Below are 56,328 nucleotides of genomic sequence, written 5' to 3' on the forward strand. Positions count from 1 at the left end.
CGCGCTCGTCTCCCGGCTGCGCAACCGCAACAACGCCTTCCAGGAGCTCCTGGCCGAGCAGGAGGGCTGATCGGGCTCGTCCCCAGCGCACAGCGGGTCCGCCCCGAACGGGGCGGACCCGCTGTCGTCGTCTCCGGCGCTACCGCGTGGGTGCGACCCTGCGCACGCGCAGGCAGCGCAGGTCGCGGCGGCGGATCGCTCCCCACCACAGCCCGGTGCCGTAGGCGACGTCGTCGAGACGTCGGGCGGCGATGGCGGGAACGCTCGTGTGGCCCCGGTCGTGACGGAAGGCCACGGTATCGACGAGAAGGGCCGTGACCAGGGCGCGACGCACGCCGCGGCTGAACGGGGCGGCGAGGAGGGCCGCCGGCCACCAGTGCCGCAGGAGGAGCCCGGACTCCTGGCGAACGGCCCAGGCGAGGCCCCGGACGGAGAGGCGAGCCGCATGCCCCGTGGCGCCGCGACCGATGGGGAGGCTGCGGCGGAGGGCCCGGGTGGTGAGGCCGGCCGTCGCGGCAGCGATGGGCAAGGACCACCAGCGACGCTGGAGGATCGCGGCGGCACCCAGAGCCGTCGCGGCCGACAGCGCGGCCGGGGCGACCTTGTCGCCGTGGCGAGCGGCCAGGTCGGCGCCACCCGTCCCGTAGAGGAACTTGCGGCCCAGCCATGCCCGGATCGTGGTGCGCCCCTCATGCGCCGCGCGCTCGTCCGGGTCGTAGCGGACGCCGAGCCCGGCAGCCTCGAGCCGCCAGACGAGGTCGACGTCCTCGGCGACCCGGAGCCCGGCCGCGAAGCCGCCTACCGCGCGGAGGTGGGCCACCCGCCCGACGAGGCAGGCTGACGGGAGCCAGCCGATCGCGGCGCCGGGGTGGACCTGACCGGGGCGGTGGCCGAGGTCGAGGGAGGACGCCACGGCGTCGTACCTCTCGAACCAGCGAGGCCGCTCGGTGCCGGGCACGCCCGCGACACGGGGGCCGACCAGCGCCAGCTGGGGATCGGCACAGTGGCGGGCGAGGCGGAGGAGGGCGTCAGTGGGGACGACGACGTCGGAGTCGACGAAGGCGACCAAGGGAGAGCGGACCTGCGCCAACCCCACGTTGCGAGCGCCGCCGGGCCCGAGGTTGGTGGTGAGGGGTACGACGGTGGCGCCGTGGCGTGCTGCCACGGCGTCCACGGCCTCGGCGTCGCGGGATGCGTCGTCCACCACGACGACCGCCAGGCCGGCAAGAGCAGCGAGGCAACGGTCGAGCTGCTCGGTCCGGTCGCGGACCGGCACGACGACCGTCAGGTCGCCCGCAGGGATCGGGCCAGTACCGAGAACCGGTTGCGCGAGGTTGCCGTCGACGAGCCGGCGCGCGAGGACCGCGGTGGCGTCGTCGGTGACCGCCAGCACTCCGCCTCGCAGAAGGTCGGCAGCCCGCGGCGAGAGCCGGACGGCGCGCGCCGGGGAACCGCCGATGAGGACGGCGCCGGCATCGGCGCGGACGAGGTCGGAACGGAGCCGCACCACGAAACCGTCGGGAAGCCTCCCGACGGTCTCGGTCGTGGCGAGCGCGGTCATGGGGTGAAGCCCCCGTCGGCGTGGAGGACCGTTCCGTTGAGTGCCGCTGCGTCAGCGCTGGTGCAGAACGCGATGGTGGCCGCGACCTCGTCGGGGTCGAGGATGCGGCGGAGCAGCTGATGGGCTGCGAACGGCTCGACGTCGTCGAGGCCGTACAGGCGCGCGGTTGCGTCGAGCATGGGAGTGCGGGTCGAGCCGGGCGAGACCGCGCACGCGGTGACGCCGGTGCCGACCAGGTCGGCGGCCAGGCCCTTCACCATGCCGACGACGGCGTGCTTGGCGGCGTTGTAGGCGGCGAGGTGGTGCAGGCCGTGGGTTCCTGCGGCGGAGGCGACGGCGACGAAGCGGCAGCCAGCAGGGTCGGGGTTGGCGAGCAGCGAAGGGACGGTGACGGCGGCCGTGTTCCACACGCCCTTGGCGTCGACGTCCCAGAGCAGGTCGAGGTCGGCCTCGGGGGTCTCCCACAGGGGTACGCCGCCGGCGATGACCGCGGCCGCGGCGACGACCGCGTCGAGGCGGCCCCACCGATCGAGCGCGTCGTCGACGGCAGCGGCGAGCGCTGTCCGGTCGCGGACATCGGCGACCCGCGCGAGGACGCCGTCGGCCGGAGCAACGTCGCGCCGGTCGATGGCGAGCACCCGGTGCCCGGAGCCGAGGAGGCGGCGTACCGTCGCGGCGCCGATGCCGCCTGCCGCCCCCGTGACGAGGACGACGCGGCTCATCGTGATCGGGCCATCCCGCTCGGGACGCCGACGGCGGCGACCACGTCGCTGACCATGGCGGCGAGGAGTGCCGCTCCTTCTTCGGCGGTGGCGCCGGCGGGGTCTCCGAGGACGCCGTTGACCGAGACGGCCTGCACGCCGCCCTGCATCATCCAGGGCAGGAGCTGTTCGAGGCTGGCGGTGTTGCCTGCCTCGGCGCGGTCGAGGCGGACGTCGTACGGGCGCAGGTGGAGCATGAGCGAGGTCTCGGTGCGGCCGGCGTGCAGGTCGACGTCCTCGGTGGCGCACGGCACCCAGGCGACGTCGTGGCCCTCGTCGAGGAGCCGACGGACGGCGCCGCGGAGGGCGGTGGTGTTGCCGCCGTGGGCGTTGACGAACACGACGCGGGCCGCCCACGTGCGCATCGATCGGGTGAGCTCGACGAGGACCTGGTGCAGCACGCTGGTGCCGATCGAGCTGGTCCCGGCGAACGACTGGTGCTCGCCGCTGGACCCGTAGCTGAGGGGAGGTGCGACGAACAGCCAGGGTTCGTTCAAGGCCTCGGCCGCGCCGTGGGCGACCGCGGCGGCGATGGTGGTGTCGGTGTCGAGGGGGAGATGCGGCCCGTGCTGCTCGATGGACCCGACCGGCACCAGGACGGTGGCTCGGGGCGGGATCTCGGGGGAGACCGCGGAGGCGAGCGCCGGATCCACGGCGCTCACCTCACCGTGGCAGGTGTCGGTACGCCGAGGGCGCGGTCGAATCCCTCGGGGACGAGGAGGTGCTCGGGGCGCAGCTCGGCGGTCGACGTGAGACCGAGGCCGCGCAGGCCGGAGTCGATGCCGCCGGAGAGGACGTCGAGGACGTTCTCCACGCCGGCCTGGCCGTTGGCCGCGAGGCCCCACAGGTAGGCGCGCCCGATGAGCACCGCCTTCGCACCCATCGCGAGGGCCTTGACCACGTCCGAGCCCCGCCGTACCCCGCCGTCCATGACCACATCGATGTCGTGCCCGACGGCCTGGGCGATGGGGCGGACCATCCGGATCGCGGCCGGGGTGCCGTCCAGGTTGTTGCCGCCGTGGTTGGACACCGAGATCCCGTCGACACCGGCGTCGACCGCACGGAGCGCGTCGTCGATGCGGCACACACCCTTGAGCACGAACGGGGTACCGGAGATCTGCGCCCACGTCTGGCGCATCCACGCCACGTCCTCCCACGAAGGGGGCGGGGTGGTCATCCACTCGTAGTAGGCGCCGAAGAACGTCGGGCCGGTGGTCTCGCCGGGCGCAGCGAGGTTGGGGGCGGTCAGGTCGGGCAGCTTGCCGGTCGCGCGGTACTCCTTGCCGAACTGGTAGAGCCACCTGCCCTTGGTCGCGACCTTGGGCGCGAGCCGGACCATCGTCTTGAGGTCGACCTTCTCCGGGATCTCCGGGCTGCCCCAGTCCCGGCCCATCGAGAACGACCAGTCCAGCGTGGCGATCAGGCCCTTCGAGCCGGCGGCGTGGGCGCGCTGCATCCGCTGGACCATCGTGTCGCGATCACCGGTCCAGTACATCTGGAAGAACGTCGTCGCGCCGGTCGCGCACACCTCCTCCACGGACTTGGAGGCGAAGTTCGACAGGCCCATGATCGTGCCCCGCGCGGCCGCGGCGTGGGCCACGGCGACCTCACCGTCGGGGTGCACCGCCTGGACGCCGGTGGGGCTGATGATCACCGGGCTGTTGATCTGGTGGCCGAAGACCGTGGTGGCCTGGCTGCGCTCGGGCTGCTGGCCGACCACGTGCGGGGCAAGGCCGAGCTCGGTGAAGGCCGCTTCGTTGTCCGCGATCGATTGTCCGCGCTCGGAGCCGGCCACCAGAGCGCCGTACACCGGGGCCGGGAGCCGCTTGCGAGCACGCTGCTGCGCCACCGCGACGGACTCGAACCAAGGGTTCTGCTTCCAGGGATTCTCGAGCTTCATCACGGGTTCTCTCTGGTGGGCGGGGCGGGAGGGTGGTGTCCGGGCCGTCGGCCGTCTCGGGTGTGCGCCCGGCGGCCCGGGGTCAGGGGGTATAGCTCACGCTGCGAGGCTGAGCTTGCGAAGCGTCCCGCGTATCGAAACCCGCGAGGGGGTTCTCGGCGCATGCCGTGACTGGCGGGCGGGTGAGGAGCTGGAGCATCACGGGCTGGTTGCGGGTGGGGGTGGCCTTGGAGTGGTCCTGCGAGGCCGCGGGGATGGTGCGGTCGGCGGCCAGCGCGTGCTCGCCGTACCCCTGCACGCACTCGGGGTCCGGGCCGTCGAGCGGGAGACCGGTGAAGAACTTCGCCGCCATGCACCCGCCCCGGCAGGAGTCGAAGAACTGGCAGCTCGAGCAGGCGCCGCCGGTCTGCGGGGACCGCAGCTCGGCGAACAAGGGGCTGGTCTGCCAGACCTGCTGGAACCCGCCCTCGAGGAGGTTCCCGGCCAGGAAGTTGTCGTGGATCGCGAACGGGCAGGCGTACACGTCCCCGACCGGGTCGATCAGGCACACCACCCGCCCCGCACCGCACAGGTTCAGCCCCGGCAGGGACTCACCGAACGCGGCGAGGTGGAAGAACGAGTCACCGGTCAGCACGTCCTCGCCGTGCGCGATCAGCCAGTCGTAGAGCTCGCGCTGCTGCTCGGGCAGCGGGTGCAGCTCGTCCCACACATCCGCACCCCGACCACTGGGGCGCAGCCGGGTGAGCCGCAGCGTGGCGCCGAAGCGGTCGGCGAGTGCCTTGAACTCATCGAGCTGGCCGATGTTCTCCCGGGTGCAGACCACGCTGATCTTCGCATCCTGGAACCCGGCCTCCTGCAGGTTCGCCAACGCCCGCAGGGCGATGTCGTAGGACCCGGGCCCGCGGACGTAGTCGTTGACCTCCGCGGTCGCACCGTCCAACGAGATCTGCACGTCCACGTAGTCCGTGGACGCCAGGAACGCAGCGCGTTCCGGAGTGATCCGCACCCCGTTGGTGGAGAACTTCACGCCGACCTGGTGGTCCACGGCGTACTCCAGCAGGTCCCAGAAGTCCGGGCGGATCGTGGGCTCCCCGCCGCCGATGTTCACGTAGAACACCTGCATCCGCTGCAGCTCGTCGATCACCGCCATGCACTGCTCGGTGGACAGCTCGCGGGGGTCGCGACGGCCTGAGGAGGACAGGCAGTGCGCGCACTCCAGGTTGCACGCATAGGTCAGCTCCCAGGTCAGGCAGATCGGGGCATCCAGCCCGTACTCGAACTGCTGCACCAGGCCGCCGGTCTGCGGGCGTTCCGGGGCCAGCGTCATCAGGCCACCTCCTCGGTCGTGACCGCGCGGGGGCGGATCATGTCGGTCGCGGCCAAGCCGGCCAGCGCCGCGGCGTACGCCGCGTGCTGGGAGACCGGGACCCCCGCCGCGTCCAGTGCGGCCCGCACGTCCGGCGCCTCGCCCAGACCCCGCACCACCGCGACCAGCTCGGGACGCTTCAGGAAGGTCAGCTTCCGGTTCCCGAAGTGGTAGGCCAGCGCGCCGAACGGCTCAGGACGCAACGCCACCGACGGCGACAACACCCACGGCTCATCCAGCATCATGACGCTCGCCACCCCACGATCAGTAGACGCCGCACATACCGTCGATCGACACCTCTTCGATGAGGTCGGTGATCGCGGTGACGTCGGCCTGGTCGGTCGCGGTCGTGGGCTGGTCGGTGGCGGGGTTGTGCATGGTCGTGCCTCTCGTTCGCTCGTGGGTCAGTCGATGGTCTCGGTCACGACCTCGTAGACCGGCACGCCCGGGGCGGGCGGCTCGGCGGCGTACTGCGCGAGGTCGTGGAAGAACGTCTTCGGGTCGATGGCGCCCTCCGGGCCGTGCACGCCGGGCTTGCGGACCTGGCCGCGCGCGGCCATCAGTGCGGCGACCGCCAACGGGATGCCGGTCATCTCGCCCATGTTGCCCTCGGGCTGGACGATGGCCTGCGCCCCGACGCGGATCCGCCGGCCGCCCTTGGTGCCCTCGGCGATCGCGAAGATGTTGCTCGGCAGCGACGGCGACGGGCCTGCGCCCTTCCCGGCCACGTTCGGGGAGCGGAGCAGCGCCTCGGATGCCTGGCGTACGTCGAGCTCGCCGGCACGCACCCGCAGGGCGATGCCGCCGATGGCGTCCATGAGACCGCGCCGGGCGCTCATCACGTTGAGCGACTCGCGGACCTCGGGGCGGACGCGCGGCAGGGTGAGCGGCTCGGGATGGCCGCAGATCCAGACCGGGTCGGTGCCGACGCCGGGGTAGGTGAGGGTCATCTCCTCCAGCCCGTAGCCGTCGACGAGCTCGCCGTCGCGCCAGAACTTGATCGGCTCGGTGCAGTTGTGGACCCAGTGCTCGATCGCCGCGGTGGCGTCGGCGAACTCCTTGCCCTCGTGGGCGCGCGGGAAGTGGGCGGCCGATGCGCGCCAGGAGGTGTAGACGCGGTCGACGGTGTCGCACTCGTCCATGGCGAGCACGGCCAGCAGGTTGCTCGTGCCCGGGCTGGCGCCCATGCCGATGACAGCAGTGACGCCCGCGGCCCGCGCCGCGTCGTCGAGCTCGAGCATCTCCAGGGTGGGTTCCCAGTCGTCGCAGATGTCGAGGTAGTCGGTGCCTGCGGCGATGGCGGCGCTGAGCACCTCGCGGCCGAAGCGGTAGAAGGGGCCCGCGCAGTTGAGCACGATGTCGACGCCCTCAAGAGCTGTCGAGAGCGCGTCCGTGTCGGAGATGTCGAGGGCGAGGGCGCTGGTCTTCGGTCCGAGGTCGATCGCGAGCTTGGCGGCCTTCTCGTCGTCGCGGTCGGCGATCACCACGTGGGCCACCTCGGGAGCGTCGGCGAGCACCCGGCACGCGTAGGCGCCCATCTCTCCGGCTCCGCCGGTCACCAGCACCCGACGGGGTGCGGAGTCGTTCGTCGTCATGACCGCATCGTGTCCTGCAGCCATCCGCAGCGGAGCCTGCCGGAGCGGCCTCTACCCAGATGGGGGAGGCCTCGGGCCAAGGTGTTGACCGAACGTCCGCGCATGCACCATCGTGCGCTAAGCAAGCGCTTAGTCAGCGCTCGGCTCCGGGCGCGCGACGGACCCTTCCGGCGTCGTACATCACGGGCGCCGTACCTCCGCCCCTGCAACCGACAGGAAGCCTGATGACCAACTCCCGTACTGCCATCGTGACCGGAGCCGCGCGCGGCATCGGTGCCGGCGTCGCCACCCGACTCGCCGCCGATGGGTTCCGGGTTGCCGTCCTCGATCTCGACGAGGCCGCGTGCAAGGGCGTCGTCGCCGACATCGAGGCGGCCGGCGGAACGGCCCTCGCGGTCGGCGTCGACGTGGCCGACGAGGCCTCGGTCACCACCGCTGTGGAGCGGGTCGCGGCCGAGCTCGGTGAGCCGACGGTGCTGGTCAACAACGCCGGCATCCTGCGCGACAACCTGCTGTTCAAGATGACGGTCGACGACTGGGACGCCGTCATGAACGTCCACCTGCGTGGCTCGTTCCTGATGGCCAAGGCCGTTCAGGGCTTCATGACCAACGCGGGCTGGGGGCGGATCGTCAACCTGTCGAGCACCTCCGCGCTCGGCAACCGCGGGCAGGCCAACTACTCCGCCGCGAAGGCCGGCCTGCAGGGGTTCACCAAGACCCTGGCGATCGAGCTGGGCAAGTTCGGCGTGACGGCGAACGCGATCGCGCCCGGGTTCATCGAGACCGAGATGACCAAGGCGACGGCTGAGCGCATGGGCGTGGACTTCGGCGACTTCAAGGCGTTCGTCGTCAACGACATCCCGGTCGGTCGCGGTGGTCTCCCGGCCGACATCGCCCACGCCGTCTCCTTCTTCGCGAGCGAGGGTGCGGGCTTCGTCTCCGGCCAGGTGCTCTACGTCGCCGGCGGGCCGAAGGCATGAGTGTCGGCAGGGACGGCGCCGAGCTCGAGACGTCGACGGGCGACCACCCGTCATGAGGACCGCGACCGAGGCGCCTCCGGGCCTCGACCTGGCAGCGCTGGGAGAGTGGCTCCGAGGAGCCGTCCCGGGCGCCGGCGGGGACCTGCAGGCCACTCTCATCGCGGGTGGCAAGTCCAACCTGACCTACGTGGTCACCGATGGCGCGTCGGAGTGGATCGTGCGTCGGCCTCCGCTCGGGCACGTGCTCGCGACGGCCCACGACATGAAGCGTGAGCATCGCGTGATGTCGGCGCTCCGGGACACGGCGGTGGCGGTGCCGCAGGCATACGCGATGTGCCAGGACATCTCGATCATCGGTGCCGAGTTCTACGTGATGGAGAGGTGTGCGGGTACGCCGTACCGGCGTGCCTCCGAGCTGAAGGTGCTCGGCCCCGACCGAACCCGCGCGATCTCAGAGCGGCTCATCGACACGTTGGCCGCGCTCCACGCGGTCGATCCGAGCGAGGTGGGGCTGGGCGACTTCGGCCGTCCGGACGGGTACCTCGCACGTCAGGTCGCGCGGTGGCGCCAGCAGCTCGACGCGTCGTACCACCGTGACCTGCCGGCTGCCGACGAGCTCCACCGCCGTCTGCTCAGGGCGGTTCCGCCGGAATCTGCCGCGGGGATCGTCCACGGGGACTTCCGGCTCGACAACGTGCTCGTCGACGGCACCGACCGGGTGACAGCCGTGCTCGACTGGGAGATGGCCACGCTCGGGGATCCGCTCGCCGACCTCGCGCTGACGATGACCTACCACCGGTTGGCGTTCGTCGCCGGCGACAACCCGGACGCCGTCAACGACGTCGCGACGGCGCCGGGCTTCCTGTCGGAGGAGGAGGTCGTCGAGGTCTATGCGCAGGGGAGCGATCGCGATCTCTCCGATCTCGGCTTCTACCTGGGCCTGGCCTCGTTCAAGCTCGCCGCCATCCTCGAGGGCATCCACCTGCGCCACCTGCGCGGGCAGACCGTGGGCGCGGGATTCGACCGGATCGGCGATGCGATCCACCCGCTGCTCGATGCGGGTCTGCAGGCGATGGAGCGTCGATGACCATCCATGCCACCTCCCTGTCGGCGGCGGACTGCGGGCACTGCAGCCGTCCTGCTCCCTCGCGGTGGCGCGTGACGGCGCCCCAGGTGCGGCGGCCCACCCGTGTCGGTCGTCGTGAGCCGTGGGGGAAGGCGCACCTCCGGCGCGAGGGTGACGCGGTCACGGCGTGCGGGCTGGTGGCCGTCGAGTGGCACGTCTTCTGGGACGTCCAGCTGAGCGCGGCCGGCGTCGATGCGTGCAGCGAATGCGTGGGCGTCCTGAGGGAGGTCGTCGGCCGGACCCGCTGACACCGTCGGCGACATCCCCCACCTGACCGGCCACGACGCCGCGTTCCTGACCGGTCGGTCGGCCGCCGGCCTAGCGTGCCGAGGCACCAGGACGCTCACGGATGAGGAACAGACATGCGCGCACTCCGGCTGAACGCTTGGCACTCGACGCCCGAGCTGGTCGAGGTTCCTGACCCCACGCCCGGGCCCGGCGAGGTGGTCATCAGGGTCGGCGGCGCCGGCGCGTGCCATTCGGACCTCCACCTGATGCACGACTTCGACGAGCACGGCAACCCGTGGGGTCCGCCGTTCACGCTCGGTCACGAGAACGCCGGGTGGGTGCACGCCCTCGGGCAGGGAGTGGTCGGTTACGACGTCGGCCAGCCGGTCGCCGTCACGGGCGCGTGGGGCTGTGGCACCTGCGACCACTGCCGCGACGGGATCGAGAACTACTGCGAGGAGACCCGCGGGCTCGATGTCCGGGGGCTCGGCGGCGGGCTCGGCCGGGACGGCGGCATGGCCGACTACCTGCTGGTCCCGTCAGCGGCGTACCTGGTTCCGCTGCCTGCCGGTCTCGACCCGGCGCGGGCGGCTCCGATCACCGACGCTGCGCTCACTCCGTACCACGCCATCCGACGCTCGCTCCCGAAGCTCACCCCGGACGCGACGGCGCTCGTGATCGGTGCCGGCGGTCTCGGCCAGATGGGTGTTCAGCTCCTCAAGGCACTCACGGGCTCTCGCGTGGTCGTGATCGAGCCCCGCGAGGCCGCGCGGCAGCAGGCCCTCCGCTCGGGCGCGGACCAGGCATGGGCGCCTGGTGACGACGTCGTCGACCTCGTGCGGGACTTCGCCCACGGGCGGGGCGTGGAGGTCGCTCTCGACTTCGTGGGCACCGACCGGACGATGGCGACCGCGGCCGCTGTGATGCGACAGCGCGGGGACCTCAGCGTCGTCGGCATCGCTGGTGGCACGCTCCCGGTGTCCTTCACGTCCGTGCCCCTCGAGGTGAGTGTGCAGACGACGTACTGGGGGACCAGGGCCGAGCTGGTCGAGGTGCTCGACCTGGCCGGCAGGGGACTGATCGCCCCGGAGATCGAGGTCTTCTCGCTCGACGAGGCGCTCACGGCGTACGACCGGCTCGCTGCGGGCGACATCGCCGGCCGCGCCGTGATCGTTCCTGCCACCGCCGAGGACGGTTGACCGGCGGGCGACGGGCTCAGGAGGCCCGTGGGAGCAGGAGGTCGGCGTCCGCGACCAGGGCGCCCGCTGCGCGACGATGCCCCTCGGCAGCCGCAGGCTGCGGCAGCCAGTACGGCGTTGCCGCGGCGATGTCCGCTGCCAAGTCGTCATGGTGGCGGGCCAGCTCCAACAGGTGGATGCGCAGCCGGGCGGCCGTCTCGGCGTCGATGTCCGTGTGGATGTTCATGGCTGTCTCGCTTCCTCGACTGGTTCCTGCGTCTCCTCATTGAAGAGCCGGAGAGTGCCGAGAGCGACGGGGAAACTACGCAGGTCGGTACGTGAAACGCAGGCCGGACGGTTCCCGTGCCACCGAGAACGCACCCGATCCGACCGGGGCAAGGCCGAGTTTGGTGGCAGGTCGTCGCTCCTATGCATCCGTCGGCAGCCAGCCGATCTCCGTGCAGATCGAGGCGACCGCGACTGATCGTCGAACGTCAGAACTAGCGGAAATCGGCCAGGGTCGTACCAGAGGTCGCAGGTTCAAGTCCTGGCCCCGCTACCAAAAGAGAGTCCGGGTCAGCCAGAGGCTGACCCGGACTCTCGCATTCGGGGGCACCATGCGATCCCATCGTTCACCCATCAGGTTGATCCCACCGGTGGGCGTCGGGACGCTTCGGTCGATGGCCGCGAGACAGCCTCGACCCGAGCACGCGACAGTGCGAGGGTGGCGCCATGGCATCGAGCGCGACCGAGGGCATTCGGCTCGGCACGGCCCGTGGCAGGTGGGTGCTGCTCGTGACGGTGCTCGGTTCCGGTCTGACCATGCTCGACGCGACCGCCGTCAACGTCGCTCTCGAGAGGATCGGCGGCGACTTCGGTGCGGGGTTCTCCGGGCTGCAGTGGATGATCAACGCCTACGCGCTGACCCTCGCGGCACTGATCCTCCTCGGCGGCTCGCTCGGTGACCAGTTCGGCCGCCGACGTGTGTTCCTCGTCGGCGTGGTGTGGTTCGCGGTGGCGTCGCTGCTCTGCGGCATCGCGCCCGGCATCGAGACCCTGATCGCCGCGAGGGCGCTGCAGGGCGTCGGCGGCGCGCTGCTGATGCCGGGCAGCCTGGCGCTGATCTCGGCGTCCTTCCACGGCGACGACCGTGCAGCCGCCGTCGGCGCATGGTCCGGGCTGGGCGGCGTGGCCGCCGCGATCGGCCCGCTGCTCGGCGGCTGGCTCGCCGACATCGACTGGCGCCTGGTCTTCCTCGTGAACGTACCGGTCGCGGTGGGGGTCGTGGTGGTGGCGTTGCGGTTCGTGCCGGAGAGCCGGGATCCCCAGTCGGCCGGACAGGTCGACATCGCGGGCACCGTGCTGGCCGCGCTCGGCCTCGGTTCCCTCACGTTCTCCCTGACCCGCGCGGGGGACGTCGGCTGGACCGCACCGGTGGTCCTCGGCTGCAGCGCAGGGCTCGGCCTGCTCATCGCGTTCGTCCTGGTCGAGCGCAGGTCCGCCCACCCGCTCGTGCCGCTCGGCTTGTTCCGGAGTGCCCAGTTCAGCGCGGCGAACGGGGTCACCCTGCTCGTGTACGCCGCACTCGGCGTGATCTTCGTGCTTCTCGTGCTCCAGCTCCAGGTCGTCGCCGGCTGGTCCCCGCTGGCAGCCGGCACGGCGATGCTGCCGGTCACGGTGCTGATGCTCCTGTTCTCGTCCCGCGCGGGTGCGTTGTCGCGGCGTATCGGGCCCCGGGTCCCGATGACGGTCGGACCTCTGGTCGCCGCGGCCGGTGTGCTCTGGATGCGTCGGGTCGGCTCGGATGCGTCGTACGTGAGAGACGTGCTGCCGCCGGTCGTCCTCTTCGGAGTCGGTCTGACGATGCTGGTCGCGCCGCTGACGGCGGTGGTCCTCGAGGCGGCCGACGACCGGTTCGCAGGGATCGCCTCCGGGATCAACAACGCCGTCGCCCGCACGGCGGGCCTGATCGCCGTTGCCGTGGTGCCGGTGGCCGCAGGGATCGGTGGCGCCGACTACCGCGACGCCGCCGCCTTCGACGCGGGGTACGGCCGGGCGATGGCGATCGACGCGGCGCTCCTGCTGGCCGGCGCGGTCCTCGCCTTCGCGTACGTACGCCGGCCGCGCGCGGTGGAGCCGGACGTACCGGGCCGCGAGCACCGGCTCCACATCGAGGACTGCCCGCACTGCGGTGTCGCGGGACCGCAGCTGCACCCCGCGGACCACGCCCACTGAGCGTCCCGGTCAGGCTCTGGCGGGCGCGAGCACGATGTCGAACCGCACCCGCGACCAGGACCCGTCCACCTCGCCCTCGCACTTCTCGCAGGCGTTCCGGCGCCGCTTCGGTGTCAGCGCGGGCGAGGTGCGGCGGTCCGCCGGCGCCTGAGGCTGCTCCGTCAGGAGCCGGCGTTGGCGGCGCGGAGTCGCTCGTAGAGGTCCCCGAACTCCTGGCGGCCGATCCGGTCGGCGATCAGCGAGGACAGCTGCTGCTGGGCGGGGGCCAGGCGGGTGTGGAGCTCGCGACCGCGAGGAGCCAGGGCCACGAGGACCCGGCGACCGTCGGCGGGATCGACGGTCCGGTGGATCAGGGCCTGGCTGGTCAGGCGGTCGACCATCCGCGTGGCGGTGGGACCGGGTACGCCGGCGACGGAGGCGACCTCGGCCATGGCGTGCCCCTGCCCGTCGCCGAGCAGGTCGAGCACCGACCACTCGTCGACGGTCAATCCGGCCGGCTCGAGGTTGATGCGCATGGCGCGGCTGATCTCGTCGGCGAGGCGCCGCAGGTGCTGACGCAGCGCGCTCGCGGACGGCACGGTGGCGGGAAGGGTGGCCATGACGATTTCGACGGTCGGCACGCGGCCGAAACCTGTCCGAAACACCTCCATCCAAAACTAAATCGACGGGCAAACTCTAACCGCGGACGGAAGACGGATGCCAGCATCGACGACGAGGTCACCGGACCTGACGCCACGGCGGGACCAGGACCTCGCGGTGGCGCTGGTGCTGCCGTTCCGCGGGTCGGCCGGGATGTTCGGCCCCTCGTGCCAGGCCTCGGCCCGGCTGGCCATCGAGGAGCTCAACGAGACCGTCGGTGCGGGCGGGCGCTGGGTGCGCGCGGTGGAGGTCGACGGCGGGATGCACCCGGACGCCGTGGCGGCCGAGATCGACCGGTTGACCACGGCGGGTGCGATCGACGCCGTGGTGGGCTGGCACATCTCGGCGGTGCGCCAGGCGATCACGTCCCGTCTCCGGGGCCGGCTGCCGTACGTGTACACGACCGTGTACGAGGGCGGTGAGACCTCCGACGGGGTGTTCGTCGCGGCCGAGACGCCGCGCACCCAGCTGTGGCCCGCCATGCGCTGGCTGCACGGCGAGCTCGGGTCGCGGTCCTGGTTCTCGGTCGGGAACGACTACGTCTGGCCGCGAGGTACGACGGCCGCGGCCCGGCAGTACGCCGCCCAGCTCGGCGACGACTGGCGCGGCGAGCGGTACGTCCCGCTCGGGACGCGTGACTTCTCCGCCGTGCTCGATGCACTGGAGGCTGCTCGGGCGGACACGGTCCTGATGTTCCTCATCGGCGAGGACCTGGTGCACTTCAACCGCCAGTTCGCCCGCCGTGGGCTCGATGCCCGGATGGTCCGGTTCGGGACCATGGTCGATGAGAACGTCCTGCTCGGAATCGGTGCGTCCGGCACGCACGGCATCTACTCCGCGGCGGGGTACTTCGGCGCGCTGGCGACGGCGGAGTCGATGGACTTCGTCGCGCGCATGGTGCGCCGCTTCGGCCCGTTCGCGCCGCCGGCGAGCAACTTCGGCGAGGCCTGCTACGAGGGCGTCCACCTGCTCGCGCACCTGGTGCGCGCCCGTCGGCATCGCGACGAGCCGTTGATCGAGGCGGCCCAGCGGATCTCGTACGGGACGCCCCGCGGTGACGCCCGTGTCGTCGCCAACCACCTCAACCGGTCGGTGTACATGGCCCGGGCCGCCGGCGTGGGCTTCGACGTCACCGCCCGGTTGTGAGATCCGGGACACAGCCGTTGACAAGCGGACCCGATCACCAAAATACTTCCGAACGGAAATAAAACCGGAGGCGACATCGTCGTCGTTGCCGATCGCGCGCAGCACGCGCTCCCCACTGGCTCGATGGATCCGGAGGACCCGATGAGTTCCACGACAACGACCCGCAGCTACGGCTCTGCGGTCAACGACGAATCGCTGGAGGACTACTCCCTCCGGTACGCACCCACGGCGTTCCGCAAGTGGACGCCCTACGTCGTCGCCACCACCGCCCTCGGCGGCATCGCCTACCTGGCCGACTTCGCGATCGGGGCGTCGATCGTCCTGACCAACGGCGCGGCATCGGGCATCGCCGCGATCCTGGCGGCGGCGGTGATCATCTTCGTCACCGGCGTACCGATCGCGCGCGCCTGCGCCAAGTACGGCGTGGACATGGACCTGCTCACCCGGGGCAGCGGGTTCGGCTACTTCGGCTCGACCCTGACCTCGCTCATCTACGCCTCGTTCACGTTCATCTTCTTCGCGCTCGAGGGCTCGATCATGGCGCAGGGCTTCAAGTACTCGATGGGCATCCCGCTGTGGCTCGGGTACCTGATCACCTCGCTGATGATCGTGCCGATCGTCATCTACGGGATGCGCGCGCTCGCCAAGCTGCACGTCTGGACGGCCCCGATCTGGCTGGTCCTCCTGGTCCTGCCGTTCGTGCTCGTGGCGCTCCACTCGCCGCACGCCTACAGCGCGCTCGGCTCCTTCCCGGGCACCGACGGCACGCACGGAGCCTTCAGCTGGACCGGCTTCGGGCTCGGCCTGGGCGTGGCGCTGTCGCTGATCGCCCAGATCGGCGAGCAGGCCGACTACCTGCGGTTCATGCCGACCAAGACCGAGAAGAACAAGGTCGCCTGGAACCTCGCCACCACGATCGCCGGGCCGGGCTGGGTCGTCCTGGGTGCCGCGAAGCAGCTCGGTGGGGCGCTCCTCGCGGTCGCCGTCATCGGCGCGGGCGGCGCCGCCTCCGACGCCGTGCAGCCGATCCACCAGTACGTCGAGGCGATCAAGCCGTACGCCGGATGGGCGACCACCTTCATCGCGACCTTCTTCGTGGTGATGAGCCAGATCAAGATCAACACCACGAACGCCTACTCCGGCTCGCTGTCGTGGTCGAACTTCTTCTCGCGGATCCTGCACTGGCACCCCGGCCGCGTCTACTACGTCGCCCTGAACGTCGGCATCGCGATCGTGCTGATGGAGGCGAACATGTTCAGCTTCCTCAACACCATCCTCGGCTTCTACTCCAACGTGGGCATCGCCTGGATCGGAGCGGTGTTCGCCGACCTGATGATCAACAAGCCGCTCGGGCTGTCGCCGAAGTACATCGAGTTCAAGCGGGCCTACCTGTACTCGATCAACCCGGTCGGGTTCGGCTCGATGGCGGTCGCGTCCGTCGTCTCGGTGCTGGCGTTCTTCAAGGTGTTCGGCGACGGCTGGACCTACGCGTTCAGCCCGCTGATCGCGCTGGCCATCGCCGTGGTTCTCTCGCCGGTGCTCGCCTGGGCGACGAAGGGCAAGTACTACATCGCCCGCCCGAACGACATCAACGGACCGCACGTGGCCGACGCCGACTCCCTGGAGCCGATGGCCTGCGGCGCCTGCGGCGATCACTACGAGCGGCCCGACGTCGCGCACTGCACGTTCAGCGAGGACGTCGTGTGCAGCCTGTGCTGCTCGCTCGAGAAGGCCTGCCATGATGTCTGCAAGTCCGGCTCGGTCAGCCTCGGCATGCCCGCGATGAGCCTGACCTGAGGCTGCCAGTCCGAGTGGTGGGGGCCGGCACGAACGGCCCCACCACGACCGTTCCACGAATGAGCCGGAGTCGTCCCGATGCACCTGTCGCCCGCTGACACCGAGAAGCTGCTGCTGTCCGTCGCCGGGATGGTGGCGAGGGACCGGCTGGCCCGCGGCGTACGCCTCAACTACCCGGAGGCCGTCGCGCTGCTCAGCACGTGGGTGATCGAGGAGGCGCGCGCGGGCAGCAGCAGCGTGCCGGACCTGATGGCCAGGGGTCGCGAGGTCCTCACCCGCGACCAGGTGATGCCCGAGGTGCCGGACATGATCGCCGACGTCCAGGTCGAGGCGACCTTCCCGGACGGTCGCAAGCTCGTCACCCTGCACCACCCGATCCAGTAGCCCCATCCAGTAGTCGAGGAGAGCGCCGTGGGCGTACGCACATCAGGTCCCGGGGCGTTCCGGGTACAACCCGGAAGCCTCACGCTGAACGCCGACCGTTCGGCCGACGAGCGCGGAGAGCTCGTGGTCGAGAACACGGGTGACCGGCCGATCCAGGTCGGCTCGCACCTGCACCTGCCCGACGCGAACGAGGCGCTCGCGTTCGACCGCGCCGCGGCCGACGGCTACCGGCTCGACATCCCCAGCGGCACCTCGGTGCGCTTCGAGCCCGGCGTGAGCCGCACGGTGGCCGTCGTGGCACTGAAGGGCCGTCGCGTCGTCCCCGGCATCCAGGTGCGCCGTGGTTGAGATCGACCGGCAGGCGTACGCCGCCCTCTACGGCCCGACCGTCGGCGACCAGGTCCGGCTCGGCGACACCGACCTGTGGATCGAGATCGAGCAGGACCTCACCTTCGGCGGCGAGGAGGCAGTCTTCGGCGGCGGGAAGTCGATCCGGGAGTCGATGGCCCAGGGCACCCGGACCGCGGCCGAGGGCGCGCCCGACACGGTGATCACCAACGCGGTGATCCTGGACCACACCGGCATCATCCGCGCCGACGTCGGGATCAAGGACGGTGTGGTCGTCGGCATCGGCCGTGCCGGCAACCCGGACATCGCCGACGGTGTCGACCCGGCGCTGGAGATCGGACCCGGCACCGACGTGATCTCCGGCGAGGGCCGGATCCTGACCGCGGGCGGCATCGACATGCACGTCCACTTCCTGTCGACCAGCCAGGTGCACGAGGCGCTGGCCGCGGGCCTCACCACGCTCGGCGGCGGTGGCACCGGGCCGTCCGAGGGCTCCAAGGCCACGACGGTGACGCCGGGTCCGTGGCACCTCGGGTCGGTGTTGCGCGGGCTCGACCACCTCCCGGTCAACGTCCTGCTGCTCGGGAAGGGCAACACGGTCTCGATGGAGGGGCTGGCCGAGCAGGCGCTCCACGGGGCGGCCGGCTACAAGGTGCACGAGGACTGGGGATCCACCCCGGCGGCCATCGACGCGGCGCTGCGGGCCGCGGAGGAGTGGGGCCTGCAGGTCGCGCTGCACAGCGACAGCCTGAACGAGGCGGGCTTCGTCGACTCGACGCTGCGGGCTATCGCCGGCCGGTCGATCAACGCCTTCCACGTGGAGGGCGCCGGTGGTGGGCACGCCCCCGACATCGTCACGATCGTCGCCGAGCCGTACGTCCTGCCCGGGTCGACCAACCCGACGCTCCCGCACACGGTGAACACGGTCGCCGAGCACCTCGACATGCTGATGGTCTGCCACCACCTCAACCCGGCGGTGCCCGAGGACCTGGCCTTCGCCGAGTCGAGGATCCGCGCGACCACGATCGCCGCGGAGGACCTGCTGCACGACCTCGGCGCGATCTCGATGACGTCCTCGGACGCGCAGGCGATGGGCCGGATCGGCGAGGTCATCACCCGGACCTGGCAGGTCGCCCACGTGATGAAGGCCCGCTTCGGCGCGTTGTCCGGCGGCGAGGCCGCCGACAACCTCCGCGCCAAGCGGTACGTCGCCAAGTACACGATCAACCCCGCGATCGCCCACGGGATCGACCACCTCGTCGGGTCGGTGGAGGTCGGGAAGATGGCCGACCTGGTCCTGTGGGACCCACGCATGTTCGCGGTCCGCCCCGACGTGGTGCTCAAGGGCGGTGCCATCGTCTGGGCCGCGCTCGGTGACCCGAACGCCTCGATCCCCACCCCGCAGCCGGTCCTGATGCGACCCGCGCTGGTGGCCGCCTCGGCGCCCGCCGTCGCCTTCGTCGCGCCGGCCGCGATCGAGGACGGCCTCGCGGAGCGGCTCGACCTGCGGCGGTCGCTGGCGGCGGTCCGCCCCACCCGCGAGGTCGGCAAGGCGCAGATGGTCCACAACGACGCGCTGCCGCAGGTCACGGTCGACCCGGAGACCTTCGCGATCACGGTCGAGGGCGAGCTCGTCGTACCCCATCCGGCCGAGACACTGCCGCTCGCGCAGCTGTACCAGATGTTCTGAGCAGGCGTGATGACGACGGGTCTGCTCATGGTGCTCGGGGACGGCCGCCTGCCCACCGGTGGCCACGCCCAGTCCGCCGGCCTGGAGCCGGCCGTCCTGGCTGGCCTGGACCCGGGCCGGATCCCGGACTTCATCGACACCCGGTTGCGCACCGCGATCACGGTCGACGCGGCCGCCGCCGTGGTCACCCGCGCGCTCGCGCTCGAGGGCACGCCCCTCGATCCGGTGCTGGACGCCTGGACGGCACGTACGCCGGGCACCGTCGCCCGGGGGAGCGCCCTGGCGACGGGCCGCGGGATCCAGCGCGTCCTCCGGCGGCTGTGGCCCGATGCCGGAGCGACGCGGCTGCTGGAGGAGGTCGGCCCGCCGTACCGGCCGATCGCGCTCGGCGCCCTGGCCGCGGCGGCCGGGCTGGGCGCGCACGACACCGCCGTCCTGGTGTGCCACGAGGACGTCTCCGCGATCGCCAGCGCCGCACTCAAGCTCGTGCCGCGCGACCCGCTCGACGCGACGGCCTGGCTGCTCGCCGCCCAGCCGCGGATCGCCGCGATCGCCCGCGACCTCGCCGACCTGACAGACCCCGCGGCGATGCCGGCGCTGTCGGCACCCCTCGCCGAGTGTTGGATCCAAGCCCATGCCGCTCGAGAACGGAGACTCTTCAGTGCCTGAGTCAGTGCCTGAGACCCGCCCCCTACGCCTCGGAGTGGCCGGACCGGTCGGGACCGGCAAGTCGTCACTGATCGCCCTGCTGTGCCGCGAGCTCAGCGACGACCTTGCGCTCGCCGTCGTCACGAACGACATCTACACCGACGAGGACGCGCGGATGCTGCGCGCGGCCGGGGTGCTCGACCCCGAGCGGATCCGTGCGGTCGAGACCGGTGCCTGCCCGCACACCGCCATCCGCGACGACATCACCGCGAACCTGCTCGCCGTCGAGGACCTCGAACGGGACTTCGCGCCGCTGGACCTGGTCCTCATCGAGTCCGGCGGTGACAACCTCACCGCGACCTTCTCGCCGGCCCTCGTGGACGCGCAGGTCTTCGTGCTCGACGTGGCCGGTGGGGGGGACGTCGTCCGCAAAGGAGGCCCGGGGATCGCCCGGGCCGACCTGCTGGTGGTCAACAAGACCGACCTGGCGCCGTACGTCGGTGTCGACGCGGAGCTCATGGAGCGCCAAGGGGTCGAGGCGCGCGACGGGCGGCCGGTGGTCGCGCTCTCCCGGGAGGACCGGGCCTCGATCGAGGCCCTCACCGGATGGGTGCGGCACCTCCTCGACCACCACCGCAGCGGACAGCACGTGCCCACCGACCCCGGCCCGATGGCGCCGCACAGCCACGCCGACGGCGTGGTCCATGTCCACTGAGCGCACCCTCGTCCGCGTCCGGGAGGGGCGGGCGACCCTCGCCGGATCCACCCTGGTCCCGCGGCTGACGGCGCCCGGCGAGGTCGCGCTCGTCGCGAGCCGCGCGCTGCTCCTGGGCGGGGACCACCTGGAGCTGCAGATCGAGGTCGGGGAGGGGGAACGGCTCCTCGTCCGCGACGTCGCGGCGATGGTCGCGTACGACGGGGGCCGCAGCGCCGCGTCGTACGACGTCTCGATCTCGGTGGGCCGCGGCGCCACGCTCATCTGGGACGCGCTCCCGCTCGTGCTCAGCGACGGCGCCGACGTACGCCGGAGCCTCACTGCCGAGTGCGCCGAGGGCGCGCGCATGATCGTGCGCGACACCCTCCGCTTCGGCCGGACGGCGCAACGCGGCGGCCGGCTGTCGTGCACGACCCGCATCGACCACGTCGGCCGTCCGGTGGTGGCCGAGGACCTCCGGTTCCCCGACGCCGGCGCCGGGATGTTCGGCGACGGCCGGGTGCTCGACACGGCCACGGCCATCGGCATCCGGCCCGCGTCGGACGGGGGGACCCGCTTCGAGCTCGACGGGGAGGGTGTGGTCGTGCGTGATCTGACCGACGACGCCCACGCGTCCGCCGTCGGCCCGGTCTGGGAGCGGTGGTGCGCCGAGGTGAGCGGCCGCTAGGTCGGAGGTCGCCGTGCGGAAAAATGACGACCGGCCAGGCGTCTCGGGTCACCTGGCCGGTCAAGAGAAGGATGACCCGGACCCCGGGGCGTTGTCAGGGGAATGCGGCGGATCCAGCGGAAGTGCGGACACCCACCGTCGCGCGGAGCGTTGGGCCGACCGGACCAAGCCCGGCTCCGCCCCTTGGTGCGTACGACGAACGGGCGGCCCGCGCGGCGTCCTATCGTCGGCCCCAGCCGAGACGGAGGGATGCTGTGCCGCAGCTGGACGACGTGGGGGACCGGGTACGCCGACGGCTGCCCGAGCTGCTCGAGGAGCACGGGGTCCCGGCCGCGTCCGTGGCGATCGCGGTCGGCGACGAGACGGTGGCCACCGCCACCGGCGTGCTGAACCGCGGCACCGGGGTCGAGGCGACGACCGACGCGATCTTCCAGATCGGCTCGGTCACCAAGACCTGGACGGCGACCCTCGCGCTGCAGTTGGTCGACGAGGGCCTGCTCGACCTCGATGCCCCGGTGCGGACGCACCTCCCCGGCTTCCGGGTCGCGGACGAGCGGGCATCCGCCGCGATCACCGCGCGCCAGCTGCTCTGCCACGTCGCCGGCTTCGAGGGGGACGTCTTCACCGACACCGGCAGGGGCGACGACTGCGTCGAGCGGTACGTCGGGCTCCTGGCCGACACCCCGCAGCTGTTCCCGCCCGGCGAGCTGTTCTCCTACAACAACGCGGGTTTCTGCGTCCTCGGCCGGCTGGTCGAGGTCCTCCGCGGGAAGCCGTACGACGCCTGCCTGCGTGACCACCTCGTCGCGCCGCTGGGCCTCACCCACGTCGCCTGCGACCCGTACGACGCCGTCCTGTTCCGCACCGCGGTCGGGCACCCGACGTACGAGCCGACGGACGTGTGGGCGCTGGCGCGGTCGAACGCCCCCGCGGGATCGATGCTCGCGATGCGCGCCACGGACCTGGTGGCCTTCGCTCGGATGCACCTGCGCGACGGGGACGGCCCCGGCGGCAGCATCCTGAGCGCGCGCTGCGTGGCGGCGATGCGGGCGCGCCAGGTCGACCAGCCCCCGACCGGTCACGGCACGGGGTGGGGTCTCGGCTGGGAGCTGTGGGAGCTCCCGACCGGCCGCCTCGTCGGCCACGACGGCAACACCATCGGCCAGTCCGCGTCGCTGCGGATCGCGCCCGAGCACGACCTCGCGGTGGCCGTGCTCAGCAACGGCGGCGACCAGCGCCCGCTCCACGACGCGGTCCTGTCGACGGTGCTACGCGACCTCGTCGGGATGGAGCTGCCGCCGCCGGTGCGGCCCGATCCGGCGGTGCGCGTCCCGCGCCCGGACCGGATCGTCGGCACCTACGCGTCCGTCGTGGGCCGCACCGTCGTCACGGCCGACGAGCACGGCCGCATCTGGCTGGAGCGCGTCCCGCTCGGGGTGCTCGCCGAGATCGGCGAACCGGCGTACCGCACCGAGCTGGTCGCCGGGCCGGACGGCACGGTGCTGCCGGTGACCGGGGAGGGTGGCGTGCACGCGCCGCTCGCCTTCCTCGGCGACGACGGCCACGGCCGGGCGGCGTACCTGCACACGGGACGAGCGGATCGGAGGGTGGGGTGAACGAGGTGCACCGGAGGGCCCTGGTCGCGGACACGCACAACGACCTGCTGTGCGCGGTCGTCGCGCGGCCGGTGGACCGGTGGGCGGCGTTCTTCCGCGAGCGGTGGCTGCCCCAGCTGCGGGACGGCGGCGTCGGCCTGCAGGTCCTCCCGGTCTTCATCGACGACGTGTTCCGGCCCGAGGGCGCCCTGCGCCAGACGCTGCGCATGGTCGAGGCCGCGCACCGGATCGCCGAGGAGAACGCGGCCGCGGTCGGCCTGTGCCGCGACGGCGCCGAGATCGACGCCGTGCTCGCCGAGGACCGGATCGCGCTGGTCCTCGCGCTGGAGAGCGCACCCGGCGTGGGCGAGGACGTCGAGCTGCTCGCGACGCTGTTCCGGCTCGGGGTCCGGATCGCGTCGCTGGCCCACCTCGGTCGCACCGCGCTCGCCGACGGCAGCGCGGAGGACGCGACGGGCAGCCGGCTCACGCGCGCCGGCGTCACGGCCGTGGCGGAGATGGAGCGGCTCGGGATGCTCGTCGACCTCAGCCACCTCGGCGCCTCGGGTGTCGAGCACGTCCTCGAGATCGCGACCCGGCCGACGATCGCCACGCACTCCTCGGCCCGGGCGCTGTGCGACCACCACCGCAACCTGACCGACGACCAGATCCGCGGCATCGCCGCGGGCGGCGGGCTGGTCTGCGTGAACTTCTTCGCCCCGTTCCTGCACCCGACCGACCACTCGATCGACCGGCTGGTCGACCACCTCGAGCACGTCGCCGAGGTCGCCGGCATCGACCACGTCGGGCTCGGCCCGGACTTCGTCAAGGAGGTCCTCGCCGACACGACGCCGCCGTGCTGCGAGGCGCCGTACGCCGGCGTGGTGCCGCCCGACGCCTACCTGCCCGGTCTCGAGGGCCCCGCCGGCCTGCCGCTGGTCACCGACGCCCTGCTGCGCCGCGGGTGGCGTGAGGCCGATGTCGTCGCCGTGCTCGGCGCCAACGTGCACCGGCTCCTCGCCACGGAGCTGGGCCGCCCGGGGGCGGGTGCACGATGACCGCACGAGTTGTGCCCGGCGACGAACCCCGCCGGCATTGTTCGATCGGTACGACGAACACCCACCGCGCGCCGCGCCGCATCATCGACGCGTGGCCCTGGAGAACGCTGCGGCGCCGATGACGACGCCCGACGCCCCGCCCGCACCCGGTACGTCCGCCGGTGCGGCCGGCGGGCCGGTGCTGAGCATCCGCGACCTCTCCGTCGAGATCCGCCGCGGCGACCGTGTCGTCCGCCCGATCAGCCACGTCGACCTGGACCTGCACCCGCGGGAGACGCTCGGCATCGTCGGCGAGACGGGCTCGGGCAAGTCGATGACCGGCCTCGCCGTGATGGGGATGCTGCCGGCGGGCGGCCGGGTGACCGGCGGCTCCATCCGGTACGACGGGCAGGAGCTGGTCGGGCTGCCGCCGGCGGCGTACCGCGGCCTGCGGGGCAACGAGATCGCGATGGTCTTCCAGGACTCGATGACCGCGCTCAACCCGACCCGACGGATCGGCGACCAGGTCGCCGAGCCGCTGCGGCTGCATCGGGGTGCGTCGAAGCAGGCCGCCGCCCGGGCGGCCGAGGAGATGCTCGCGCAGGTCGGCATCCCGCGACCGACGGAGCGGATGCGCGACTTCCCGCACCAGCTCTCCGGCGGCATGCGGCAGCGCGTCATGATCGCGATGGCGCTCATCTGCGAGCCCCGTGTGGTCATCGCCGACGAGCCGACGACCGCGCTGGACGTCACCATCCAGGCCGAGATCCTCGAGCTGCTCGACGACCTGAAGGCGCGCCTCGGGATGGCGCTCGTGCTGATCACCCACGACATGGGTGTGATCGCCCGGCACGCGGACCGGGTCGCCGTGATGTACGCCGGCCAGGTCGCCGAGACCGGACCGACGACGCGCCTGTTCACCCGCACCCGGCACCGCTACACCCAGGCGCTGCTCAGCTCGATCCCCACGCTCGCGCAGGACAAGGCCGTGGAGCTGTTCAGCATCCCCGGCGCCCCGCCGGACCTGACCCTCGACGTGCCCGGCTGCCGGTTCGCGCCGCGCTGCGAGGCGGCCACCGACCGGTGCGGCACCGAGCGTCCGCCGGTCACCGCGGAGGCTGACGGCGGTCATCGCTTCGCGTGCTGGCACCCCACGGACGGCGCCGCGGTCCGCACCAGCGAGCGCGCCGTGCCGGAGCGCGAGCCGGAGATCGACCGCGCGCCGGCCCGGCTGCGGGTCGTCGACCTGCACCGGGAGTACGCCGTCGGCGGCACCGCGCTGCTCGGCGGACGCCGCACCCTCAAGGCGGTCTCGGGCGTCAGCTTCGAGGTGGCGGCGGGGGAGACCTTCGGCCTGCTGGGGGAGTCGGGGTGCGGGAAGTCGACCCTCGGTCGGATGCTGGTGGCCCTGGACCGCCCCACCGACGGGGAGGTCGACCTCGACGGGGTCAGCGTCTCGCGCCTGGGGCCGCGGGCCTTGCGCCCGCACCGCGCCCGGCTGCAGATGATGTTCCAGGACTCCCACGCGTCCCTGGACCCGCGGATGCGGATCGGCGCGATCCTGCGCGAGCCGCTCGCGATCCAGGGCATCGGCACCCGTACCGAGCGCACCGCCCGCGCACACGAGCTCCTCGACGACGTCGGCCTGCCCGCGAACGTGCTGGAGCGCTACCCGCACGAGCTCTCCGGCGGTCAGCGGCAGCGGGTCGGCCTCGCCCGTGCCCTCGCCCTCGATCCTGACGTCCTCGTCGCCGACGAGCCGGTCAGCGCGCTCGACGTCTCGATCCGCTCGCAGGTGCTCAACCTGATGCGGCGCACCCAGCGCACCCGGCGGCTGAGCAGCGTCGTGATCTCCCACGACCTGGCGGTCGTCCGCTACCTCGCCGATCGGGTCGGCGTGATGTACCTGGGCAAGCTGGTCGAGGTCGGCACCACCGAGCAGGTGTACGGCGGCGCCGCGCACCCCTACACGGCCGGCCTGCTCGCCGCCGTACCGGACGTGGACCCGGAGGCGCCCCCGCGTGACCCCGCGGCGCGCATCCGCGGCGAGCTGCCCAGCCCGCTCGACCCGCCCAGCGGCTGCCGGTTCCGCACCCGCTGCCCGCTCGCCACGGACCTGTGCGCGGAGGTCGAGCCGACCCTGCGACCGGTCACCGGCACCCACCAGGTCGCCTGTCACTTCCCGCTGGTCCCGACGGAGGCCCCCGCATGACCCGGTACGTCATCCGCCGGCTCGCGATCTCGGTCGTGGTCCTCTTCGGCATCTCCGCGGTGACCTTCTTCCTGCTGCACGTGGTCTCCGACAGCCCCGGCCGGATCGTGCTCGGCCAGCGCGCCACGCCCCAGGCGGTCGCCGCCTTCGACAAGGCGCACGGCTTCGACCGGCCGGTGGTGCTGCAGTACCTCAGCTACGTCCACGACCTGCTCCGCGGCGACCTCGGCCGCTCCTACAAGCTCAACGAGGGCGTCGGCACGCTGCTGCAGCAGAACGCGGGACGCAGCGCGATGCTGTCGGCGGCCGGGCTGGTCGTGGCGCTGCTCGTCGCCGTACCGCTCGGGATCCTGCAGGCGGTCCGGCGCAACAGCCTGGTGGACCGGCTCGGTACGGCGATCGCGTACGTCCTGTACGCGACGCCCGGCTTCCTCCTCGGGCTGGTCCTCATCGCGCTGCTCAGCCAGCAGGTGCAGCTGTTCCCCGCGGAGGCGTCGCAGTCCGGGTCGGCGTGGGCGGTGTTCACCGAACCGCGCTCGATGACGCTGCCCGTCATCACGCTCGCGGTCACCAGCATCGCGATCTTCTCGCAGTACCAGCGCTCGGCCGCCCTCGACCAGCTCGGCCAGGACTACATCACCGTGGCCCGGGCGAAGGGCCTGCCGGAGCGGCTCGTCCTGACCCGGCACCTGCTGCGCAACGCGTGCCTGCCGCTGATCACCCTGGTCGGCCTGTCCATCCCCGCGCTGCTGGCGGGCAACCTCATCGTCGAGTCGCTGTTCAACTACCCGGGCCTGGGCCTGCTCTTCCTCAACAGCCTGCAGCGCGAGGACTACCCGGTGCTGCTGGCCTACACCCTGATCGGAGGCGTGCTGACGGTGGTCGGCACCTTCCTGTCCGACATCGCGGTGGCGATCGCGGACCGACGGATCGAGCTGGTCAAGTGAGCACGGCACAGCGGGCCCTCGAGTCGGGCGAGCACGTCGACGCGATCGTCGCCCGGGCCGCGCGCGGCGCGGGCTCGCCCTGGCGGGCCATGGTGCGCGCGCTGCGCTCCAGCCCGCTGGGCCTGGTCGGCGTGCTGATCCTGGTGCTGCTCGCGCTGTTCTGCTTCCTCGGTCCGGTCGTGCACCCGACGAACCAGACCGACGTGAACCTGCTCGACGCGGCGCTGCCGCCCGGCGGCGGGCACCCGCTCGGCACCGACACCAACGGCTTCGACGTCCTCGGCCGGCTGATGCGCGGCGGTCAGGTCTCGCTCGAGATCGGCCTGCTGGCCGCCCTGATCGCCACCACCATCGGCACCCTGTACGGCGCCGTGGCCGGTCTGGCGGGAGGAGTGGTGGACGGGCTGATGATGCGGCTCGTCGACGTGATGCTGTCGGTGCCCTTCCTGTTCCTCGTGCTGATCCTCTCGGCCCGCTACCACGCCAGCGCGCTGGCGCTCAGCCTGGTGATCGGGGCGTTCTCGTGGCTGGTACCCGCGCGGCTGATCCGCGGCGAGGTGCTGACCCTGCGGGTCCGCGAGTTCGTGCTCGCGGCCAAGGTGATGGGCGCGTCGCGGCGGCGGCTGATCCTGCGGCACCTGATCCCGAACGCGCTCGGCGTCATCATCGTCAACATCACCTTCCAGGTCGCCGACGCCGTCCTCGCGGTGGCGACGCTGGGCTTCCTCGGCTTCGGCCTGAGCTACCCCGCCACCGACTGGGGCAGCCAGCTCGCCAGCGGCGTCACCTACATCTCCGCCGGCTACTGGTGGCTCATCTACCCGGTCGGCGGATTCATCATCGCCACCGTCCTCGCCCTCAACCTGCTCGCCGACGCGCTGCGCGACGCGATCGGCCGCCGCGCCGGCTGACGGCCCCGACCACCCCATCTCCAGGAGACCGTCATGACCCAGCCCGCCCCTCGCCTCCGCCGTGCCCTGGCCGGCGCCGTCGCGCTCGTCACCCTCGGCGCCCTCGCCGCCTGCTCGGGAGGCGGCAGCACCTCGACCGCCGGCTTCCGGACGCTCCCGTCGCAGGTCGGCAACCCGAGGTCCGGCGGCAGCATCACCATCGCCCTGACGCCCGGGCTCAACCCGAACTACATCTACCCCTACCCGCCGGCCTCCGAGAGCGGCACCGTCATCGCCCGCGGCCAGCTCTGGCGTCCGCTCTACCGGCCGGCCGGCTACGGGCCGAAGGAGGTCGAGCCCGCGCTGAGCCTGGCCGAGCTGCCGACGTACAGCCCGGACCGGAGGACCGTGACGATCCGGCTCAAGGACTACCGGTGGTCCAACGGCAAGCCGGTGGTCGCCGGTGACGTGGTCTTCTCCCTCGCGCTGCTCAAGGCGGCGCTGGCCGAGAGTCCCGCCAACTGGAGCTTCTACACGCCCGGGCAGTTCCCCGACGGCGTCACGGCGGTCGCCACGAACCCCAGGACGCTGACCCTGCACCTGACCCGGGCGTACAACCCGTCGTACCTGCTCTCCGTGCTGGAGCTGCTCTACGTGATGCCGTCGGCGGACTGGAGCATCGCCAGCACCGGCGGTCCGCACCTGGACTACACCCGCCCGGCGAACGCGAAGGCGATCTACGACTACCTCACCCAGCAGGCCGAGTCGCAGGCGACGTACGCGACGAACCCGCTGTGGAAGGTCGTCAACGGGCCCTTCCAGCTGCAGAGCTTCGACCCCACCACCGGCTCCTACTCGCTGGTGCCGAACCGGTCCTACAGCGGACCCGGCGACAACCGGCTCGACAAGGTGACGTTCAAGGCGTTCACCTCCGATGCCGCGGTGCTCAACCAGTACAAGGCGGGCACGCTCGACGTCGGCACGCTGGACTCCACGTTCGTGTCGCAGATCGGCGACCTCGAGGCCAAGGGCTACCACGTGTTCGGTGCTCCGGCGCCCGCGCGCTTCGACCCGCTGACGATCAACTTCGAGAACACCGTGGACAACTTCGACAAGCTCGTCGCGCAGCCCTACCTGCGGCAGGCGCTGCAGCACCTGATCGACCAGCCGGGCTACATCCGGAGCCGTGGGGTCTACAACGGTGCCGGGTCGACGAACTACACGACGGCCGGGGCGGACTCGCCGTACCCGCCGGCGTACGGCGACAGCGCGCCGTACCCCTTCGACCCGACGGCTGCGACGACGCTGCTCACCGACCACGGCTGGCACGTCGTACCGGACGGCACCACCACGTGCGAGCGGCCGGGCACCGGCCCCACGCAGTGCGGCGCGGGCATCCCCGCCGGCCAGACCATCAGCTTCAACCTCGCCTCCGCCAACACCCCGGCGTACGTCGGGGCGCGGGACATCGCCTTCGCGTCCCAGGCCAAGAAGCTCGGCATCAAGGTCACCGTCTTCACCAAGTCGCTCAACTACATGTACGCCAACTACGGCAACCCCTACGCGCCCGCACGGAAGAACGACTGGGCGATGCAGGACTACGGGCCGATCTACCAGGCGGCCGGCTACCCGACCAGCAACACCGTCTTCAACACAACCGGCAGCTTCAACCTCGGCAGCTACAGCAACCCGGAGGCCGACCGGCTGATCAACGCCTCGACGTTCGGCGCCGACCCGAAGGCGCTCTCCGACGAGATCACCTTCCTCGGCAAGGACCTGCCCGTGCTCTTCCTGCCGACACCGGACACCCTGGTGGTGTGGAAGTCGTCGCTCTCCGGCCCGCCCGCGTCGTTCGGCGCGCTGCTGAGCTTCGTCTACAGCCCCGAGCTCTGGTACTTCCACGGCTGACGGCGGCATCGGCATGAAGGTCGACGTGGCCGACCTGCGCGCCGTCATCGGCAGCGCGCGGGTCGTGGCCCTGGGCGAGGCCGCGCACAACGTGGTGGAGCTGCACGAGCTGCGGTCGCGGCTGCTGGCCGATCTCGCGGAGGACGGCGTGACCGCGCTCGTGCTGGAGTCGGGCTTCGCCGAGGGGCTCGCGCTGGACGCCTGGCTGCGCGGAGGCCCGGGCGCGGTGGCGGACGTCGCCGCGACGATCTCCTACGGCTTCGGGCACAGCACCGAGGTCCAGCGGATGCTCGCGTGGATGCGCGACGCGGGCGTCCGCGCCTTTGGCATGGACCTGTCCGGCGACGGCACGTCGCCCGGCCCCGCCGTGCGCGCCCTGCTCGCGCGGGTGGCTCCCGAGCCGGGCGACGCTGCCCTGCTGCGGCGGGCCGACCTCGGGCGCCGGGCCGCCGCGGCGATCCGCTGGGCCGCGCTCGACCCGGGGGAGCGGGCGGCGCTGCTCGACGACCTGCGCGGTCTGGCCGAGCGGGGGCGGCGTACCGGCGATGCGGTGGCGGAGCGGCTGGCGGCGTCCCTCGACGCGTTCGTCGCCGAGCAGGGCGACGTCGGTGACGGGCCGTACCCGCGCGAGGTCTTCCTGGCCGACACGGTGCGCTGGGTGCTCGACCGCGAGCCGCGGATCCTGGTCAGCGCCCACGACGGACACGTGCAGCGCGATCCCGTCGACGGGCGCCCGACGCTCGGCGGACTGCTCGCTCCGGACCTCGGCGAGGACCTCGTCGTGATCGGCACCCGCTACTCCCGCGGGCCGGCCGTGCGGATCACCGAGCGCTCGTCGCGGCCCTACGACTGGGACGTCGCGCTCGAGGAGGGTGTGGCGGTGGCCGAGCCGGGCACCGGGTACGACGTCGTGCTCGACCTCGGCAGCGTCCACCGGGTGCCGGGCGCGTTCGAGCGGCTGCGGGCCGAGCTGGCCCGCTACCCCGCGACCCGGACCGTGGACGTGGTCGACCACCGGGCCGGTGTACCGGTGCCGGATCCGTACCGCTGGCTCGAGGCCGAGGACGCCGAGGTGCACGACTGGCAGCGGCGGCAGGCCGACCTCGCCACCGCGACGATCCTGGAAGACCAGGACCGCGCCGCCCTGCGCCGCCTCGTCGAGAGGTACGACGCCGGCGCGCGACCCGACCTCCCGCGGTACGCCGCCGGCTGCTGGTTCCGCGAGGAGGACGGCCGGCTCGTCGTGGCCGACCAGCCGTTCGGTCCCGGCCGGACCCTCGTCCGGTTGCGCGACCTGGTCGGCCCCGACGACGCCGCCGTGCTGTCGTGGCTCGCGCCGTCGCCGGACGGCCGGGTGCTCGCTATGGGTGTCTGCACCGACGGCAGCGAGCACAACACGATCCGGCTGGTCGACGTCGCCGACGGCCGCCTGCTTCCCGCGCCACCGCAGGTGCTGCACAGCGCCTGGGCGGGCGGCGTGTCCTGGAGCGCCGACAGCACGGGCTTCTGGTTCTTCGGCCTCACCGGTGCGCCCGAGGACTTCGCGCAGGCGGTCTTCCACCACGACCTCGCCACCGCCACGACCGCGGTCGAGCCGGTGCCGGTGCCGGCGGGCTCGCGGGAGTACACGCTCGTCCAACCCTCGGCGGACGGTCGCCGCCTTGTCGCGAGCCACCGGATCGGCAACCCGGTCCCGGTCGCGGTCCGCGACCTCGACGACCCGGGATCGACCTGGCGGCCCTTCGTCACCGACTGCGCCGGCACCGTCGCCGGGCACGTGGTCGGCGACCGGTACGTCGCCGTCACCGACGTCGGCGCCGCGAACGGCCGGGTCGTGGCGATCCCGCTCGACGCGCCCGCCCCGGACGACCCGTCGACCTGGGCGGAGCTGGTCCCCGAGAGCGACCTGGTGCTGCGCTCGCTCACCCCGGTCGGCGACGTCCTCTACCTGGCCGGCCTCCGGGACACCTTCGCGCGCGTCCTGGCGATCGACGTCGACGGTGCGGTCCTCCAGGAGGTGCCGCTGCCCGGCGACGGTGCGATCGGCGCCCCGTTCTTCCCGCTCACCGGGCTCGCGGCCGGGTGGGCGCCGGCGTACGTTTTCGGCTTCTCGACGCTCACGAGCTCCTGGGGCACCTACCTGCACCGGCCGGGCGCCGCCAGCGTCGAGACGCTGCGGGCGCCGGCGGTCACGCTCGACGCCGTCGTCGAGATCGGGTCCGCGCCGGCTGCCGACGGCACGCGGGTGCCCTTCCACCTCGTCCACCCGGCCGGAGCGCCGAGCGGACCCGCGCCCACCCTGATCTCCGCGTACGGCGCCGCGAACGTGCCCACGCTGCCGCAGTTCCACCCCGACCTCGCCGCGTACGTCGCCGCCGGCGGCACCCTGGTGCAGGCCTACCTCCGTGGTGGCGGGGAGCTCGGCCGGGACTGGTACCTCGCGGCCCACCGGGAGACCAAGCACGTGCGCGACGACGACCTCGTCGCGGTGGCCGAGCACCTGGTCGCCACCGGCCGCACGACCTCCGACCGGCTCGCGGTCACCGGCGGCTCGGACGGTGGCCTGATGTGTGGTGTCGCCGTGACGACGAGGCCCGACCTGTGGCGGGCCGTGTTGCCGCGCGCGCCGCTGCTCGACCTGGTCGCCGGGATGCGCGATCCCTACCTGGAGTTCGTGATCCGCAAGGCGTGGGGGGACCCCGACGACCCCGAGGACGTACGCCGGATGATCGGCCGCTCGCCGTACGAGCTCGTCCGGCCGCAGCGGTTCCCGGCCGTCTACGTGCAGGCGGGTGCCAACGACCCGCGGTGCCGGCCGTGGCACGCCCGGAAGCTCGTCGCCCGGTTGCAGGCGGCCCAACAGGGGGACGCCCCGATCCTGGTGCACGTCTTCGAGGACGCCGGCCACGGCGCCGCGACCGACCACGAGGTGGTGCTGGCGCAGGACGTCGAGTGGCTCGGCTTCCTGGTCCAGCAGCTCGGCCTCACTCCACCGAGGACGAGCTGAGGTCCATCAGCCGCAGCTGGAGCATCGCGGCGAGCCGGGCGTTCGGGTCGCCGAGGTCGAGCCGGCCCACCTCCGCGACCCGCCGCAGCCGATAGCGGAACGTGTTGGTGTGCACGAACATCGCCGCCGACGCGACACCGACGTCGCCGAGCGCGTCGAGCCAGGCCCGCAGCGTCTCGAGCAGGCTGCTCTGGTGCGCGCGGTCGTAGGCAGCGATCCGGGCCACCGGGCCGCTGGGGATGTCGCCCTTCGGGACCAGGTCGGCGAGCTCCAGCAGCAGCGCCTCGAGGTGGACGTCGTCGAGCCGCGCGACCTGGCTGCCGGAACGGCGTGACCGGAGCACGCGCAACGCCCGGTCGGCACCGGACCGCGAGCGGTGGAAGCCGGCGCTGCCCGGGGCGAGCGGGCCCACCCCGACGATCGGGCGCAGCGACGAGTCGATGCGGGAGAGGAACTCGCCGGCGATCGCGGCGGCCCGCTCTTCGCCATCCCGGCGGCCCGCGGCGACCGGCAGGATCGCGTAGGCGATGTCGCCGACCAGCCCGACCGCGCTGCGGGGGTGCACGGCCGTGAGGTGCAGCGCGAATGCGTCCGCCACCCGCTTGCGCTCGACGGCCAGCTGGGCGGGCAGCGGGTGCTCGGCGCCGCCGCCGACCACGGTCAGCGCGAGCACCACCGCCGGCTCGTCCTTGAGCCCGAGCCGGCCCATGCTCTCGGCGGTGCGCGGCCCGCTCTCCAGCACGCTGCTGAGCAGCTCGGCGCGCAACCGGCGCTCCACGTCGGCGTCCGCGCGCTGCCAGACCAGGTGCATCGCCACCAGCTTCGCGGCCTCGAAGAGCGCGTCGTCGCGCTCGGCGCTGAACGGCTCGGCGGCCACCACCCAGATGGTCCCGAGGATCTCGTCGCCGGCCCGGACGGCGATCGCCATCCGCCCCTGACCGCCCGGCTCCCCGGAGTGGATCGGCGGCACGAAGACCGGCCGGGTGCTGCGGTAGATCTGCTGGAAGACGCCCTGCCTCTCCAGCGCCCGGGTGTACTGCTCGGGCACCTGGCGGCGCAGGATCGTCTGCACCCGCCAGACGTCGGCGTCCTCCTGCCGACCGGAGAACGCGAGCAGCCGCGAGCTGCGGTCCTCGATGGTGACGGGCGCGTCGACCAGGGCCGCGATGGCGTTGGCGACGGCGAAGAGGTCGTCGAGACCGGACTGGTAGCCGACCACCTGGCGCAGGCCCGCACCGGCACGCGCCAGCGAGCCGTCCGGCACCCCGTCGAGCGGGGGAGCGTCGCTGGTCAGGGTGCGCACCATGCTGGCCAGGTGGTTCCACCCGGCGCCGCGGGCCAGCGCGAGCACGGCCGTGCCGGTCTCCCGGGCGGCCGCGCGCAGGTCGTCGGTGGCCTCGACGGGGGCCCGCACGACGAGCCCGACGGCGCCGCGGGCACCCAGCCGGCGTACCGCCTCCGCGACGGCGCCGCCGTGCAGCCCCACGCCCAGCACGAGGGCGCCGTCGGGCAGCTCCGGCTCGTCGAGCGGGTCGAGGACGACGACGCCCCCGATCTCGGTCGACGGCACCTCGCCGCACACCACCGCCAGCAGCGTCGGCCCGATCTCCTCGAGCACGCGCGCCAGCCCGGCACGGGGGAGGTCGGCCATCGTCACGCCGCCGACGCTAGTGCGGGGGCGGTCCCGCGGCGTTCGTCGTGCACGACGAAATCATGGCAGGGATTCGTCGTCCCGTACCGCCCATCGTCGGGCTCAGCCCAGCGGCAGCCAGCGCTGCGTCACCGTCACCGCGTCCAGCACGTCGGGCAGCGGCGTCACCCCGATCCCCGGCCCGGTGGGCACGGCCAGGTGGCCGTCGTCCAGCACGAACGGCTCGGTGAGGTCGGTGGCGTAGTAGCGGTCCGACGCGGACGTGTCGCCGGGCAGCTGGAAGTTCGGTAGCGCCGCGAGCGCCAGGTTGGCCGCCCGCCCCAGGCCGGTCTCGAGCATCCCCCCGCACCAGACCGGTACGCCGTGGGCCGCGCAGACGTCGTGGATGCGCCGCGCCTCCAGGTAGCCGCCGACCCGGCCGGGCTTGATGTTGACGATCCGGCACGCACCCAGCGCGATCGCGTCGGCGGCCGTTCGCGCGGAGACGATCGACTCGTCCAGGCAGATCGGGGTGCGGACGTGGCGGGCGAGCTCGGCGTGGCCGAGCAGGTCGTCCTCGGGCAGCGGCTGCTCGAGCAGCAGCAGGTCGAACGGGTCGAGGCGGACGAGGTGGCCCGCGTCGCCGCGCCGGTACGCCGTGTTCGCGTCGACCTGGAGCGGCACGTCCCCGAACCGCTCCCGTACGGCGCGCACCGGCTCGACGTCCCAGCCCGGCTCGATCTTCAGCTTGATCCGCAGGTAGCCCTCCGCGAGGTGGCCGCCCACCACGTCGAGCAGCTCGGGGATCGACCCGGTGATGCCGACCGACACCCCGCACGGCACGGTCGACCGCACCGCGCCGAGCGCGTGGGCGAAGGACTCGCCGCGGGCCCGCAGGTCGGCGTCGAGGACCGCCGTCTCGAGGGCGGCCTTGGCCATCCGGTGGCCCTTCACGTGCGCGAGCGCCGGCGCGACCCGGTGCGCGTCGAGGTCGGCGACCGCGGCGAGGGCCGGCACCAGGTGGCGCTCCAGCACGTCCAGCGCTCCGTGGGTGTGCTCCGAGGAGTAGAACGGTCCCGCGCTCGCGCCGCACTCGCCCCAGCCCTCCGCGTCGTCGGTCACGACCCGGACCAGCAGCGCCTCGCGCACCGTCTCGGTGCCGAAGGAGGTCCGGAACGGCGTCACCAGCGGCATCGCCACGACCCGCGCCTCCACCCCGACGATCTTCACGACTGCTCCGTTCTCTCGTCCCTGTCCAGCACGTACCAGCCCGCGCGGTCGAAGCCGCGCACCGTCGCGCCCTCGGCCAGCAGGCCGCCGAGCACCTCGCGCGCGGCCGACCGCCACGCCGTGGCGAGCCTCGGATCGGACGCGCGCACCGCCTCGATGTCCTCCGGTACGCCGACGAGGACCGTCCCGTCGCGGACCGGATGGCCGACCGGTCGCCCGTCGGCGGACGCCTCCAGCGCGACGTGACCGCCGTCCCGGCGTACCGGGTGCTGCTCGCCGCGGCAGGCCGCCGCGGTCGTGGGCGTGTCCAGCACCCAGCGCACCAGCAGCCGGTCGCTCGCGTCGCCGCGGTTCACGCCGTCGTCGATCGGTCCGTAGAAGTCGGGCAGGTACTCGGCCACGCCGGCGCCGAGCTTGGCCAGGTTGAAGTGCGCGTTGCGGCGGATCAACGGGTCGTAGGTCCAGGTGATCTCGTGGGCACCGCGGGTGATCGCCCACGCCCGCTGGTGCAGCTTGAGCGCGAAGCCGACGGCGCGGCCCTGCACCTGGGGGAGCACGCCGGCGATGTGGCTGTGCAGCGACTGCCGCGCCGGTGCGCCGAAGAAGCCGAGGCACGCCCCGATCAGCTCGTCGCCGTCGTATGCGCCGCTCACGTAGCTGCCGGCCTTGCGCATCGCCACCATGAGGTCGGCGGGCACCGGCGAGCTGCTCGGGTCGGTGTGCCAGATGCGGTCGAACAGGCGACGTACCTGGGTCAGGTCGGCCACCGTGTCCAGGGTGCGTACGTCGATGCCGGCGCGCCGGATCGCGGCGTCGGCGTCCGCCCACGCGTGCCCGACCAACGCCGAGGAGGTGGTCGTCCCGACGCTCACGAGGTGCCTGCGCTCTCGGCCAGGAGCTCGGCCAGCAGCGCCGTCACGAGGCGGGTCCGACGCGGCAGCTCGGCCACCAGCAGGTGCTCGTCGTCGGCGTGCGCGCCACCCCCGACGGCGCCCAGGCCGTCCAACGTCGGGGTGCCGATGCCCGCGGTGAAGTTGCCGTCGGACGCTCCACCGACCGCGACCGACGACAGCGGCCCGATGCCGAGCTCGTCGGCCAGCGCGCAGGCCCGTGCGTAGAGGTCGGCGGAGGCGGATCCGGCCAGCGGCGGCCGGTTCGGGCCGCCGTCGACCACCACCCGTGCTCCCGCGTGGTGGGGGCGCAGCGCCTGCATCGCCGCGTGCACCCGCTGCTGCTCGCCCTCCACGCGCACCCGTACGTCGACCGCGAACCGGGCGACGGCCGGCACCGTGTTGGGCGTGGTGCCCGCCTCGACCCGGGTCGGGGTGACCGTCGTACCGAGCGACGGGTCGCCGAGGGCGGCGATCAGGGTCATCTGGTGGGCGGCCTCGAGGGCCGCGTTGATGCCGCGCTCGGGCTCGAGGCCGGCGTGTGCGGCGCGTCCGGTGATCGTCACCTCGTAGTAGGAGACGCCCTTGCGCTCGGTCTTCAGCGCGCCGCCCGGGCCGGCGGCCTCCAGCACCAGCGCCGCGGCGCACCCGCGGGCCTCGTCCTCGATCAAGGTGCGGGAGGAGGGCGATCCGATCTCCTCGTCGCCGGTGACGAGCAGGGTGACGCCGTCGCGGTCCGGCAGGGCCGCCAGGGCGTGGAACGCCATCGCCACACCGCCGAGCATGTCGAAGCAGCCGGGCCCTCGCACCACGCCGTCGACCACCGAGAAGGGGTGGGTGGCGAGCGAGCCGAGCGGCCAGACCGTGTCGTGGTGACCGAGCACGATCACCCGGGTGCGTCGCCCGAACCGCCACCGGAGGTGGGTGCGGCCCTCGATCACGATCCGCTCCGGGGCGACGCCGAGCCGCTCGGTCCCGAGCTCGGCGACGACGTCGGCGCTGCGGGCGACCGCGGCCAGGTCCTCCGACGGCGACTCGCAGCGCACGAGACACTCGATGTCGGAGACGAGCTGGTCGGTCCAGGCGTCGGCCGACAGCGCGCGGTCGATCACGGCATACCTCCAAGGTGAGTGGTGGCTCCATCGTCGTGGCGTTCGTGGGCCGCCGGGCTGTCCGATCGGCCAAGGTTGGAGCGGTCGGTTGGGGTGTGCCGATGAACCCCCTCGCGGGCCGTGTCGGGCCCCTCCCGCGCGCCTACAGTGCGTCCATGCCCAGCCCGCACGCGTCGCTCCAGCACACCGAGGCGGTGGCGCGTCGCGCGCTCCTCCGCGACCTCGAGTACGACGTGGCGCTGGACCTCGCCCGCGACGACCGGACCTTCGGCTCGCGGACCACGATCCGCTTCGGCAGCGGTGTCGGCCGGACCTTCCTCGACCTCCGTCCGGCCGTCCTGCGCTCCGCCACCCTCGACGGGCGCCCGCTGGACCTCGGCACCTGGGAGCGGGGGCGCCTCCCGCTCGAGCTCGACGCCGGCGAGCACGAGCTCGTGGTGGACGCGGTGATGGCGTTCCGCTCCGACGGGGAGGGGCTGCACCGCAGCGTCGACCCCGCCGACGGCCGGCACTACGTCTACGCGATGTCCTTCCTGGACGCCGCCCCGACGGTGTTCGCGTGCTTCGACCAGCCCGACCTGAAGGCGCCGTACACCCTGCACGTGCGGGCCCCGGAGGACTGGACCGTCGTCGGCAACGCGCCGGGAGAGCGGGTGGAACCGGGGGTCTGGGAGCTCGCGCGCAGCCGGCCGCTGGCGACGTACGGCGTCACCGTGGTGGCCGGTCCCTACCACCTGCTGCGCCACGAGCACGACGGGGTCCTGCTCGGTCTGAGCGCTCGCGCGAGCCTCGCCGCGGAGCTGGAACGGGAGGCCGAGGAGCTCTTCACGCTGACCGCGCAGGGGCTCGACGAGCTGCACCGGCTGTTCGGGATCCGCTACGTCTTCGGCCACTACCACCAGGCGTTCGTGGCCGACTTCAACGCGGGCGCGATGGAGAACCCGGGCTGCGTCACGCTGCGGGACACGATGCTGTTCAGCAGCCGCGCGTCGCGCAGCCAGCGGGTGCAGCGCGCGACCACGATCGAGCACGAGCTGGCCCACCAGTGGTTCGGCAACCTGGTGACCCCGGTCTGGTGGGACGACCTGTGGCTCAACGAGTCGTTCGCGGAGTACCTCGGCAACCGGGTCACCGCCGAGGCCACGACGTACGACGACGTGCGGGTGGACGACGCCTATGCCCGCCTCCAGTGGGGGCTCGTCGGCGACCAGGGGCCGAGCACGCACCCGGTCGCCGGCAACGGCGCGGTCGACGCCGCGGCCGCCCTCCAGGACTTCGACGGCATCTCCTACGCCAAGGGCTGCGCGGTGCTGCGCCAGCTGAGCACCACGCTCGGCGACGACGTCTTCCTCGGCGGCGTCGTCGACCTGCTCGAGCGGCACCGGTTCGGCAACGCCACCCTGGCCGACCTCGTCGCGTGCTGGGAGCGGGCCGGCGCCACCGACCTGGCCACGTTCGCCGCGGGGTGGCTGCGCAGCGCCGGTCCGGACCGGATCGAGCTCGACCGGAGCGCGGGCCTCCTGCGGCGTACGTCGCCGCCCAGCGCCACCGCGGACCGCACCCACCGGATGCATGCCGCCGTGGCCACGACGGCCGGCTGGGAGGTCCGGCCGGTGGTGGTCGACCGGCCGGAGGTGCCCTTCGACGCCGGTGGTGCCGCGGTCGTCCTCGACCCGCTCCTCGAGACCTGGGCGGTCCTGCCGCCCGACGCCGCATCGGCGCGGGCCCTGGTCGACCTGCTGCCCGAGGTGGAGGACCCGCTGCAGCGCGCCGCCACCTGGAGCGGCATCCGCAGCGCGCTGCACAACGCCGCGCTCCCGCCGGAGCTCGTCCTGGACATCGTCCTCGCGGCGCCGCCCGTCGAGGACCTCGACGACGCCGAGCACCGGACGATGGGGTGGGTCCGGGAGTGGGTGCTGCCGCTGCAGCCCGATCCGGAGGCCGCCACGGCCCGGCTCCACGCGGTCCTGCTGGCGCGGCTGGGCGCGGCGGCACCCGGGTCGGAGGAGCAATTCGCGACGTTGCGGGCGGCGGTGGCGACGTCGAAGGACCCGGTCCTGCTGCGCGGCTGGCTGTCGGGTGCGGGGTTGCCGGAGGGGCTGCGCCTCGACCTGGACCTGCGCTGGCGGCTCCTCGGCCGGCTCGCCGCCCTGGGCGCGGTGGAGCTCGACGAGCTCGACCGGGAGCGCGACCGCGAGCCGAGCGCCACCGCGGGCGTCGGGCACGCGCGTGCTCGGGCTGCGCTGCCCACGCCCGAGGCCAAGGCGTGGGCCTGGTCCTGCTCCACCGGTACGACGCCGCTGCCCAGCCATGAGCTCGAGGCTGCCGGACGCGGCCTGTGGCAGCCCGGCCAGCCCGACCTCACGGCGCCGTACGTCGACCGCTACGTCGCCGACGTCGCCGGCACCGCGCAGCTGCGCTCGGGCTGGATGCTGACCTCGACCGCGGGCTGGTTCTTCCCGCGTCCGTGGTTCGACGAGGCCACGGTGCGGCGGGTGCGCGAGCTGCTCGGCGCGCCCGGCCTGGACGGGTCCCTGCGCCGCGAGATCGCCGACCTCCTGGACCTCCAGGAGCGCAAGCTCGCGGCGTGCGGAGGGTCGAGCGGGCCGGCGCCGTCGGTGGCCCCATAATCACCCTGCCGGCGCAGGGGGCGCCGTACCCGCGAGGGCGCACAGCAGGAGAGCAGCATGGGCAGGATGTGGCGGGAGTTCAGGACGTTCGCGCTCGGGGGCAACATGCTCGACCTGGCGTTGGGCTTCATCATCGGGTCGGCCTTCGCGGCCGTCGTCGACTCGCTCGCGAAGAACGTGATCATGGACTTCATCGCGGCGCTCGGCGGGGCGCCGGACACCTCCGGGTTGGTCTGGAACGTGGGCAAGGGACAGGTCCACTACGGCCAGTTCCTCGGCGACTTCCTGTCCTTCCTGATCCTCGGCCTGGTGCTCTTCGTGCTGGTGAAGCTGATCATCCGCTTCGGCCTCGGCAACTTCCGCGCGCAGGGGCAGAAGGAGTGCGTCTACTGCAAGGAGTTCGTGGCGATCGACGCGCTGACCTGCAAGTGGTGCACCCAGGTCCTCGTCGCCGAGCTGCCCTCGCTGGAGGACGCGGAGGACTACGAGTTCCCCGACGCCTAGGTCACCCCTGGCCGCGGCCGGCCGCGACCTTGTGCGTGCCGTCGCACCACGGCTTGCGCTGGCTCAGGTCGCAGGTGCACAGGGCCACGACCGGCCGTTCGACAGGGTGTGGGCGACCCTGCTCGTCGAGGACCTCGTCGGCCCCGCGCAGCAGGAGCGGACCGCCGGGGACCGGCACGGCCCGGACCGACTTGCTCATCGCGCGGCCCACACGTCGAGGAGGGACGTCGCGGCGAGCTCGTCCAGGGCGACGCAGGCCGCGGCCCCGAACAGCACGTCGTCGTGCAGCTGCGGCTCGTCCGCGACCAGCGCCGCGCAGATGGCGCGCGCGGCGAGCTGCTCGTGCACGGCGTCCGCCTCGACGTGCTCGTCGAAGTAGCGCACGACCCGTGCGTCGAGCTCGAGCCGCTCGGCCGCCTGCACGTAGCGCCGGCACGGCAACGAGCTGGTCATCTCGAACGCGGCGAGGTGCCCCATCGCCGCGCCCCGCAGCCGTCGGTGCAGGCCGAAGAGCGACATCGCGTTGTTGTGGGCCAGCACCGGCCACGAGGTGTCGTCCACGTAGGCGCCGTACGTCGGGTCGAGGCCCGCGCCGGTGAGGGCGTCGGCGTACAGCGTCTGGTGCAGCCGCGACGGTACGCCGGCGCCGTACTCGTCGTGCAGCAGCTCGGCGAGCGCGGTCTTGGCCGGCCCGGCCAGCCGGGGGAGCGCCCAGGCGTGCGGGTCGGACTCCTTCAGCGTGTAGAGGCTGCGCTGGACGAGGAACTCGCGGTACTGCTCCACGTCCGCCTCGCGCTGGAGGTACGCCGCCAGCTCGCCCGGCTGGTCGCGGGTGAGGTGCTCGAGCTGCCCGACCAGGTCGTCGGTCTCCTCGGTCGCCGCGAGGGTCTCCTTGGCGGTCAGGTCCCGCAGCCACCGCTCGAGCCCGTCCTCGAGGGCGCCACGCAGGCGCAGCAGCTCGGGGTCCCACTCCAGCCGCGGGTCGACCTCGTCGAACCCTCGGTAGTGCAGCTCGTGCAGCATCCACAGCGCGAGGTGCCGGTCGTCCTCGCTCTCGGCCAGGTCCGGCGGCGGCGTCGCTCGGCCGGAGCCGGTCCCCAGCAGGGAGACGAGGCTCTCGCTGAGTGCGCCGCGGGGTCGGGGGAGCTTCATCGGGCCTCCTGTCGTGGGGTCACCTGGCCGGTGTCCCAGTCGATGCTGACGCTGTCGATGTCGAGCACGTAGGTGTGGCGGTGCCACCAGCGGACGAGCTTGGCCAGCACCCACGGGCCGTGCTCGTCCTTGCGCTCGTAGCCGAGGTACGAGCCCGGGCCGCCCCGCCCGACGACGAGCGCGCGGAGCAGCAGCCGGCCGTCGACGGGCTCGAAGCGAGCGTCGATGACGCGGCTCCTGCCGCCCGCCACGCGCATGCCGGTTAGGTCGCCGAGCCGCAGTCGCTCCGGTCCGCGCTCGAGCAACCCCTCGCGGCGTACGCCGAGGTGGACCGCGCTCTCGACGCGGTCGACCTTGTCCAGGGGGATCCGCCAGGGCTGGTTGCTGTGCGGCTCGGCGGGCAGCAGCTCGCCGTACCCCCGCACCAGGCGCGCGCCCACGCGGCCGCCGATCCGGTGCAGGTACGCACTGATCCCGGTCATCAGGCCGGTGATCTCGATGCCGGCGCCCATGTCGGCCAGCTCGACGTCGTCGACGTTGCCGGCCATCCGGCCCTCGGAGTCGAGGATCTGGCGGTCGAGGAGGTGGAGGACCGCGTCGAAGGTGTCCTCCAGCCGGTTCGGCGTGGTCGTCATCGGCCCATCCCCGTCCAGATCAGCAGCGGGATCGCGGCGAGGGCGGCAGCGAGCACGAAGACCAGCGTGATCACGCCGAGCGTGTTCGCGAACCGGCCGTTGGTGTGCTCGCCCATGTAGTCCGGGTCGTTGGCGACGATGAGGATGGGCAGGTAGGTGAGCGGCAGCGCGACCGCGGAGAACACCACGGACAGCTCGGTCACCATGACCGGGTCGACGCCGGTGATCAGCACTCCCGCGGCCACGAGGGTCGAGAGCGCGATGACGACGTGGAAGAACATCGCCTCGGCCGGCCGGACGAACTTGCCCCACTGGGCGCCGATGTACTGCGCGATGCTGTAGCCGACGCTGAGACCGGTCTCGCAGGCCGCGCCGAAGGTGGCGGCGAAGAAGCCGAGCAGCGCGATCGCGAGGCCGATCTTGCCGAGGGCGGCCGCGATGGGGAGCCCGACCTGGCCGAGCGCGTCGACGCTGACGCCGAGGGGACCGAGGACCAGCCACGCGCTGCCGGCGATCGACACGGACAGCAGGGCGCCGAGCGGGAAACCGATGAGCACGTTGGAGCGCATCACCCCGATGTCCTGGTCGGTCCACGTGTCCTCGACGCCGCCGCTGGAGAAGAAGAAGACCTCGTACGGCGTCATCGCGGCCCCGAACAGCGCCACCGCGTAGTAGGCGTACGTCGACCACAGCTCGTCGTGCGGCTTCCCGAAGGTCGCCGCCTGGTGGGCGAGGTTGCCCCAGTCGGGGCCGAGCTGCCAGAGCGCGACCGCGAAGACGACGAGCGCCAGCCCCAGCAGGCCGAAGACGTTCTCGATCACGTTGAACTTCGCCCGCCACAGCACCAGCCAGATGATCAGCGCGATGAACGGGACGATCAGCACCTCCTGCACGGAGGCGACGAGCTCGAGCGCCAGCGCGACGCCGCCGATCTCGGCGATGAACGTCAGGAAGGTGACGAGTATCGAGGCGACCAGGTTGAGCAGCCCGAAGCGCGGGCCGAGCCGCTCGCGCACGAGGTCGAAGGTCGCGCGGCCGCTGATGGCGGCGACGCGGCCGGACATCTCGGCGAAGACGCAGATGCCGACGGTGCCGAGCAGGGTCGCCCAGACCAGGGAGAGCCCGAACCTCGCACCCACCTGGGCGTTGGTGACGAGGTCCCCGATGTCGACGAAGCCGCCGATCGCGGTGAGGATGCCGAGCCCGATCTGCAGGTACTTCTTCACGGCTTGCCCCGCAGTCCGCCGAGGTCCTTCACGACCTTGTCGAGCGCCTGGGTCTGCTGGTCGAGCCGCTTCAGGAGCGAGGCGTACGTCGACGACTCCTGCCGCACCACCGCGATCCGCACGTCGGCCAGCACGTCACCGGCGTCGGACAGCGCCGAGGTGACCTGGTGGTAACGGGCGGTGTCCACGGGCGCCGGCTGCAGCGCCCCGAACGAGCTGGACTGCGTGCCCGCCGCGTCCTCGGCGGCGACGAGCACCACCTGCGCATAGCTCTGCTGGATCTTGCCCAACGTCAATTGACGGACGACCAGGGTCGCTGTCGCCACCGCGGACGAGGTGTCGGACACCGCGTAGTACGCGTCGTCGCGCCACTCGGCGCGGTCCGGGCTCTTCGGCTCGCACGCGGTGAGGAGCAACCCCGCCACCAGCGCCGCCAGCAGTACGGGAAATCGCCTCACGGGAGCGCGGTACCCGAGCGCGGGTTCGAGAAACGGCGCTCTGTCGTTGGTTGAGCAGCCGACGAGGCGTTAGCCGAGGAGGCGTATCGAGACCAGCGACAGCGGCAGAGCCGTTGGTTTCGATACGCCCTCGTCTGGCGGCTCGGGCTACTCAACCAACGACCGCCGCTCCCCGGTCGTTCGTTGAAATCGTGGACTTGTCTAGGCCGGCGCGCTCTGATAACGGCGTTCGTCTGCGCTGCGGGCGTCTTGGTCGTAGCCTCGGACCACGGATCGACTCGGCGCCCGGCGTCGGCGGACTCCCCGTGACCAGCCGGCCTCTGCTCGGGAACTCACCACTCGAACGCGCCCTCTTGGAGTCGTCATGTCCGTCTTTCGTCGCGCCCTCACCACGGCCGCCGCGGCCGCTCTCGCTCTCGGCATCGCCTCGCCGGCACTCGCCGCCGACACCACTCCGCCGACCGGTGTCTTCTCGGTCGACCACACCCAGGACTACGTCGGCGGCGTGGTCAACGCCGTCGCGGTCACGGTGACCAGGATGGGCGTCAGCGACGACACCTCGTCTCCTGCGAACATCACCCAGGAGATCGACCCGGGGGACGGCTCCGGCTACGTCGCGTGGGGCCCGGACATCACCCACCAGCTGGACTACATCGCAGCGGGCACGTACCACCCCACCGTGCGACTGACGGACGAGGCGGGCAACCCGGCGATCATCGACCTGCCCACGATCACGGTCACCATGGACTCGTCGAAGCCGACCATCCACATCGCGTGGCCGTCGCCCGCCCAGCGCTCCCACGTGCGTGCGTGGCCCGTCGTGCACGGCACCGCCTTCGACACCGGCAGCGGCGCCAGGACGGCCATCGTGATCGTGCTCGAGCGACGCGCGGGGATCTGGTACGGCTACGACTACTCGACCCGCAGGTGGTCGAAGGGCTACGCCAACCTGCAGAAGACGCTCACGACCACCGACGTCTGGCCCGCGTTCCCTGATGTCGCGGCGGGGAAGTGGCAGGCGCCGAGGATCGCGGGGCTCCGGAAGGGCACGCTGCTCGTCCAGGCGCGCTCCTACGACAAGGTCGGCAACCTCTCGGCGCAGACCAGGATCAGCCAGGTTCTCACCAAGGCGTAGCGGCCACCGGCCCGCAGGGGCCAGACTGAATCGTCCCGGTGGCGGCGGGCTGGGGGCAGCCGCTACCGGGCGCTCGGGTGCGTTCCGTGCTCAGCGGACCAGCACCCGCAGCGGGCTCTCCCCGAGCCGCGTCACGATCCGCACCAGGAGCGGCCGCACCACGGCGTACGCCGCCAGGGCGAAGCCCGCACCGATGCGCGGTACCCGAGCGCGGGTTCGAGAAACGGATGTCGAGCGGTGGTCGAGGAGGCCGGCCACGGCCGTCACGAGACCACGCCTGTTGCTTCCCACGGGGCTGGTCTGGGGCGGCCGCACCGTAGCCGACCGGTCCCCGCTGTCAAGGCTGCTCGCTGCGCTCGCCCCGCTGCGCGGCGGCCTTCGGCCGGCCTTGACCGCGGGTCCTTACCGGTCGGCTGGTCGGCGCGGAGTCGGCACGGGCTTCGCCCGCGCCGCCGCTCCGCGGCCGCCACGGAAAGAGCGGTGCGTCTCGGGGCGCTCGACCCCATGGGTCACCTGACCCATAGAGGCCAGGCACGTGTAACTCGCGATCGTCGCTGGTCTACGTCCGGCGGTGGAATCGGAAATCGCCCGTCGCGAGCTTGGTCATGGTGTACCGGGTGTCGTGGGCTCGGTGGTGATGGTGGGAGCAGAGGAGGACTCCGTCGGCGAAGTCGGTCCTGCCTCCGTGGGACCAGGGCTTCAGGTGGTGTGCTTCCGTCCACGCGGCCGGGATGGTGCAGCCCTCGGCGCGACACCGCTTGTCCCGTAGCCGCATGGCTTTGCGTTGCGGTGGTGTGTAGAAGCGTTGGGCCCGGCCGAGGTCCAGGACCTCGCTCCTGCCGCCGAGCACGGCCGGGATGATCTTCGCGGTGCACGCCAGCCGGCGGGCCTCGGACGCGCTGATCACGGTGGAGCCGAGCATCGCCGATCCGAGGTCGCTCTTCAGGGCATCGAGCGTGGTAGTGACGATGACGGTGGTGGCGTCGCCACCGTGGTCGGGCAGCCGGTTCGGGTCGAGGTTCTCCAGGAGCCGGCAGAACGCCTCACCACGGCTCCTGCTCTTCACGACCCTCGGTGAGTCCTCGGCATCGAGATAGGCCGTCAGACGTTCCGCGATGGAGTCGGGGAGGAGGGCGGTGATCTTGGTGGTCCCGTCACCTCGACGCGAAAGCTTCACGGAGCACTTGTCGCGGGCCGCTTGCTCCTCACGCTCCAGGGCTTTGCCGAGCTCAGCCTCGGCCTGGTCGGGGGCGACGACCTCGAGGATCTTCGTGCCGAGGACCTCCAGGTCCTTCGCGTCGTAGGTGCCCGCGAGCTGGATGAGGTGCTTCTCAGCCCGTGCCTTGGTGAGCTCGTCGACGTCGTCGGAGAGCTTGTCGATCGACCGGATGATGACCCGGGCCTGGGCGGGGTTGACCTCACCGGCGCGCATCGCGACCGCGGTGAGCGGGTGGGCTTGGAGCGCTTCGGCGAACCGCAGCTCGGCGCGGGCCACGGTGGCGGTCACGTGGGTGGCGTGGGCGTACCAGGTGCCGGCATCACGGGCGGCATGTTCCTCGGCCACGTCCGAGGCGGCCGCGAGGATCCGCAGCTCGAGCTCGGCGGCCTCTGCCTTGACCCGTGCCAGGGTCAGGAGCGCGGCCTCCTTGTCCCGGGTCCGCAGGTACTCGGCGGGCATCTCCGCGACCGATTGCAGGGCCTTCTCGAGGTCGCGGGCGCAGCCGAGGATCGGGTGGCAGAGCACCTGGTCCACGGTCATCGCAAGCTCCCGAGATGAGGCTGGTCAACTACCTCCGATGATACCGCTGATCGAACAGATGAGCGAGGTTATTCACAAGCATTTTCGCAGGTCAGGGCACCGACCAGCCCCGAAGGAAGCAATGGCGGTGGTCGCGTGGCGGTTGCCGCGCAACCTCCTCGTCGACCGCAGCGACCCGCGAGAACGCTCAGCGGACCAGCACCCGCAGCGGGCTCTCCCCGAGCCGCGTCACGATCCGCACCAGGAGCTGCCGCACCACGGCGTACACGACCAGGGCGAAGCCCGCACCGATGGCCAGTCCGGCGACGACGTCGAGCGGCCAGTGGGCGCCGACGTACACGCGGGTGGCGGCCATCAGGACCGCGAGGGCGGCGGTGACGAGGCCGAGCCGGCGGTTCGCGAGCAGCACGCCGACGGCGGCGGCGCCTGCCATCACCGAGTGGTCGCTGGGGAAGGAGAAGTCGGTGGAGCGAGCCACGAGCGTGAGGGCGTGGGGGAAGACCGTGTACGGCCGCGCCTCCGCGACCCCGTTCGAGATCGGCTGGTTGAGCCCCACCGCGACGAGGACGCCGAACGGTGCCCACAGCGCGGCCGCCACGCGTCGCGCGTCGCCGGTCCGCCGCGCCAGCAGCCAGGACACCAGCAGCAGCACGGCGAAAACGGCGACGCCGTACTGCGCGAAGAGGCGGGCGGGCGTGTGCAACCAGGCGGTGTGGATCGCGAACCGGTTGACGTCGCCGAACCAGCCCTCCTGGGTGGGTCCCCACAGCACGGTCAGGTCGAACATGCCCCGACCGTACGAACCAGGCCGTGAAGGGACCATGAAATGGCGCGTCTCGGATCCGAGACGGTTTCCGGTGCTTGTGCTCCCGCCCACGTCACCCGCGGCGTCCTAGAGTCGCCACGTGCACGTGTACGACGATGCGGTGGCCGCGCTGGTCCGGGAGCTGCTGCGCATGTCGCAGGAGCGGTTGGAGATGGCTGCCCCGTTGGACACGACGCGGACGCCGGAGGACCTGCTGAGCGAGGTCGGTCAGACGATCACTCCCGCGGGCATGGGTGGCGAGGCCGCTCGGCTGTGGGAGGAGACGCTCGGCCCGGCCTGCCTGTCGGTGGACCACCCGCGCTACCTGTCCTTCATCCCCGGCGCACCCAGCAAGGCCGCGGCTGCGTTCGACATGCTCGTAGGCGCATCCTCGGTGTACGCCGGCTCCTGGCTCGAGGGCTCGGGCACCGTCTTCGCGGAGAACCAGGCGCTGCGCTGGGTCGCGGACCTGGCCGGGCTGCCGGCCGAGGCCGGGGGAGTCTTCGTGCAGGGCGGCACGATCGGCAACCTCTCCGCGCTCGTCGCCGCCCGCGCGGCCGCCCAGCACCGGCGCGGCTCCCGCCCGCCACGGTGGGCGGTGCTGCTGACCGACGAGACGCACTCGTCGGTGAAGCACGCACTGGAGTCGGTGATGGACGTCGACGTCGTGCTGCTGCCGGGGGACCGCCGCGGCCGGCTGACGGGGGACGTCGTACGCGCCTGGCTGGCGGGTGCGACGCAGGCGCAGCGGGACGCCGTCTTCGCGATCGTCGGCACCGCCGGCACCACGAACCTCGGCGTCGTCGACGACCTCGCCGGCCTCGCGGACGTCGCCGAGGAGCACGGCTGGTGGTTCCACGTCGACGGTGCGTACGGCGGCGCTGGGCTGGCCGCCCCCTCCGTCCGCTCGCTGTTCGCGGGGGTGGAGCGCGCCGACTCGTTCATCGTCGACCCGCACAAGTGGCTGTTCGCGCCGTACGACTGCTGTGCCCTGCTCTACCGCGACCCCGTCCTGGCCCGCGCCGCGCACACCCAGCGCGCCGGCTACCTGGACCCGGTGACGGTCGAGGGGGAGTGGAACCCGAGCGACTTCGCGATCCAGCTCACCCGCCGTGGCCGCGGCCTCCCGTTCTGGTTCTCGCTCGCCGTCAACGGCACCAATGCGTACGTCGCCGCCGTCGAGCGCACCCTCGAGGTCACCCGCGCCGGCCGCGACCTGATCGAGCAGGCGCCCTTCCTCCGGTTGCTGGTGGAGCCCGACCTGTCGGTGCTGATCTTCGAGCGCATCGGCTGGACCGAGGCCGACTACGACGCCTGGAGCAAGCGCCTCCTCGCCGACCAGTTCGCCTTCGTCACCCCCACGAAGCACCACGGCCAGGTCTGCACCCGTTTCGCCATCGTCAACCCCCAGACCACCCCCGCCGACCTCGCCGCGATCATCGCCACCATGGAGTGACCGACCGCCGGAGGTCGCTGGTTGAGTAGCCCGTCGCCCCGTTCGTTGGTTGAGTAGCCCGTCGCGACTGAGCTTGCGAAGTCGCGCCGGGCGTATCGAAACCAACAAGGCGAGGAACGAGCCGGAGGTCGCTGGTTGAGTAGCGCGAGCGAGGAACGAGCGAGCGCGTATCGAAACCCGCGACCTCACCGACACAGCGCCCCGGAAACAAGCCCGATGCGTGCACTTCCGTGCAAGATTTCGCCCGTCCCGAAGGCCCCGAAAGTGCGGTCACGCGGGTGCGGATGACGAAGCACTGAACGCCGCAAAAAACCTGGGAATTGCGCATTGTAAAGAAATCCCGGTTCTGCTACGGACCCCCGGATCCCGGTGCCAGTCTTCCTACGAAATCTCTCGGGAAGCCAACAGTTCGCACAACACTTCCCAGGGGGAAACTCACATGCTTCGTGCTCTGCAGAACCAGCGCCGCCGCTCCGCTGACGACGGCTTCACGCTCATCGAGCTCCTCATCGTCATCATCATCCTCGGTGTCCTCGCCGCGATCGTCGTCTTCTCCGTCCGCGGCGTGACCAACAACAGCAAGAAGGTCGCGTGCCAGGCGGAGGTCGAGACTGTCCAGACCGCCATCGAAGCTGACTTCGCCTCGAACGGCGCATACCCGGCGACGGTCCACGGTCTGGTGACGGACGGTTTCCTGCACTCCGACCCGTCGGGTGCCTCCCACATCGCTGCGGCCGACGCCATCAGCGCCACCGGCCAGCTGCCGGCCGCATCGATCGTCTGCCCCTGATCCGACTTTAGAGAGGGCCGTCGGCACACGGCGGCCCTCTTCTCGGCTTCGACACTGCACCACCACCGTCACCAACTCACCTCTCGAGGGGTCAGCATGCACGCGCACCTGCACCAGATCGGTGCCGACGTCGACCATCTACTCGACGCTCTCTGGCAGGCGAAGGGCACGGATCTGTTGCTGACCGCTGGCCTTCCGCCGATGATCCGCGTCGACGGCAACCTGCGCCCGGTACCCGACGCCAGGGTGCTGACCGGCGACGATACTGAGGGTCTCCTCGGTCAGGTGCTCACAGCGGAGCAGGCCGGGCACTGGGACAAGGCCCACGAGTACGACTTCTCCTTCTCCTGGCGGGAGCACGCGCGGATCCGCGGTAACGCCTTCACCCAGCGAGGGCTGACCGCCGTAGCCCTGCGGATGATCCCGCGTGTGATCCCGACCCCCGACCAGCTCGGCCTACCTGCGGCGCTCCGCGACCTGGCGTTGCGCCACCAGGGCCTGATCCTGATGACGGGACCTACCGGTTCCGGCAAGTCGACGACACTCGCCTCGCTCATCGACCACATCAACACCCACCGCGGCGCGCACATCATCACGATCGAAGACCCGATCGAGTACGTGCACGACCACAAGACGTCCGCGGTCAACCAGCGTGAGGTCGGCACCGACACCGGCTCCTTCAACAAGGCGCTGCGCTCCGTCCTTCGCGAGGATCCCGACGTCCTGCTCGTCGGTGAGATGCGTGATCTTGAGTCCATCCAGTTCGCCCTCACCGTGGCCGAGACCGGCCACCTGGTCTTCGCCACCCTGCACACCAACGACACCGCGCAGTCGATCGGCCGCATGATCGACGTCTTCCCAGCTGAGCAGCAGGCCCAGATCCGGGTTCAGCTCGCCGCCGCACTGAGCTGCGTCGTCTACCAGCGGCTGATCCCGCGGATCGGTGGGGGCATGGTCGCTGCCTACGAGGTGCTGACTGCAACGCCGGCCGTGCGCAACCTGATCAAGGAGGGCAAGACCCACCAATTGCGCAACTCGGTGGTCACCGGCGCGCAGGACGGCATGGTCACCCTCGAGCAGACCCTCTCCCAACTCGTCCAGCAGGAGATCGTCACCTACGAGGACGCAGCCGCCCGCAGCCTGTACCCGAAGGACATCGACGTCCGCCCGAGGTACTCCGCCCCTGTTCCCGCCAGGTAGCGCTCAATGAGGTTCAAGGGGAAGAAGAACGACGACCAGCCAGTCGTCCGGTCCTCCCGCGAGGAGGCGGACGACCGCCTTGGTCGGTTGCTCGTCACCGCCGGGCGAGTCCAGCCTTATCAGCTCGATGCGGCGCGCAATGGAGAAGGGATCGGCACCCTTGCCCAGAAGTTGATTGCCAGCAATGTCATCAGCGACGAGGATCTGACCGAGGCGGTCGCTGCTGCCTCAGGGCGGAGTGTCGTTGACTTCCGCACGACCGACCCCGACCCGGCCGCCGTGCAGCTGCTGCCGCGTGAGCGTGCGCTGGATCTGCGAGCACTCCCGATCGCGGTCTCCGACGACGAGGTCACGGTCGCCGTCGTCGACCCTTCGCCAGAGCACGTAGCGGTGATCGCTGCGGCGATCGGACGCACCGTACGCCCCGCCGTGGCAACGCACCGCTCGCTCGATCGGGCGCTCGACACCGAGTACAAGGCGACGGCCGAGGTTGGCACGCATCTGCTTGCGTTCGAGGCACGCGACAGCTTGCGGCGCGAGGCAAGCCAGCTGGACTCGGTGCAGGTCAACGAAGATGCGCCTGTTGTCCAGGTGGTGCAGAAGATCATCACCCAAGGGCTTCGCGACCGGGCATCTGACATCCACATCGAACCTTCCGGCGAGCGCGTCCGAGTGCGGTACCGCATCGACGGCGCCCTATCGGACGTGCTCGACCTGCCGGGATCGATCGGGCCGGCACTCGTCAGCCGCGTCAAGATCCTGGGCGGCATGAACATCGTGGAGCGCCGCCGGCCACAGGACGGTCAGATCTCGATGGAGGTCGAGGGCCGCGAGGTCGACATCCGCGTCGCGACGACGGCCGTCGTCGGCGGCGAGAAGGTGGTCATGCGGCTGCTCGACAAGAGCCGGCCGCTGTTTCAGTTGGCGCAGCTCGGGATGCCTGCCGACACGGCCGACCGCTACCGCAAGCTGATCCACCAGCCCTACGGGATGATCATCTGCGCCGGCCCGACCGGCGGTGGTAAGACCACGACCCTGTACGCGTCCCTCGGCGAGCTGGACACGGCCGACCGCAACATCATGACGATCGAGGACCCGGTCGAGTACACCTTCGACTCGATCAACCAGATCCAGATCAACGAGCAGGCCGGCATCACCTTCGCCGGCGGCCTCAAGTCCATCCTGCGCCAGGACCCGGACGTGATCCTGGTCGGCGAGATCCGCGACGTGGACACAGCCCGTATCGCCGTCCAGTCCGCCCTCACCGGCCACATGGTGCTGTCCTCGCTGCACGCCACCGAGTCGGTCTCCGCGCTCTACCGACTCCTCGACATGGGCATCGAGGCGTTCCTGGTGGCGTCGTCCGTCAGCGCGGTCGTCGCGCAGCGGCTGGTACGTCGCAGCTGCACCAACTGCCTCGAGGCCTATCGCCCGACCGCCGACGAGCTCGGCTTCCTGCACAGCCTCGGCGCCCAGGAGCCAGCCCTCGGATTCGTGCATGGCGCCGGCTGTCACTTCTGTGCGCACACTGGCTACCTCGACCGTGTAGGGGTCTACGAGTTGTTGACGGTGAGCGACGAGGTGCGGGAGTTGATCGTGGAGCGCGCGCCGCAGGACGACATGCGCAAGCTGGCCCGCAGCCAAGGCATGCGCACCCTTCAGGAGCAGGGTGCGCGCCTGGTGACCGACGGCATCACCACGCCCGCTGAAGTCATGCGCTCGATCTATGTGGCAGGAGTCTGACAATGCCGAAGTTCGCTTATTCGGGTGTCGCCTTGGACGGTCGCCCGGTCAAGGGCACCCAGAAGGCGCCCAGCCGTGGTGACGCCGAGGTTGAGCTCTACGGCCGCGATCTCCGCGATCTCAAGGTCACCGAGAAGAAGAGCATCCTGCAGTACGAGATCTCCGGACCGCGGATCAAGCGGGAGGAGGTCATGCACCTCTCCCGCCAAATCGCAGCCTTCCTCAGGGCCGGCCTGCCGATCCTGGACGCAGTCCACGCCATCGGCGCGGAGAGCGAGAACTCCTCGGTGCGTCGGATGATGAATGACATCGAGGACGGTTTGCGCGGTGGTGAGCGCTTCTCGGACTGCCTTGACCAATACCCGAAGGTGTTTCCCGAGTTCTACCGCGGCATCGTCCGGTCCGCCGAGCTGACCGGTGAGTTGGACACAGTGCTGGCGCGCCTGTCGACCTACATCGAGCGGGACTTGGCCGCACGCCGGAAGATCAAGTCCGCGGCGATGTATCCACTGGTCGTCGCCGGCATGTCCGTCGTGACGGTCTTGATTCTCGCGATCTACGTGTTGCCCAAGTTCAAGGACTTCTTCGCCAGCCTCGACGCGAAGCTCCCATGGCCGACGCGTGCGCTGATGGCCTTCACGGACTTCCTCGGGCAATGGTGGTGGGCCTTGTTGGCCGGTGCAGGAACTGTTGGGGTGGTGTACTTCGTCGCCACTCGCTTCTACCGCGGGAAGTACGCGCGAGATGCTCTCCTGCTCAAGATCCCTGTGCTGGGCGAGACCATCCAGTACGCGTTGGTGGAGCGTTTCTGCCGTGTGCTCGGCTCAATGGTCTCGGCTGGCGTGAACCTGACCGAATCGCTCGCCGTCACCACCGACGCGCTCCGCAACCGGGTCTTCGTCCGTCGGTTGCACGCTGTCAGTGAGCAGATGCTCGAGGGCCAGGGCATCGCTGGACCGCTTTCGCAGACCCAGCTGTTCCCGGGAACCGCGACGTCGATGCTGCGCGTTGGCGAAGAGACCGGATCCCTGGATACCCAGCTCGAAGTCACGGCCGAGTACTACGAGACCGAGCTCGACTACAAGATCGCCAAGCTGACCGCGCTGTTCGAGCCGGTCGTCATCGTCACCATGGGACTGATCGTCGGGTTCGTGGCTGTGGCGCTGGTATCGGCGATGTACGGCATCTTCAACCAGGTCAAGGTGTGAGTTGGATGAAGCCGGTCCGGGGGGACGATCGCGGCGAGACCCTCATCGAGGTGCTCGTAGCGCTGGTGATCCTCGGGCTGGCAGCCGTCGCGATCATGACTGGCTTGGCGTTGAGCGCCTCGCTCTCGGGTAAGGATCGCGGCCGATCATCGTCGGCGACGTACGTGCGCGACTTCGCCGAGCAGATCCAGAAGACGGTCGCGAACGGTGGCTACGACCCCAACGGGAGCTACTCGTGGACCCCTCCGTCAAGCTCGGTCAACGTCACGGTCGCATCGGCGAAGTGCCTGACCAAGGCATCGGCTTCAACGCTCAATCCGAGCTGGGGGTCCTGCCCTGCTGACGGAAACATCCAGATGCTCACCTTGAAGGGCACGGCGGCGAATGGCGCGAACGAGTTCCTGACGATCGTCGTACGCAAGCCGTGCACCGGAGCAGCAGGTGACGCATGTTGAACGGACGTAGGCGTCGCAACGACGACGGTTTCACCCTGCCGGAGCTGATGATCACGCTGACGATTCTGGCTGTGATCCTTGTTCCGCTGTCAGAGGTGTTGATCACCTACATGATCAACTCGGCGTCCATCCGAGCTCGGCAGTTCGAGTCGAAGGACCAGCAGTTGGCGGCGCAGTACTGGTCGGCCGACGTGGCCAGTGTCGGGCAACGCGATGCGACGACGTTCGCGCCCAGCAACGGCATCAACACGGGCTCCTGCGGATCGGCACCTGCGGGTGGTGCGGCTCTGATCAGCTTTACGTGGACGACCTTCAGTTTCACGCCGCCGTCGACCACGACGACCCCGGGAACGACCACGGTCACCTACTACGGCACTCCTTCCAGCGCGACTTCCGGAGGCACGATCGTCCGGACCTCGTGTGCGTCTGGATCCCCGGTGTCGACGACGATCGCCAACACGGTTGACACCTTGTCGCATGCCATTCGGTGCAGCACGGACGGCAGCACCTACAGCGCATGTCCCGGAATCAGCGGCACGGGAGCCACGGGCGTCTACTTGAGGTTCTTCTCAGCGGACGTCTCTGGCAAGGGGCAGGGATATTGGACGGTTCTCGTGGGGCAACGGAGGCAGACGCCATGAACACACGCAGATGGAACCGACGTGGTGACGACGGCGTCACGATGCTTCTTGCCCTCCTCATCATCACGGCTATTGCGCTCGTTTCGTCCGCGCTCCTCGCCCAGGCATTCACCAACAATGCGGCGACGATCGGCACGAGGAAGGCCACGGCAAACCAGTACGGGGCCGACGCTGCCGCACAGTACGTCGTGAACCAAGTGAGACTCTCCGACCTCTCAAGCGGCCTCTGCAGCACGACCGGCGCCACCAGCGAGGACTTGGCGAACTTCTATCCGGCTGGGACCGGGACGGTCGCGCAGAAGGCCCACGCCGACTGCGTGCCTGACCCCACCAACGGTGTCTACACCGGGGACCCCGGCATCTGTCACCCCAACCAGGTGTGCCCGAACGCGGGGCCTGGCACCGCTCTCCTCACCCTTGATCCGACGATCGGCGAAACCGGCATCTACGTCAGCTCGAATGCCGGACCGATCAAGATCCGCGGAGGAATCTTCTCGAACTCGAAGATCGACGCCTCCTCTGGAGGGCTCCTGGACAGCTGGTGCCCGACGAACCCGAGTACCAACTCTTTCGACTGCACCATGACGACGCCGAAGACGTACGTAATCGCCAAGGGCACGTGTACCGGGGTCACCTTCTTGCAGGCGGGAGCGACGCCGACATGCAACTTCGCTCCGACCAACGACCCACGGGGCGCCGATCCAGGCGTTGCCCGGACGAATTACACCCCAGCGGCCGCCTATGGCACGCCGGCGGCGCCGACCCAGGTTGCGACGAGCCAAAGCTGTACGACAATGGCGAGCTGCACCCCGGACGTCGGCCCCACCCCGGGCCCCGCGAGCAGTTGTGGAAGCGGAACCAAGTTCCAGAAGGTGCTGCCCGGCGTCATCTCCGGCGCAGCGGGTGCTGCGTTCCTCAACGCACTCAGCGGGTGTGCCAACAACATCGTCCAGTTCGTCCCCGGCACCTACTACCTCGATCTACCTGCCGGGAGCCCGTGGAGCATGCCGTCGAAGACCACTGTGGTCGGAGGTACCTTCGCGTCCGGTTACAACCCGGTGACCGGAAACGGTTGGGGCTCGGGTGACTATGCCGACGCATGTGTTGCG

At 71.5% G+C, this 56,328-nt stretch carries 54 protein-coding genes (2 of these 54 only partly in view); 32 read left to right on the forward strand and 22 right to left on the reverse strand.

Annotated elements, in window-relative coordinates; all coding sequences use genetic code 11:
• Positions 1 to 70: the final stretch of an MFS transporter gene (locus ACYVAQ_RS08380; RefSeq protein WP_460788204.1), read on the forward strand. The gene continues 1,574 nt to the left of window position 1, outside the view; only the last 70 of its 1,644 coding nucleotides appear in the window; its start codon lies off the left edge, out of view; its stop codon occupies positions 68 to 70.
• 69 nt (positions 71 to 139) lie between these two features.
• Here ACYVAQ_RS08380 and mftF read toward each other — a convergent pair whose 3' ends face one another.
• The 8 genes from mftF to ACYVAQ_RS08420 all read right to left on the reverse strand — a co-directional run bounded on the left by mftF (position 140) and on the right by ACYVAQ_RS08420 (position 7,183).
• Positions 140 to 1,561 carry a mycofactocin biosynthesis glycosyltransferase MftF gene (mftF, locus tag ACYVAQ_RS08385; protein WP_460788206.1) on the reverse strand — a complete coding sequence of 474 codons (1,422 nt, stop codon included), beginning with the start codon at positions 1,559 to 1,561 and terminating at the stop codon, positions 140 to 142.
• Complete coding sequence (locus ACYVAQ_RS08390) at positions 1,558 to 2,283, reverse strand: mycofactocin-coupled SDR family oxidoreductase (RefSeq protein WP_460788208.1); 726 nt, start codon at positions 2,281 to 2,283, stop codon at positions 1,558 to 1,560. The genes mftF and ACYVAQ_RS08390 overlap by 4 nt, the downstream gene beginning before the upstream one ends.
• Positions 2,280 to 2,975 (reverse strand): mycofactocin biosynthesis peptidyl-dipeptidase MftE, encoded by a 696-nt coding sequence (mftE, locus tag ACYVAQ_RS08395; RefSeq protein WP_460788210.1) that lies wholly within the window; start codon positions 2,973 to 2,975, stop codon positions 2,280 to 2,282. The genes ACYVAQ_RS08390 and mftE overlap by 4 nt, the downstream gene beginning before the upstream one ends.
• A 5-nt stretch (positions 2,976 to 2,980) precedes the next feature.
• On the reverse strand, positions 2,981 to 4,222 hold the full coding sequence (gene mftD, locus ACYVAQ_RS08400) for a pre-mycofactocin synthase MftD (RefSeq protein ID WP_460788212.1): 1,242 nt from the start codon (positions 4,220 to 4,222) through the stop codon (positions 2,981 to 2,983).
• A gap of 82 nt (positions 4,223 to 4,304) precedes the next feature.
• Positions 4,305 to 5,549 carry a mycofactocin radical SAM maturase gene (gene mftC / locus ACYVAQ_RS08405; protein ID WP_460788215.1) on the reverse strand — a complete coding sequence of 415 codons (1,245 nt, stop codon included), beginning with the start codon at positions 5,547 to 5,549 and terminating at the stop codon, positions 4,305 to 4,307.
• On the reverse strand, positions 5,549 to 5,833 hold the full coding sequence (gene mftB / locus ACYVAQ_RS08410; protein ID WP_460788217.1) for a mycofactocin biosynthesis chaperone MftB: 285 nt from the start codon (positions 5,831 to 5,833) through the stop codon (positions 5,549 to 5,551). Before mftB ends, mftC begins: the two co-directional genes overlap by 1 nt.
• A 19-nt stretch (positions 5,834 to 5,852) precedes the next feature.
• Complete coding sequence (gene mftA / locus ACYVAQ_RS08415; RefSeq protein ID WP_460788220.1) at positions 5,853 to 5,966, reverse strand: mycofactocin precursor MftA; 114 nt, start codon at positions 5,964 to 5,966, stop codon at positions 5,853 to 5,855.
• A gap of 26 nt (positions 5,967 to 5,992) precedes the next feature.
• A complete protein-coding gene (locus tag ACYVAQ_RS08420; RefSeq protein WP_460788222.1) occupies positions 5,993 to 7,183 on the reverse strand; it encodes a saccharopine dehydrogenase family protein in 1,191 nt (396 codons plus the stop codon).
• Between the two features lie 224 nt (positions 7,184 to 7,407).
• Between ACYVAQ_RS08420 and ACYVAQ_RS08425 the strand changes: the two genes are divergently transcribed.
• The 4 genes from ACYVAQ_RS08425 (at position 7,408) to ACYVAQ_RS08440 (ending at position 10,716) form a co-directional block, all read left to right on the forward strand.
• The gene (locus tag ACYVAQ_RS08425) at positions 7,408 to 8,163 is read left to right on the forward strand and encodes an SDR family oxidoreductase (protein ID WP_460788225.1); all 756 of its coding nucleotides are present in this window, start codon (positions 7,408 to 7,410) and stop codon (positions 8,161 to 8,163) included.
• 52 nt (positions 8,164 to 8,215) lie between these two features.
• On the forward strand, positions 8,216 to 9,250 hold the full coding sequence (locus ACYVAQ_RS08430) for a phosphotransferase family protein (RefSeq protein WP_460788227.1): 1,035 nt from the start codon (positions 8,216 to 8,218) through the stop codon (positions 9,248 to 9,250).
• On the forward strand, positions 9,247 to 9,537 hold the full coding sequence (locus ACYVAQ_RS08435; RefSeq protein WP_460788230.1) for a hypothetical protein: 291 nt from the start codon (positions 9,247 to 9,249) through the stop codon (positions 9,535 to 9,537). The genes ACYVAQ_RS08430 and ACYVAQ_RS08435 overlap by 4 nt, the downstream gene beginning before the upstream one ends.
• A gap of 114 nt (positions 9,538 to 9,651) precedes the next feature.
• Positions 9,652 to 10,716, forward strand: a complete 1,065-nt coding sequence (locus ACYVAQ_RS08440; RefSeq protein WP_460788231.1) for an NAD(P)-dependent alcohol dehydrogenase — start codon at positions 9,652 to 9,654, stop codon at positions 10,714 to 10,716.
• 16 nt (positions 10,717 to 10,732) lie between these two features.
• On the opposite strand, the gene ACYVAQ_RS08445 is transcribed toward ACYVAQ_RS08440, so the two are convergent.
• On the reverse strand, positions 10,733 to 10,942 hold the full coding sequence (locus ACYVAQ_RS08445) for a hypothetical protein (protein WP_460788233.1): 210 nt from the start codon (positions 10,940 to 10,942) through the stop codon (positions 10,733 to 10,735).
• Between the two features lie 485 nt (positions 10,943 to 11,427).
• On the opposite strand from ACYVAQ_RS08445, the gene ACYVAQ_RS08450 reads away from it, so the two are divergent.
• Positions 11,428 to 12,930, forward strand: coding sequence for an MFS transporter (locus ACYVAQ_RS08450; RefSeq protein ID WP_460788235.1), 1,503 nt, complete (start codon positions 11,428 to 11,430; stop codon positions 12,928 to 12,930).
• Between the two features lie 161 nt (positions 12,931 to 13,091).
• On the opposite strand, the gene ACYVAQ_RS08455 is transcribed toward ACYVAQ_RS08450, so the two are convergent.
• Positions 13,092 to 13,550, reverse strand: coding sequence for a MarR family winged helix-turn-helix transcriptional regulator (locus ACYVAQ_RS08455; protein WP_460788237.1), 459 nt, complete (start codon positions 13,548 to 13,550; stop codon positions 13,092 to 13,094).
• A 76-nt stretch (positions 13,551 to 13,626) separates the two neighbouring features.
• Here ACYVAQ_RS08455 and ACYVAQ_RS08460 point away from each other — a divergent pair, with 76 nt between their 5' ends.
• The 15 genes from ACYVAQ_RS08460 (at position 13,627) to ACYVAQ_RS08530 (ending at position 32,560) form a co-directional block, all read left to right on the forward strand.
• Entirely contained in the window at positions 13,627 to 14,715 is a 1,089-nt protein-coding gene (locus ACYVAQ_RS08460; RefSeq protein ID WP_460788239.1) for a substrate-binding domain-containing protein, read from the forward strand.
• A 141-nt stretch (positions 14,716 to 14,856) separates the two neighbouring features.
• A complete protein-coding gene (locus ACYVAQ_RS08465) occupies positions 14,857 to 16,512 on the forward strand; it encodes a purine-cytosine permease family protein (protein WP_460788241.1) in 1,656 nt (551 codons plus the stop codon).
• Positions 16,513 to 16,590: 78 nt separating this feature from the next.
• Positions 16,591 to 16,896 (forward strand): urease subunit gamma, encoded by a 306-nt coding sequence (locus ACYVAQ_RS08470; RefSeq protein WP_460788244.1) that lies wholly within the window; start codon positions 16,591 to 16,593, stop codon positions 16,894 to 16,896.
• A 27-nt stretch (positions 16,897 to 16,923) separates the two neighbouring features.
• The gene (gene ureB / locus ACYVAQ_RS08475; protein ID WP_460788246.1) at positions 16,924 to 17,244 is read left to right on the forward strand and encodes an urease subunit beta; all 321 of its coding nucleotides are present in this window, start codon (positions 16,924 to 16,926) and stop codon (positions 17,242 to 17,244) included.
• Entirely contained in the window at positions 17,237 to 18,934 is a 1,698-nt protein-coding gene (locus tag ACYVAQ_RS08480) for an urease subunit alpha (protein ID WP_460788248.1), read from the forward strand. The genes ureB and ACYVAQ_RS08480 overlap by 8 nt, the downstream gene beginning before the upstream one ends.
• Positions 18,935 to 18,943: 9 nt before the next feature.
• Positions 18,944 to 19,603, forward strand: coding sequence for an urease accessory protein UreF (locus tag ACYVAQ_RS08485; protein WP_460788250.1), 660 nt, complete (start codon positions 18,944 to 18,946; stop codon positions 19,601 to 19,603).
• A gap of 4 nt (positions 19,604 to 19,607) precedes the next feature.
• Positions 19,608 to 20,297, forward strand: coding sequence for an urease accessory protein UreG (gene ureG, locus ACYVAQ_RS08490; protein WP_460788252.1), 690 nt, complete (start codon positions 19,608 to 19,610; stop codon positions 20,295 to 20,297).
• On the forward strand, positions 20,287 to 20,964 hold the full coding sequence (locus ACYVAQ_RS08495) for an urease accessory protein UreD (protein WP_460788254.1): 678 nt from the start codon (positions 20,287 to 20,289) through the stop codon (positions 20,962 to 20,964). Before ureG ends, ACYVAQ_RS08495 begins: the two co-directional genes overlap by 11 nt.
• A gap of 254 nt (positions 20,965 to 21,218) precedes the next feature.
• Complete coding sequence (locus tag ACYVAQ_RS08500) at positions 21,219 to 22,580, forward strand: serine hydrolase domain-containing protein (protein WP_460788256.1); 1,362 nt, start codon at positions 21,219 to 21,221, stop codon at positions 22,578 to 22,580.
• Complete coding sequence (locus ACYVAQ_RS08505) at positions 22,577 to 23,617, forward strand: dipeptidase (protein WP_460788258.1); 1,041 nt, start codon at positions 22,577 to 22,579, stop codon at positions 23,615 to 23,617. Before ACYVAQ_RS08500 ends, ACYVAQ_RS08505 begins: the two co-directional genes overlap by 4 nt.
• A gap of 91 nt (positions 23,618 to 23,708) precedes the next feature.
• Positions 23,709 to 25,808, forward strand: a complete 2,100-nt coding sequence (locus ACYVAQ_RS08510; protein ID WP_460788261.1) for a dipeptide ABC transporter ATP-binding protein — start codon at positions 23,709 to 23,711, stop codon at positions 25,806 to 25,808.
• Positions 25,805 to 26,755 (forward strand): ABC transporter permease, encoded by a 951-nt coding sequence (locus ACYVAQ_RS08515; RefSeq protein WP_460788263.1) that lies wholly within the window; start codon positions 25,805 to 25,807, stop codon positions 26,753 to 26,755. Before ACYVAQ_RS08510 ends, ACYVAQ_RS08515 begins: the two co-directional genes overlap by 4 nt.
• Positions 26,752 to 27,666, forward strand: coding sequence for an ABC transporter permease (locus ACYVAQ_RS08520; RefSeq protein ID WP_460788264.1), 915 nt, complete (start codon positions 26,752 to 26,754; stop codon positions 27,664 to 27,666). Before ACYVAQ_RS08515 ends, ACYVAQ_RS08520 begins: the two co-directional genes overlap by 4 nt.
• Positions 27,667 to 27,699: 33 nt before the next feature.
• Entirely contained in the window at positions 27,700 to 29,553 is a 1,854-nt protein-coding gene (locus ACYVAQ_RS08525) for an ABC transporter substrate-binding protein (RefSeq protein ID WP_460788267.1), read from the forward strand.
• Positions 29,554 to 29,566: 13 nt separating this feature from the next.
• Entirely contained in the window at positions 29,567 to 32,560 is a 2,994-nt protein-coding gene (locus tag ACYVAQ_RS08530; protein ID WP_460788269.1) for a prolyl oligopeptidase family serine peptidase, read from the forward strand.
• Here the strand turns inward: ACYVAQ_RS08530 and ACYVAQ_RS08535 are convergent.
• From ACYVAQ_RS08535 to ACYVAQ_RS08550, 4 genes are all read right to left on the reverse strand, one after another.
• On the reverse strand, positions 32,538 to 34,211 hold the full coding sequence (locus ACYVAQ_RS08535) for a PucR family transcriptional regulator (protein WP_460788694.1): 1,674 nt from the start codon (positions 34,209 to 34,211) through the stop codon (positions 32,538 to 32,540). The genes ACYVAQ_RS08530 and ACYVAQ_RS08535 overlap by 23 nt on opposite strands.
• 102 nt (positions 34,212 to 34,313) lie before the next feature.
• Complete coding sequence (gene menC, locus ACYVAQ_RS08540; RefSeq protein WP_460788271.1) at positions 34,314 to 35,420, reverse strand: o-succinylbenzoate synthase; 1,107 nt, start codon at positions 35,418 to 35,420, stop codon at positions 34,314 to 34,316.
• The gene (locus tag ACYVAQ_RS08545; RefSeq protein ID WP_460788273.1) at positions 35,417 to 36,292 is read right to left on the reverse strand and encodes a GNAT family N-acetyltransferase; all 876 of its coding nucleotides are present in this window, start codon (positions 36,290 to 36,292) and stop codon (positions 35,417 to 35,419) included. Before ACYVAQ_RS08545 ends, menC begins: the two co-directional genes overlap by 4 nt.
• Positions 36,289 to 37,422 (reverse strand): M20 family metallopeptidase, encoded by a 1,134-nt coding sequence (locus tag ACYVAQ_RS08550; protein WP_460788275.1) that lies wholly within the window; start codon positions 37,420 to 37,422, stop codon positions 36,289 to 36,291. The genes ACYVAQ_RS08545 and ACYVAQ_RS08550 overlap by 4 nt, the downstream gene beginning before the upstream one ends.
• Before the next feature lie 155 nt (positions 37,423 to 37,577).
• Here ACYVAQ_RS08550 and pepN point away from each other — a divergent pair, with 155 nt between their 5' ends.
• Together pepN and mscL are read left to right on the forward strand one after the other, a co-directional pair.
• A complete protein-coding gene (gene pepN / locus ACYVAQ_RS08555) occupies positions 37,578 to 40,052 on the forward strand; it encodes an aminopeptidase N (protein WP_460788278.1) in 2,475 nt (824 codons plus the stop codon).
• A 57-nt stretch (positions 40,053 to 40,109) separates the two neighbouring features.
• Positions 40,110 to 40,556, forward strand: coding sequence for a large conductance mechanosensitive channel protein MscL (mscL, locus tag ACYVAQ_RS08560; protein WP_460788281.1), 447 nt, complete (start codon positions 40,110 to 40,112; stop codon positions 40,554 to 40,556).
• A gap of 1 nt (position 40,557) precedes the next feature.
• Here the strand turns inward: mscL and ACYVAQ_RS08565 are convergent, their stop codons facing one another.
• Genes ACYVAQ_RS08565 through ACYVAQ_RS08585 form a run of 5 tightly spaced genes read right to left on the reverse strand, consistent with a single transcriptional unit; the run spans position 40,558 to position 44,027 of the window.
• A complete protein-coding gene (locus ACYVAQ_RS08565) occupies positions 40,558 to 40,755 on the reverse strand; it encodes a CDGSH iron-sulfur domain-containing protein (RefSeq protein WP_460788283.1) in 198 nt (65 codons plus the stop codon).
• Entirely contained in the window at positions 40,752 to 41,708 is a 957-nt protein-coding gene (locus ACYVAQ_RS08570; protein ID WP_460788284.1) for an iron-containing redox enzyme family protein, read from the reverse strand. Before ACYVAQ_RS08570 ends, ACYVAQ_RS08565 begins: the two co-directional genes overlap by 4 nt.
• Positions 41,705 to 42,343: a hypothetical protein gene (locus ACYVAQ_RS08575; protein WP_460788286.1), complete on the reverse strand. Its 639-nt coding sequence runs from the start codon at positions 42,341 to 42,343 to the stop codon at positions 41,705 to 41,707. Before ACYVAQ_RS08575 ends, ACYVAQ_RS08570 begins: the two co-directional genes overlap by 4 nt.
• Positions 42,340 to 43,569, reverse strand: coding sequence for an NRAMP family divalent metal transporter (locus ACYVAQ_RS08580; RefSeq protein WP_460788287.1), 1,230 nt, complete (start codon positions 43,567 to 43,569; stop codon positions 42,340 to 42,342). Before ACYVAQ_RS08580 ends, ACYVAQ_RS08575 begins: the two co-directional genes overlap by 4 nt.
• On the reverse strand, positions 43,566 to 44,027 hold the full coding sequence (locus ACYVAQ_RS08585) for a hypothetical protein (RefSeq protein ID WP_460788289.1): 462 nt from the start codon (positions 44,025 to 44,027) through the stop codon (positions 43,566 to 43,568). Before ACYVAQ_RS08585 ends, ACYVAQ_RS08580 begins: the two co-directional genes overlap by 4 nt.
• Positions 44,028 to 44,391: 364 nt before the next feature.
• Here ACYVAQ_RS08585 and ACYVAQ_RS08590 point away from each other — a divergent pair, with 364 nt between their 5' ends.
• Positions 44,392 to 45,162: a hypothetical protein gene (locus ACYVAQ_RS08590; protein WP_460788291.1), complete on the forward strand. Its 771-nt coding sequence runs from the start codon at positions 44,392 to 44,394 to the stop codon at positions 45,160 to 45,162.
• Between the two features lie 90 nt (positions 45,163 to 45,252).
• Here ACYVAQ_RS08590 and ACYVAQ_RS08595 read toward each other — a convergent pair whose 3' ends face one another.
• The 3 genes from ACYVAQ_RS08595 to ACYVAQ_RS08605 form a co-directional block, all read right to left on the reverse strand.
• Positions 45,253 to 45,429, reverse strand: a complete 177-nt coding sequence (locus ACYVAQ_RS08595; protein ID WP_460788293.1) for a hypothetical protein — start codon at positions 45,427 to 45,429, stop codon at positions 45,253 to 45,255.
• 292 nt (positions 45,430 to 45,721) lie between these two features.
• Positions 45,722 to 46,921 (reverse strand): HNH endonuclease signature motif containing protein, encoded by a 1,200-nt coding sequence (locus tag ACYVAQ_RS08600; RefSeq protein WP_460788296.1) that lies wholly within the window; start codon positions 46,919 to 46,921, stop codon positions 45,722 to 45,724.
• A 187-nt stretch (positions 46,922 to 47,108) separates the two neighbouring features.
• A complete protein-coding gene (locus ACYVAQ_RS08605) occupies positions 47,109 to 47,708 on the reverse strand; it encodes a phosphatase PAP2 family protein (protein WP_460788298.1) in 600 nt (199 codons plus the stop codon).
• 118 nt (positions 47,709 to 47,826) lie between these two features.
• On the opposite strand from ACYVAQ_RS08605, the gene ACYVAQ_RS08610 reads away from it, so the two are divergent.
• The 8 genes from ACYVAQ_RS08610 to ACYVAQ_RS08645 form a co-directional block, all read left to right on the forward strand.
• Positions 47,827 to 49,182 (forward strand): pyridoxal phosphate-dependent decarboxylase family protein, encoded by a 1,356-nt coding sequence (locus ACYVAQ_RS08610; RefSeq protein WP_460788301.1) that lies wholly within the window; start codon positions 47,827 to 47,829, stop codon positions 49,180 to 49,182.
• 439 nt (positions 49,183 to 49,621) lie between these two features.
• On the forward strand, positions 49,622 to 49,972 hold the full coding sequence (locus tag ACYVAQ_RS08615; RefSeq protein WP_460788303.1) for a prepilin-type N-terminal cleavage/methylation domain-containing protein: 351 nt from the start codon (positions 49,622 to 49,624) through the stop codon (positions 49,970 to 49,972).
• A gap of 96 nt (positions 49,973 to 50,068) precedes the next feature.
• Positions 50,069 to 51,172, forward strand: coding sequence for a type IV pilus twitching motility protein PilT (locus ACYVAQ_RS08620; protein WP_460788305.1), 1,104 nt, complete (start codon positions 50,069 to 50,071; stop codon positions 51,170 to 51,172).
• A gap of 6 nt (positions 51,173 to 51,178) precedes the next feature.
• Entirely contained in the window at positions 51,179 to 52,915 is a 1,737-nt protein-coding gene (locus ACYVAQ_RS08625; RefSeq protein ID WP_460788307.1) for a GspE/PulE family protein, read from the forward strand.
• Positions 52,916 to 52,917: 2 nt separating this feature from the next.
• Complete coding sequence (locus ACYVAQ_RS08630) at positions 52,918 to 54,123, forward strand: type II secretion system F family protein (RefSeq protein ID WP_460788309.1); 1,206 nt, start codon at positions 52,918 to 52,920, stop codon at positions 54,121 to 54,123.
• A 5-nt stretch (positions 54,124 to 54,128) separates the two neighbouring features.
• On the forward strand, positions 54,129 to 54,578 hold the full coding sequence (locus ACYVAQ_RS08635) for a type IV pilus modification PilV family protein (RefSeq protein WP_460788311.1): 450 nt from the start codon (positions 54,129 to 54,131) through the stop codon (positions 54,576 to 54,578).
• Positions 54,572 to 55,219, forward strand: a complete 648-nt coding sequence (locus tag ACYVAQ_RS08640; RefSeq protein ID WP_460788313.1) for a PulJ/GspJ family protein — start codon at positions 54,572 to 54,574, stop codon at positions 55,217 to 55,219. Before ACYVAQ_RS08635 ends, ACYVAQ_RS08640 begins: the two co-directional genes overlap by 7 nt.
• Positions 55,216 to 56,328: the 5' portion of a hypothetical protein gene (locus ACYVAQ_RS08645; protein WP_460788315.1), read on the forward strand. 630 nt of this gene lie beyond the right edge of the window; 1,113 of the gene's 1,743 nt are visible here — the first part of the coding sequence; its start codon is at positions 55,216 to 55,218; its stop codon lies off the right edge, out of view. The genes ACYVAQ_RS08640 and ACYVAQ_RS08645 overlap by 4 nt, the downstream gene beginning before the upstream one ends.

The sequence above is a fragment of the Nocardioides maradonensis genome (genome assembly GCF_054777115.1).

Excerpts from the sequence above, each read along its gene's own strand:
- pepN (WP_460788278.1), top strand. The coding sequence starts at position 37,578 with ATGCCCAGCCCGCACGCGTCGCTCCAGCACACCGAGGCGGTGGCGCGT.
- ACYVAQ_RS08575 (WP_460788286.1), bottom strand. The coding sequence starts at position 42,343 with ATGACGACCACGCCGAACCGGCTGGAGGACACCTTCGACGCGGTCCTC.
- ACYVAQ_RS08515 (WP_460788263.1), top strand. The coding sequence starts at position 25,805 with ATGACCCGGTACGTCATCCGCCGGCTCGCGATCTCGGTCGTGGTCCTC.
- ACYVAQ_RS08465 (WP_460788241.1), top strand. The coding sequence starts at position 14,857 with ATGAGTTCCACGACAACGACCCGCAGCTACGGCTCTGCGGTCAACGAC.
- ACYVAQ_RS08495 (WP_460788254.1), top strand. The coding sequence starts at position 20,287 with ATGTCCACTGAGCGCACCCTCGTCCGCGTCCGGGAGGGGCGGGCGACC.
- ACYVAQ_RS08565 (WP_460788283.1), bottom strand. The coding sequence starts at position 40,755 with ATGAGCAAGTCGGTCCGGGCCGTGCCGGTCCCCGGCGGTCCGCTCCTG.
- ACYVAQ_RS08605 (WP_460788298.1), bottom strand. The coding sequence starts at position 47,708 with ATGTTCGACCTGACCGTGCTGTGGGGACCCACCCAGGAGGGCTGGTTC.
- ACYVAQ_RS08630 (WP_460788309.1), top strand. The coding sequence starts at position 52,918 with ATGCCGAAGTTCGCTTATTCGGGTGTCGCCTTGGACGGTCGCCCGGTC.
- ACYVAQ_RS08570 (WP_460788284.1), bottom strand. The coding sequence starts at position 41,708 with ATGAAGCTCCCCCGACCCCGCGGCGCACTCAGCGAGAGCCTCGTCTCC.
- mftB (WP_460788217.1), bottom strand. The coding sequence starts at position 5,833 with ATGATGCTGGATGAGCCGTGGGTGTTGTCGCCGTCGGTGGCGTTGCGT.
- ACYVAQ_RS08600 (WP_460788296.1), bottom strand. The coding sequence starts at position 46,921 with ATGACCGTGGACCAGGTGCTCTGCCACCCGATCCTCGGCTGCGCCCGC.
- ACYVAQ_RS08425 (WP_460788225.1), top strand. The coding sequence starts at position 7,408 with ATGACCAACTCCCGTACTGCCATCGTGACCGGAGCCGCGCGCGGCATC.
- ACYVAQ_RS08535 (WP_460788694.1), bottom strand. The coding sequence starts at position 34,211 with ATGGCCGACCTCCCCCGTGCCGGGCTGGCGCGCGTGCTCGAGGAGATC.
- mftD (WP_460788212.1), bottom strand. The coding sequence starts at position 4,222 with ATGAAGCTCGAGAATCCCTGGAAGCAGAACCCTTGGTTCGAGTCCGTC.
- ACYVAQ_RS08625 (WP_460788307.1), top strand. The coding sequence starts at position 51,179 with ATGAGGTTCAAGGGGAAGAAGAACGACGACCAGCCAGTCGTCCGGTCC.
- ACYVAQ_RS08440 (WP_460788231.1), top strand. The coding sequence starts at position 9,652 with ATGCGCGCACTCCGGCTGAACGCTTGGCACTCGACGCCCGAGCTGGTC.
- ACYVAQ_RS08420 (WP_460788222.1), bottom strand. The coding sequence starts at position 7,183 with ATGACGACGAACGACTCCGCACCCCGTCGGGTGCTGGTGACCGGCGGA.
- ACYVAQ_RS08590 (WP_460788291.1), top strand. The coding sequence starts at position 44,392 with ATGTCCGTCTTTCGTCGCGCCCTCACCACGGCCGCCGCGGCCGCTCTC.
- ACYVAQ_RS08615 (WP_460788303.1), top strand. The coding sequence starts at position 49,622 with ATGCTTCGTGCTCTGCAGAACCAGCGCCGCCGCTCCGCTGACGACGGC.
- ACYVAQ_RS08430 (WP_460788227.1), top strand. The coding sequence starts at position 8,216 with ATGAGGACCGCGACCGAGGCGCCTCCGGGCCTCGACCTGGCAGCGCTG.
- ACYVAQ_RS08485 (WP_460788250.1), top strand. The coding sequence starts at position 18,944 with ATGACGACGGGTCTGCTCATGGTGCTCGGGGACGGCCGCCTGCCCACC.
- ACYVAQ_RS08635 (WP_460788311.1), top strand. The coding sequence starts at position 54,129 with ATGAAGCCGGTCCGGGGGGACGATCGCGGCGAGACCCTCATCGAGGTG.
- ACYVAQ_RS08445 (WP_460788233.1), bottom strand. The coding sequence starts at position 10,942 with ATGAACATCCACACGGACATCGACGCCGAGACGGCCGCCCGGCTGCGC.
- mftC (WP_460788215.1), bottom strand. The coding sequence starts at position 5,549 with ATGACGCTGGCCCCGGAACGCCCGCAGACCGGCGGCCTGGTGCAGCAG.
- ACYVAQ_RS08450 (WP_460788235.1), top strand. The coding sequence starts at position 11,428 with ATGGCATCGAGCGCGACCGAGGGCATTCGGCTCGGCACGGCCCGTGGC.
- ACYVAQ_RS08460 (WP_460788239.1), top strand. The coding sequence starts at position 13,627 with ATGCCAGCATCGACGACGAGGTCACCGGACCTGACGCCACGGCGGGAC.
- mftA (WP_460788220.1), bottom strand. The coding sequence starts at position 5,966 with ATGCACAACCCCGCCACCGACCAGCCCACGACCGCGACCGACCAGGCC.
- ACYVAQ_RS08530 (WP_460788269.1), top strand. The coding sequence starts at position 29,567 with ATGAAGGTCGACGTGGCCGACCTGCGCGCCGTCATCGGCAGCGCGCGG.
- ACYVAQ_RS08390 (WP_460788208.1), bottom strand. The coding sequence starts at position 2,283 with ATGAGCCGCGTCGTCCTCGTCACGGGGGCGGCAGGCGGCATCGGCGCC.
- ACYVAQ_RS08640 (WP_460788313.1), top strand. The coding sequence starts at position 54,572 with ATGTTGAACGGACGTAGGCGTCGCAACGACGACGGTTTCACCCTGCCG.
- mftF (WP_460788206.1), bottom strand. The coding sequence starts at position 1,561 with ATGACCGCGCTCGCCACGACCGAGACCGTCGGGAGGCTTCCCGACGGT.
- mscL (WP_460788281.1), top strand. The coding sequence starts at position 40,110 with ATGGGCAGGATGTGGCGGGAGTTCAGGACGTTCGCGCTCGGGGGCAAC.
- ACYVAQ_RS08470 (WP_460788244.1), top strand. The coding sequence starts at position 16,591 with ATGCACCTGTCGCCCGCTGACACCGAGAAGCTGCTGCTGTCCGTCGCC.
- ACYVAQ_RS08435 (WP_460788230.1), top strand. The coding sequence starts at position 9,247 with ATGACCATCCATGCCACCTCCCTGTCGGCGGCGGACTGCGGGCACTGC.
- ACYVAQ_RS08620 (WP_460788305.1), top strand. The coding sequence starts at position 50,069 with ATGCACGCGCACCTGCACCAGATCGGTGCCGACGTCGACCATCTACTC.
- ACYVAQ_RS08525 (WP_460788267.1), top strand. The coding sequence starts at position 27,700 with ATGACCCAGCCCGCCCCTCGCCTCCGCCGTGCCCTGGCCGGCGCCGTC.